The following is a 57,671-nucleotide window of genomic DNA, read 5'->3' as shown; positions in this document are numbered from 1 at the left end:
CTACTCAAGCTGGGATTCACAGTTGTGATTGAGTCCGGCGCGGGCGCAGCCGCAAGCTTTGACGATGCCGCCTACGAAAAGGCAGGCGCCAGCATCGCCCCTGCCGATCAGGTGTGGCAATCAGACCTGGTCTATAAGGTCAATGCGCCCGATGACGCTGAAATTGCCCGCATGAAAAGCGGCGCCACGCTGGTCAGCTTTATCTGGCCGGCACAAAATCCCGAACTCGTGCAGAAACTGTCTGAGCACGGCATTACCGTGCTGGCCATGGACATGGTGCCGCGCATTTCGCGCGCCCAATCGCTTGATGCCTTGTCATCCATGGCCAATATTGGCGGCTATCGCGCCGTTATTGAAGCGGCGCATCATTTCGGACGCTTTTTCACCGGCCAGATCACCGCTGCCGGTAAAGTGCCGCCAGCCAAAGTGCTGGTTATCGGCGCCGGTGTGGCCGGCCTGGCAGCCATTGGCACCGCAGGATCGCTGGGCGCCATCGTACGCGCCTTCGATACCCGCCTGGAAGTGGCCGAACAGATTGAATCGATGGGCGGCCAGTTCCTGAAACTGGAGTTTGGCGATGAAAACGGCTCGTCTTCCGACGGCTATGCCAAAACCATGTCCGAAGAGTTTATCAAGGCGGAAATGGCGCTGTTCGCCGAGCAGGCCAAAGAGGTGGATATCATCATCACCACTGCACTGATTCCCGGCAAGCCTGCTCCCAAGCTGATCACGCGTGAAATGGTTGACTCCATGCGCGCCGGCTCGGTCATCGTGGATATGGCTGCCGCAGCTGGCGGCAATTGCGAATACACCGAGCCCGGCCAGGTCATCACGACTGCTTCCGGCGTCAAGGTCATTGGCTATACCGACCTGCCCGGCCGCCTGCCCGCCCAGTCATCACAACTGTATGCCACCAACCTTGTTAATCTGAGCAAGCTCATGAGCAAGGAAAAAGACGGGCAAATCCTGCTGGACCAGGAAGACACTGTTTTTCGCAATATGACAGTTGTCCATAACGGCAGCATTACCTATCCACCTCCGGCGATTCAGGTCTCTGCAGCGGGCAGCAAGCCAGCAGCCAAGAAAATAGAGCCCAAGCCGGTCAAGCCACCCAAATCGCCCGCCTTCAAGTTCGGCGTCCTGGCCCTGGTGTGCGTGATTTTTGCCTGGATCGGCACCAATGCGCCCGCAGAGTTTCTGTCTCACTTCACTGTATTTGTCCTGTCCTGCGTTGTCGGCTATTACGTGGTCTGGAACGTAAGCCACGCCCTGCATACGCCATTGATGTCAGTCACCAATGCCATTTCCGGCATCATTGTGATCGGCGCCGTGGTGCAGATCGGCCACGGCTCGGGCCTGGTCAATATCCTGGCCTTTATCGCCATCCTCATTGCCAGCATTAACATTGCCGGTGGTTTCCTCGTTACACGGCGCATGCTGAAAATGTTCATGAAAGGCAAAGGAGAATAAGATGGGTGCAGGATTCGTTACTGCCGCGTACATTATTGCGGCATTGTTTTTCATTGCCAGTCTGGCCGGTCTATCCCGCCAGGAAACCGCCCGCTATGGCAACGGTTTCGGCATGGCCGGGATGGCCATCGCCCTGATCGCAACCATTCTGGGTCCCAACTCGGCCTCGGTAATCTGGGTGATTGTGGCCATGCTGATCGGCGGCGCCATTGGCCTGCACCTGTCACGCAAGGTCGAAATGACCCAGATGCCGGAACTGGTTGCTGTTTTGCATAGCTTCGTGGGTCTGGCCGCCGTACTGGTCGGCTATAACAGCTATATCGAAGTGCAGCAGCACGCCATGCCCGAAGGTGCGCTGCTTAATATTCACCTGACCGAGGTATTCCTGGGCGTGTTTATTGGCGCAGTCACCTTTACCGGTTCGATTGTGGCCTTCGGCAAGCTACGCGGCAGCTTCAGCTCCAAGCCGTTGAATTTGCCACATAAACATAAGCTCAATGCTGCTGCGTTGGTTGTCACTTTCATCCTGCTGTGGATCTTCGTCTCTAACGGCGGCTCCACAACGGCACTGATTATCATGACCATCATTGCACTGGCCTTCGGCTGGCATCTGGTGGCATCCATTGGCGGCGCAGATATGCCGGTTGTGGTTTCCATGCTCAACTCATACTCAGGCTGGGCCGCAGCGGCAGCCGGCTTTATGCTGGCCAATGACCTGCTGATCGTAACCGGCGCCCTGGTCGGTTCATCCGGCGCCATTCTGTCCTACATTATGTGCAAGGCCATGAATCGCTCGTTTTTATCAGTGATTGCCGGCGGGTTCGGCACCGATGGCAGCAGCAGTGGCAGCAGCGAAGAAGAGACCGGCGAATACCGTGAAATCAAGCCCGAAGACGTAGCCGAGATGCTCAAGGGTGCCAGCTCCGTGGTCATCGCCCCCGGCTACGGCATGGCGGTAGCGCAGGCGCAGTATCCTGTCGCTGAAATCACATCATTGCTGCGCAAGCAGGGTATTGATGTGCGCTTTGGCATCCATCCGGTTGCAGGCCGCCTGCCCGGTCACATGAACGTGCTGCTGGCCGAAGCCAAGGTGCCCTATGATATCGTGCTGGAAATGGACGAAATCAATGACGACTTTGCCGATACCGATGTAGTGCTGGTCATTGGCGCCAATGATACGGTCAACCCCGCTGCCAGCGAAGACCCGACCAGCCCCATTGCCGGCATGCCGGTACTGGAAGTGTGGAAAGCGCGTGATGTGGTAGTGTTCAAGCGTTCAATGAATACCGGTTATGCCGGCGTTCAGAATCCGCTGTTCTTCCGCGAGAACTCCAGCATGTGTTTCGGCGATGCCAAGGCAACCGTCGAAGCCATTCTGGCCGCACTGAAGTAATGTATTGGTAACGGCAGGCATCGTCACAAGCGTTGCCTGCCGCGAACCAGACACGCATTAAAGCGGCAGCCAACGGGCAAGTAGCAGACAATGCGTCTATGCCAACTGCAATGACGGTGGCAATGGCACTAGCGATACCGTTGCAATTACAGTTGCCCTTGCACCGCCGCAGCAACATTTCATCTGCCATATACGACCGAGCTGTCCATCCGGCAAGTCCCTATTTTCGGTTTTTCTTTTCAACACATTGTACCTGCTGTATGTCTGTACTTCCCCCGCTTCCTGTTAAAAATGGCGTCGCGCCCAGCCGGGTCTACCTGCCTCGCGAAACCTGGCCCGATCTACTGAGTTTTATGCTCGCCAAATTCCCGCATATGGATCCCGACATTCTGCGGGCAAGGCTGGCCAAAGGCGATATGGTTGACTCGCAGGGCACGCCGTTCTCGTTGAACAGCCCGTTCCCGCCGGACAGCTGGCTCTGGTACTACCGGGAAGTGCCCGTAGAAACGGTCGTGCCATTCGATATTGACATTCTGTATCAGGATGAATTGCTGATTGCCATCGACAAGCCCCATTTCATGGCCAGCATTCCCGGGGGCCGCCATTTGCACGAAACGGCGCTGGTGCGTCTGCGCGATCAACTAGGTAACCCGCATATCAACCCCATACACCGACTGGACCGGGATACGGCCGGGGTTCTGGTGTTCTGCGCAGACCGGGATCGCCGCGGCGTGTACCAGACCTTATTTCAAACCCGCTCCGTACACAAAATTTATGAAGCAGTCGCCCCCTGGCGTAGCGACCTGACGTTTCCTCTATTGCGCGAAAGCCTTATTCGTCGCAGCGGACAGGTCTTTGTGATGCATGAAATAGACGGCCCGCCCAACAGCCGCACGCAGATTGAGCTTCTGGCGCACAACGGCGCACTGGGTCATTACCGGCTGGAGCCGGTCACAGGCAGGAAACATCAATTGCGCGTGCACATGAATGCCCTGGGTATTCCCATTTGCAATGACGAATACTATCCGGAACTCAAACCGCTGCGCACCGATGAAACATTCGACAACCCGTTGCAACTGCTGGCGCGCAGCATGCAATTTACCGATCCGGTGACCGGCACTGGGCGTTATTTCGAGAGTCGGCGCGAACTGGAAATGACAGCCCGAATCCACAAGTGAAATAGTGTGTGGGCCAGTGAGGAGCTAGCGCACGGCCGTGTCGCGAACGCCAAACTGGTTTGCGACACTGCGCTCCAGAAACAGCTGACGCGATGGCAGGACATTAATGCGTTTGTTATTAATGATAAGGGTAGTACTGCCACCCCCGTCCAGATTGATCGCATCACGCACGCCAAGCGAACGATACAGGCGGGCAAGCTGGTTCAGCGTAAACCCTTCAAAATCAGGTAGCCTGCCCTCTACGACAATAATATAGAGCCAGCGCCCGTCCCGACTGAGACCCACCGACGTACGCGGATGCGCATCGCGCGCATTGCGATTGCAACTAGCTGACGCGCCTCGTGGACAAACGTAGGTGCCGCCGCGCAGATTCTGCCATCCAGAAATGACGGTATGCCACTGTGGATCCACTTCTGCCTTATGGTTGGGCTTATCGATCCGGCAACGGTTATCGGCCGTGCAGGCCAGAAACGCGTGCTGACGCGTATCGCGGGTGTTGCTCCAGCGACGACCATCGCTGATGACCAGGCCCTGTGGCTGGTACTGAGGATCAAAAAAAGAGGCATTGATGGCAACATTGAGCTGATTGCGAAATGCAAAATTCTTGACTGTCGTGGGTGCGGTGCCGACCGCGGTGCCCACCAGTTGAACCGACGGGCAGGACAAATCGACCTTGACGATATGCACATGCGCACTATTTTGCGACGTATGCGCAATGCAGGCCGAGACCTGCTGGGTGCCCTGTGCCACCGCAGGTGCAAGGGCTCCCAGGCACCATCCCATCAATACAACGAGCAGGGTTTTCATACAGCAAAGCATCCGTGAGGTTGTTTGTCCAGGGACAGAGTATACCAACCGGCAGAAAGTCCAGTCAGCACCTCTGGCACCCCGTTATCACACCGTGTTTATCCTGAACCCATTTACGCGACGATAACGCGCCAGGTACCAGCGATCCAGCAGCCATACCACCAGCATGCTCGCACCGGTCACAGGAAAGACCAGGCCAAACATCACCAGGCCGATCATCCAGCCCCGCATGCCAGGCAGCGCATCGGGAATGCGAGGTGCGCCCAGACCGCCGGCCGGGCGACGTTTCCACCACATGACAAAGCCGGTCACGGCCATGGTACACAGGCCCAGCGCAATAATGGCACAGAGCAACTGGTTGATCCAGCCGAAATAAGTGCCCATATGCAGGGACACGGCAAAGGAAATAATTTTGGCAATCAAGCCATACTGATCATAGGAAACGCCATTGATAACCCTGCCGCTGTACTGATCCACATTCATCACTTTCTCGCCAGTGGGATCGCCTGGGTAATAGGAGACTGAATAGACGCCCGAGCGGTTGGCCGGAAGCGCAATCGAATACTCGTCAGGAATGTTGCTGGCGTGGGCCAGCGCCATGATCTGATCCAACGGGATCGGCTCGGCTGCCCCTTCATGCTGGCTATGGTCGCCAGGCATTGCCATCGGGTTGCTTGTGTCTGCCTTGTCGGCAACATGGGCCGCATGATTCTCGTGTCCCGCCTGCGCCTCATGACCATCTTGCATCTGATGATGCTGGCCCTGATGGTGTGCATGCTCCGTAACACCCGGTTGTTGCGCCGATGACCCCGATTGTGGCACCGGCAGCAGACCTGCCCCCCAGGCAGTATGCTCCAGCGGCAGATCCTGCACGCGGGTGGGCGCGACTGCCTCTGCCTGGTGTCCCTCATGCCCCTCATGCGCCTGCGACGTGCTCCCGGGCGGATCCGGCGGATAGCCCAAATTGACTTGCGCCACCAGTTGCTTGAACTGCGCTCCCCAGGTACTGGTCCAGGGTAGCCCCGACATGACAAAAAACACCGCGCCGGCAGCCAGGATAATGCCCAGCGTAGCGTGAATTTCGCGCCAGAACGGGCGGCCCTTTTTCTTCACATCTGGAATCATGGCCTGTTTCAGGCCGTTTTTCCGACGTGGCAACCACAGCGCCACACCGGTGCCGATCATGATCAGCGTCCAGCAGGCCGCCAGCTCCATCAACACTTCTCCGGTTTTACCCAGCAACAGACCGCGATGAATCTGGCGCGCCAGGCCGATCCAGTAGGTTGCGTTGAAGTTGAGCGTGGGCATTTTGGCCAACACCTCGCCCGAATAAGGATTCAAGAAAATGCTGGACTTGCCCTGCACCGGATCCGAATAGGTAAATTGCGCGCTGCGATCGGGCGCGTTATGAATTTCCGCCGTCAGAATGGGCACGCCGCCAGGCGTACTGTCCTGGGCGATTTCATAAAGCGTTTGCTGCGGCAGCCTGGGTGAGGCTTGGGGCGTAACATACAGCTGCGACTTGTAGGCCACCGCCTCGATTTGAGGTTTGTACAAATAAATGGTGCCGGTAATACCGAGCACGATCAGCAAAGGCATGACAAACAGGGCGGCATAAAAATGCCAGCGCCAGAGCATGGCGTAGCGGGCCATCGGCAAGGCGGCGGCCGTATCAGCGGTTTCGGCCGTGGAGTATTGCGTACGGGACATCATGAGATTTCCTGAAAAACAGATAACGATACGTCGACAGGATGCACTGCAAAGCTAAGCCGCAGCATCACCTGGACGTGGGAACAGCGTTTTTTAGGAAAGCGCCGGAGGGGCGCGCGACAGGGGCACAAAGGCCGGCTGCGCATAATAGGAGGCATGCTGATGTTGCGGCGCTATCCGGCTGACAAAGCCATACGCCATGGCAGGCAAGTTTGCGCTGTACAGTAGCGGCAGATGATGAGTGAAGAAGCCACAATAAAGACATTCGGCTGCGTGATCGGCACTGTGACCAGGCGAGACCGGAGCATCACTACCGGCCAGGGACACGAACGATGTCGGCATCGCGCCATGTGAGGCGTGTGCGGTGGTCACATCTGCGGTGACTTCATCTGCGTCAGCATGCGCGCTGTGATGACTGACCAGCAACACGGGTGACCCCGTGCTGTTCAGGGCCACTGCAGGCCCCTGGACAGCCTGCGCACCATAACAGATATCCGCCGTAAAAATGTCGTTGCCGCTGGCCTGATAGCGGTTTTTCAATGCGTTGACGCCAGGCATGAACACAGCCAGGCATACGGCGAGTATGCCCAGCCACACGGTCATGCGAATGCCTGTCGTTCGTTTCATAGCTGTAATCGGTATTAATCGGCAGCGTATTTCGGTTGAAATTGCCAGTCAAAGGCAGTTTACCCGAAAACGCAGCAGGCACAGCGCCGCGCAGGCGTTTCAGGGCCAACGTGCAGGCTGTTCAAAATACAGTGCAGTTCTCTTTTCATATTCTCGATTGCATCCTGCCTGCTCGTACATCGATGTTATTTTAATTGTGCGGTTTTACTGGCCACGACTGTGCACATATACCAAATCAACAGAATCTGATCTGTATACGTCAAATCCAGAATACGTTAATCTTGCCTTTCAACCAACGAAGGAGAAGTTATATGATCCGTAAACTTGCGCTCACAACTATTCTCGTCCCTTTTGCCGCTATCGCGCAGAATCTTCCGACGAGCCCCTATTTGCCACTGGAGATGGCCACCAAGGTAGCTCAGGCCGCGCTTGAGACCTGCGTTGCCGAAGGCAATAATGTCAGTGTCGCCAACGTGGCGCGCGACGGTGCTACCAAGGTACTGCTCAAGGCCGACAAATCAGGCCCGCACACTGGTTCCAGCGCCGAAGGCAAGGCGTTTACCTCTGCAGCGCTCGGCCGTGACACTGCCGGGCTGGCCAGCTTCATCGCATCCGAGGCGGCAAACGAAGGGCTGCGTGACATGGATTCGAGAATGGTCATCCAGGCGGGAGGCTTACCGATTAAAATCGGCGATGCTCTGGTTGGCGGCATTGGCGTAGGCGGTGCACCTAGTGGCGATATTGACGCCAAGTGCGCCACTGCCGGACTCCAGGCTATCGGCGCTGCCAAGTAACCGTATATGTGCAATCGACACCGGCAAGCAAAATCACAATTGCAATAGTGTTGTCATCAATAGATGGTGGATTGTTCTTTACACCCGTTATAGCAATAACAGATGGGAATGCCGACCGCCGGCCAGACCAAGACGTGACACATCCTCATCTGTGTTCTATTACTATGATACTGCTTTGTTTACCCGCAGATTTTAAGGAGCGCATCGCATGAAACCCCATATCACTGTTCTGACGCTAGGCGTGGACGACCTGGAAAAGTCCCTGGCCTTTTATCGGGATGGGCTGGGCCTGGCCACAAATGGCATTATCGGCACTGAATTCGAAAACGGCGCCGTGGCATTTTTCGACTTGCACAATGCTCTGAAACTGGCCCTGTGGCCCAGAAAGAGTCTGGCTGTCGATACCGGTCTGCCTGTCACGCCCCGCTCGTCGCTTGAGCTTAGCATTGGGCACAACGTGGACAGCAAGGAAGCGGTCGATCGCGTTATGCAGGAAGCCATCGCCGCAGGCGCCACCCTCATCAAGCCGGCACAGGATACCTTCTACGGTGGCTATGCCGGCTATTTTTCTGACCCGGACGGCCATCTCTGGGAGGTTGTCTGGAACCCCGAGCTGGCAACACTAGGTTAGCCAATTAAACGCACACGCGTCACTCCCGTGCGATGGGCGCGCCACTGGTATTGGACCACTGGCTCCACGATCCGGGATACAGTGCAGCGCCCGATAAGCCAGCCACTTCCATGGCCAGCAGATTATGGCAGGCTGTCACACCGGACCCGCATTGGCTGATCACGCTTTCGGGCTTTTGCCCCTGCAGGCTGGCCGTCAGTTCCTTACGCAAGGTCTGGGCATCTTTGAACGTACCGTCAGCTTGCAGGTTGTCTTTGAAAAAGCGGTTGGCTGCACCGGGAATGTGGCCGCCAATCGGATCCAGGGTTTCGTTTTCACCGCGGAAACGATCAGGACTGCGGGCATCCAGCACCAGCCTTTCAGCTGCACTGATGTTAGCCAGCACGTCTTCGTAATCAACCGTCTGCGCCAGGGAATCGCGCAGGGCCAGCATGCCTTCCTTGGCCGGCTGTGGCGGCTCGGTGGTAACTTCATAGCCGGCTTGCTGCCACAGCTTGAAGCCGCCATCCAGCACAGATACATTGTCGTGACCGATCCAGCGTAACATCCACCACAGGCGCGCGGCAAACATGGAATCATTGGCGTCGTAGCACACCACATGGGTGTCGTCGCTGATGCCAATGGCTGCCATCTTCTGGGCAAAGAGTTCACGTGCCGGCAAGGGATGACGTCCCTGGTCGGCGGCTCCCTTGGTGCTGAGCACCTGGTCCAGATCAACGTGCCGGGCGCCAGGAATATGGCCATCGTTATAAAGTTGCAGCCCCTGTGACGGGTTGGTCAATTCGAAACGACAATCGCACACGACCAGGTTGCTGGCGGTGTCCAACAGGTTTGACAGTTCCTGTGCACTGATAAGAGGTTTTGCTTTCATGTTTTTTCTTCACGGTTTCAGGTTGCGGTTGCATGGCGACTGAAATAAACACTCAGTCTTCCTGCATCCAGTTGCGGGCGTGTTGCGTAGCCAGCGTTCGGTCGATGCTCGCGCCCGTTTGTCCAAGGTAATTGGCCGGATCGATCAGGTTGGCAATATCTTCATCGGACAATGCCTGTGCAATTTGCGGATGATCACGCATGGCAGAACCAAAATCCTGTTTGTTCTCGATGCCTTTCATGGAGGCTTCGTAGACCCATTCATGCGCATGATCCTTACCGACCCGGGCACCCAGTTCCAGCATAACACGCTCGGAAAGCAGATAGCCGCGCATCATGTCCAGGTTCCTGTTCATATTTTCCTTGTCTATCCGTAGTCCTGCAAGCAGGTTGCGCGCCTGCAGCAACACCGCGCCGGCAATCAGACAACACTCGGGCAAAGCCTTCCATTCGGTTTTCCAGGCAATCCCGTCACGTTCGTGTTCCTGAACCATCGCTTCGGTCATCATTGCAGCGTTGTAGCGCAAGGTTCGTGACAGGCCGGCAATATTTTCGGCCGAGGTGGGATTGCGCTTGTGCGGCATGGTCGAAGAGCCCAGTTTGCCTTCGGAAAAGCCCTCTTCGACTTCTCCGAATTCATTGCGCTGCAGGTTGCGCAGCTCATTGCCGATTTTTGACAGCGTCGCGCCCAGCATGGCCAGCAGATTGGCATATTCGGCAAAACGGTCGCGCGCCGGCCCCCAACTGATGTCCGGTACCGCCAACCCCAACGCCGCGCAGGTTTTCTCTTCCAGTTCCCTAGCTCGTTCGCCCAGCGAAGCCTGTGTCCCGACTGCGCCAATCAGCATCCCGACAAACACGCGCGGTTCGGCTTGCTTCAGCCTGTCATAGTGACGAGACAATTCGTCCAACCAGATGGCGCACTTATGACCAAATGTAATCGGCAGTGCCTGCACGCCATGCGTGCGCCCCACCATCACGGTATCACGGTGCGCCTTGGCCAAACGGGCCAGTTCGCGGGCGCACCCTTTGAGATCCCGCAGGTAAACAGCATGTGCTTCGCGCAATTGCAGGACAGTGCCGGTATCGAGCACATCCTGGGTGGTGGGCCCAAAATGTACCCACTGTCCATGTTCGCCGCAATGCTCGATGAGCTGCTTGAGTGCAGGCACCAGCGAATGCTTGATGCGACGCATCTCGGCAGCCATTTTGGGAATATCGATTTTTTCCACTTTCGCGTTGGTGGAAATGGCATCGGCCGCTTCCTGCGGAATGATTCCCATGCCGGCCTGAACCTGCGAAAATGCGGCTTCGAAATCCAGCCATTTCTGAATTCGATTTTCTTCGGAGAAAATGGCACGAAGTTCGTCGGTACTCCACAAGTGCTGCATGGTGACCGAATCAAAAACTGAAGAAGTCATTTATTCAACCTTATCTGAGTGTGATTGTGTATTTCTGGCCGGCAGCAAGCGCCCCGGGTTCAATGTATTGTTCGGGTCAAACGCATGCTTGATGCTGTACATCAGGCTGATGGCCACGGGATCCTTGTAGCGGATTAAAATGTCCTGCTTCTGGCGCCCAATCCCATGTTCGGCTGAAATGGAACCGTTCACCCGCGCAGCGGCTTCGTGTACGACCTCGTGAATGGCTGCTTCGCGGGCCAGAAAATCTTCTTTGCTGATCGAGGCCGGTTTGCTCTGGTTAAAATGCAGATTGCCATCGCCGACATGACCAAAGGTAATGCAGCGAATGCCTGGAATAATCGCATTCATGGCAGGTCCCGCGGCGGCGACGAATTCGGCGATACGGGAAATCGGCACCGAAATATCATGTTTGATGGATGGCCCGTCCTTGCGCTGTGCTTCTGGAATATGCGAGCGAATGTCCCACATGGACTTTGACTGCTGCTCGGACGCGGCCAGTGCCACATCAAGCACCATATCCTCCTCCATGGCTTGGGCGAGCACGGTTTCAAATTCTTCCTGCAGCGGAACCCGCAATGACGTTTCCGACACTTCGGCAAGAATGACCCATGGCGCAGCCTCCTGCAGCGGTTCGCGCATGGCCGGAAAGTGCATCAATACCAGATTGACGGTCTCCCGGGCCATGATCTCGAATGCGGTAATACGGTCACCCAGGTTTTCACGCAGCAAAGACAGCAGCGACACCGCCTCGGCCGGATTGCGAATGGCGATCCAGGCCGTGGCTTGCTGGCGTGGCACCGGATACAGCTTGATGGTCGCGGCAGTAATAATGCCCAGTGTGCCTTCGCCCCCGATGAACAGATGCTTCAAGTCATAACCGGTATTGTCCTTGCGCAGGCTGGACAGGCCATTCCAGATTCGACCATCGGCCAGCACCACTTCCAGGCCGAGCGCCTGCTCGCGAGTATTTCCATAGCGAATCACCTGGTCTCCGCCGGCATTGGTCGACAGATTGCCGCCAATCGTTGCCGTGCCTTCGGAGCCGAGCGTAAGGGGAAACATGCGATTTTTTTCGGCGGCCGCTTCCTGCACGTTCTGCAAAATACAGCCGGCTTCGACCGTCATGGTATTGTCTTGCGGATTGACCTCGCGAATGCGATTCATGCGGGTCAGGCTGAGTACAATCTCCAGACCGGATTCGTCCGGAGTAGAGCCTCCGACCAAGCCCGTATTGCCGCCCTGGGGAATCAGCCGGGCGCCGCTTTGCGCGCAGGCGCGAACGACCTGGCTGACTTCTTCCGTGGAGCCGGGCCGGACCACAGCTAGCGCTTTTCCGGGATAATTGCCGCGATGCTCCAGCGCATAGGCTGTCATATCCCCAGATTCGGTCAAAAGCCCCTGCTGGCCGACAATATGCAGCAGGCGAAGCAGCAGATCGTCAAAGGAAGGCGTGGTGGTCGTGTCGGATTGAGGCATTGTTGTACGCTCATTAATACTATAAAATGTTTTATTGAATGAAATATGTTTTTATTAATGAAATATAAGGTAGCGCATCGCTTTGCCTTTGTCAAGAACTCAACAGGACATTAATTTTCATGAAAGACACCAGTAAAAGCCAGAAAGCCGCGGTCGCGCCCACCCCCCCCATCGGCGTACTCGCTCGCGGCCTGATCATTCTTGAATGCTTTTCGGAAGAACATCTGCATCTGCAATTGCGCGAGCTCGCGCAGATGACGGGGCTGGACAAAGCAACGCTGCTTCGGTTGCTGAACACGTTCATCGAATACGGATATGTGCAACGCAGTCTCGATGGCAAGTACGCGCCGGGCCACAATCTGCTGCGCCTGGGTGCGCTGTACCGCTCCACCTTCGATCTGGGGCAACGCCTGCAGCCTATCCTGCGCACCATCATGCTTGAGACGCACGAAAGCGTCGCATTCTACATTCGGGAAGGCGACATGCGTGTGTGCCTGTATCGCGAGAACGTCTCGCGTGATGTGCGCTATGTATTCGAAGTGGGCACGCGGGTGGCACTGGCCGATGGCGGTTCGGCTTCGCATGTATTGCGGGCTTTTACCGACGGTTCGTCACCCAGGACCGAAGAAGTGCTGAAAAACGGCTATGCCATCACCAGGGCAGAACGATCGCCGGAACTGGCTTCTATTTCCGTACCGGTATCGGAGCCACACGGGCGCCTGCTTGGCGCGATTCAGATCACCAGCATTTTGAACCGGCAGACAGAAGCACAACAGATTGCTGCCGCCGAAGTGGCGATACGCACCCTGGCGGAGAACGGCTTTGACTCTAGGCCTACGCGCATAACCGGCTCTGCGACTTTATAAAGATATAACAAAAAAGCCTAGACCTGCGGGTCATCTTTTATTGTACTTTGCAATATCCTGTGTTAGATTTGATTCATACAATAAAATTTATTTCATTGAATGAAATGGAGATAACATGGGTACACCGGAAAACCGGTTAAGCGCCTATCTGGCCTCGCTTGCCAATCGAAAGCTGTCTGCAGATACGCGACATCGGGTCGCCCAATCTCTGCTTGACTGGTTCACCGCCGGTTATTCCGGGGCTGCCATGGCGGCCAGCCACGATCTGCGCAAGCTGGCCACCACGCTGTTTCCCGGCCAGAGCAACGCTACCGTTTTTGGAGGCACCAGCGCGGTATCACTCATGGGTGCCGCGTTCTGCAATGCCGGCATCACCCACCTGCGTGAAATCGACGACGCTCATCGGACAGCCATGCTGCACCCGGGCATCGTGACTGTCACGCCTGTGCTGGCCCTTGCCACATCCCTACCCATGACGCAACAGCAGTTTGAAGCCGCCATTGTGGCAGGCTACGAAGTTGCCATTCGTGCCGGCGAGGTATTGGGATCTGGTCACGCCGGAAAATTCCACATGACCGCCACTGCCGGTTCTTTGGCCGCTGCCGCGGCCAGCGCCGTGGCACTTGGCCTGGATGCAGTACGGATTCACCATGCACTGGGCATTGCCGCAACCCAGGCTGCGGGCCTGTGGCAGTTTGTAGATGATCAGGCCCATGAATCAAAGGCCCTGCACCCGGCCTTTGCCGTCAGAAATGGCCTGACGGCCGCCTATGCCGCGCAGGCGGGATACCGTGGCGCGCAACACTTCATGAATGGCGCTCGCGGTCTTTACGCTCTGCTGCATGGCCAAGGCGATCCGGCCCTGCTGGATCGGGAACTGGGCGTCACGGATCGGATCAGCTCGACCACCATCAAGCCATGGCCCACCTGCGGACAACTGTTCACGGTGGTCGATGCCACCCAGGCCCTCATAAATACCCATGATATCCGGGCAAACGACATTGAATCGGTCGACATCGCCATCTTTCCGCAAGCGTTGCGCATCGCCAAGGTGGACTGGCCGATCAAGCCCGCAGAAACCTGCTTTAGTGGCCGCTATTGCGTGGCCATCCTGTTGCTCACCGGCAAACTCGGCATCCAGGAGACCGAAAATCCTGACCTGGCCGATCCTCGCCTGCTGGCACTGGCAGACAGGATCACCCTGCAGGCCCGGCCCGACTACGCCAATGCCTTTCCCGATCGTCGCCCCGGCACCGTTACCATCCGCTTTAAAAACGGCGAAACCATTTCGGCCAGTCATGACATTCGCCAAGGAGACCCCGAGGCGCCATTTGACTGGGCGGCGCTGGAGGACAGGTTACGCAATCTGGCGCCTGGCATTACCGAGCAAAAGGCTGTGGCCATCGGCGCATGGTGTGCCGGGCAGCAGCACAACCCGCCCCAGGCCGCCTTCACACCGCCGACGCCCGATCTGTTTCACTGATTTTCGTAGTGCAGTCGGCACGGGCATTGCCCATGGGCTGCTGCGCGCTGCGCTGCTCTTAGCTCTCCCACTTCCGTTGCTATCTGCTGTCTGCTGTTCGTTGAATATGCTGTCTTTTTATCGCTCGATCCGAATCCAAAAGGAGACCACCATGCTTCATCGCATTCTAGACGCCTGCTCAAAGGCGCTGCTGTTCGCTGCCATGCTCACGGTATTGCCCGCTAACGCCGCCAGCCAATATCCCAACCAGACCATCAAACTGGTCGTCGGCTTCCCACCAGGCGGCGGGGGAGATTTGTACGGACGCCTGATTGCCGAGTCCATCAGTAAAAGCCTGGGTACGTCCGTAGTCGTGGAGAACAAGCCCGGTGCAGGCGGCAACATTGCCGCTGCCGACGTAGCCAAAAGCCGACCCGATGGCTACACGCTGTTACTAGCCATGAGCGGCAATATCGCCGTAGCACCTGTCGTACGCAAGGATCTTCCCTATAAAGCACCCGATGACTTCGAGTTGATTGGTGCGGCTGTGGAAGCACCGCATGGTCTGTTTGTAGGAAAAAACTCCAGATTCAAAACTGCAAGAGAGTTTTTTGACTACGCAGAAAAAAACGAAGTTACCGTTGGTTCCACGTCGCCCGGCGGCGCAGCCCATATGGGGCTTGAAATGCTCAAGCTGAAAACCAAGGCCAACATCCTGTATGTCCCATACCGTGGCTCCGGCCCGGCCATTACCGACCTGATGGGCGGGCAAACCGAAGCCTTCTTCGCGACGGCCCCGCCACTGGTCGGCCAGACACGCAATGGCGCACTGCGCCTGCTGGCCCTAACCGGCGAGGAACGCAACCCAAGCCTGCCTGATGTCCCAACCTTCAAGGAACTGGGTATCCCGGTTGTGGTCACGCAGTGGTATGGACTGGCTGCCCCGAAAGGAACGCCGAAAGCGATCGTGGATACACTTGCGCAGCACCTTTCCAAAGCGCTGGCCGACCCCAAAACCATCAAGATCATCCGGCAGGATGGCGCGCTGGAAAAAGACCTGTCTACCGATGCTTTTACCGCGTACGTAAAACAGGACATCGAGGGCTATCGGAACAACATCGATCCCGCAGCACTCAAGTCGTTATCTCATTGATCCTATGAATCAAAAGCGGGCGCATCCAACTTGCCGCACCGGGCCTGCCACATACCCCCGCGCCCCGCACACTGTTTGTACTTTTCCCGCATCCTGCTCAACAGGGCAGATGCTTCTTTTTCTTATCAACATCATGGAGTTTACTTATGCTGAACAATTGGGTTAACCAAATGGAAAATACAAAGGCCGCAGTCACCCCCTTTGCCCAGAACAATCCGAAAATGCTGTCAGCCTTCCAGGCATTGAATGCTGCGCAAGGAGCCAATGGCGCGCTAGATGCGAAAACGCGCGAACTGATCGCGCTTGCCGTCGCCGTAACGACGCGCTGCGACAGCTGCATTGCCGCTCACGCCAACGCCGCACGCAAGGCAGGCGTAACCGAGGCGGAACTGAGCGATGCGTTGGGCACGGCCATTGCGCTGAATGCAGGTGCCGCTTATGTGTATTCGCTGCGAGCCATGGAAGCGCATTCGCAGTTCGGTGAATCATGACAGAAATATGATTGGCCTGAAGACGCATTGAGCCTGACGGATGTGCTGTCCTTTCCGAAGAAAACAGTACATCCGGCAACCGACTCGCACAGACATTACAATCAACTGATGCGATTGGCAGGCCCGCACCCCATGATTAAAACGATCAAGTGGGATACCGAGTTTGGAAGGCCCCGAGATAATGCAGTCCACAGAACGTTTTTTCCCCGGCGACATCAAGCGGTGTCTCATCGCGTGCAGCAGCGCTGATGAAGCCATTAATCCGTTCCAACCCGGCGCGCTTGCAAGCATTAACAACAGCGTCAGCACTTTCACCCAACACCAAACGCTGATTCACTATTGGCAAGCTAAAAAATTCGGCAACAGGCAAAACAGTGGCGTCGCGCAGTTTGTATCCAAAGTACTGAACATCATCTACTGTCAGCCCTGTCTCGTTTCTAAATGCGCCTTCGGTGGCATATTCTCGCAAGTCTGGCAATGCAGCTGCTGTCGTCACGCCCGCAAAAATATGGTCAAACTTATGCCTAACCTCGGGTTCCGGCTCTTCATATTCATAGCTTCCAGCAAATTTCAGACCATTGAAATCCTGGTTTTCTTCTCCCTGATATAGATGCTGCATCAGGCACACTGTCGTATTGGCCTGCGCGACGCCCTGAACCTGGCAACGAGCAAGGATTTCCTGCGCCATGTGCTCCGGACAACCAAGCGTTTGCGCCAGGGCACTCACAACTTGTTCGATCGGCTCGGCGCGCTTCTGATAATTAACGGCGATAAAATCATGGTCGAACCACTCCTCTCCCAGATCACGAACGAATTGACCGTTCTGCGGCGTGCCTGCAGAAATATATCGCGTCAGGGATTTCTCGTTCGTGGTTGTTCCGATCCAGACAGAAATCACTTTCAGTCGTTTGTTGTTTTTGAATCTTTCATCAGTAAAGCGATCTATGAAGTCAAGCATTGTCAATCATCCAAATATAAAGTTGTTTTCCACTTATTGCATTTCACTACACGCCCTGCGCTCCCGACACAAGCAACTATAGCACGCTGAAGCCACCTGTCTGAGAACCACCATTTCTCGCAAATTGCCTTGCGAATGACTGGATAATATCCAGGGCTTCATCAGGGTCTGACGCTTGCTGCAACTGGTCCATCAACTGCTCGTGAGCTACGCTGCTGGCCCGACACCCGCTACTGTTTCGGCTGGGGTGGGGTCCCTGAATAATATTGCCTTTGTCATTGATATTCTGAAAGTAGACATCCACCGTCGGCGTTGCCCAGGATTTCAGTGTTTCCGCATTCAGCCCTATTTCCTTGGCCTTGGCCGCCATGGAGACAGGAAACCATTCGTGCATGCCGCCGCTTCCGCGCAACGCTTTCTTGATCAGCTCACGCGTCGATTTAGAACTCATAAAATCGGCAATCTGGTCTGCCGTCTGACCATTGAACCAGCTATTGAACTGTCCTGACGGCCACATGGCAAGACCAAACGGATCAATCCACATGGTGCTGCTGGGTCCGTAAAGATAAAGATTGATGCCCCCGAACAAGCCAATCGGATCCTGACGGATATATCGTCCGGTATCGGGATCATAGTACCGATAACGGTTGTAATGCAGACCGGATTCACTATCGTAGTACTGCCCTTGAAAGCGGATGTTGTTGTGCGCATAGTCAGACGCATCTGTGGAATCGGATGCATCCGTATCTCGCCGCTTCCCCCAGAACTGATATTCGCCTGCCCAGATTTTGCGCTGCGATTCATCGAACAATTCCCTGGGTGTACCGATACGATCGCAATGAAAGAAGGCGATATCACGAACGGTGCCGGCAGCCGTGTCGGCCCAAGCGTTCGCCGAGGCTGGAGACAGATACTGAGCCAGCGGGACGAAACTTTCATACTCATACAGATAATGTTTGGTGCATTCCTGGCCCACGATGGATTCGAACGCCAGATTTTCTCCATCCCAACCATAAAATACCCGGACCGACGCGGGGTCGTCGTCACCCTTGGCGACCTGTTTGCCGATTCGGCGTCCGAAAGCATCATAGTAATATGCGGCAACAACGTCGCTTGCGCCATTTTTTGCCGTTCGCACTGACACCAGTTGGTTGAACGCATTCCAGGTAAATGCCTGTCGGCATCCCGGGCTGCTTTTGCTCACCATATTGCCTTGTACGTCATACTCAAAATGGATGCCGGCGTACTCTCTGAGTACATTGCCCACCACCGCTGGCACATCAGCAGGTAGAGTGGTGGTCTGCGTTCCTATGGCAATGGCAGTTGTAATATTCGAAGCGGGATCGAAACTGAATGTCTCATCAAAGACAGGCGTAGCGGCACGCACAATTCGCCCCAGCGGATCATAGCGATAGAGTGCATCGCCTCTCGTTGAATCGGAGACGCCGACCAGTTGGCCTATTTTATCGTAGTGATACTCGCGCTTGAGGCGCACCTTCTCGTGAAAATTGCCCTCCAGCAACACCTGGGTCTGCAATCGCCCGGCCCTGTCATATTCACTGCGCTGCTGCATGCTGTTCATCAGCGTGCGGGATTTTTCCTGATACACATCATTGCGCGTAAAGCTGGCCAATGTGGCTTTGTTCAGCAACATCTCATGAACGTAGCTACTACCTGAAATCAGCCAGTCTGTTTCCACGCCGTCCGGACGGCGGGTGGCGATGCGATTGTCTATTTCGTCGTAAGAGTGCCGCCACAAAAAATCCCGTTGCGTGTCAAATAACGTGTACTGCTGATGCACCGCGAGGACGTTTCCGACGGCGTCATAGGAAAGGGTATTTTGACTGATTGCATTGGATGCTCCAACCAGTCGGCTGTTTGCATCGTAATCGAAACGTTCCGTGCTTCCCTGGCCAGAACGAGCAATAATCTGGCCAATGACGTCGTACTCATAACGAGTGATCACATCACCTTCGGTGACCGTGGCCAGGGTGCCGGTATTTTTGGTATAGGTGAATTTTGTTATTTTTTTATCAAATCCCGATTCCTCAAGCAGCCTGCCAAAAGGATCATAGGTGAATGAATAATGTTCGTTGTTTTCATTGATCAACTGGGTCAGTTTTCCGGTCCGATCGTATCGATAATCAATGGACGTGCTGATCGGACTGATTCTGCGCGCAAGCCTGCCTGCCGCATCATAACTGAATAAGGTTTCCTGTCCGAGTGCGTCTTTGGCGGACAGCAGGCGACCCTCGGCATCGTACGACAAGAGCCGCAGTTCGCCGTCCGGTTCGATAACGCGTGACAAATGTCCTTTATCATCATAGTCATAGGCTGTTCTTTTGCCTTCGGCATCAATCAGCCCGACAACACGATCCAGATGATCGTATTCCCACGTTGTCGTGTTATTGGAACAATCTGCATACTGCAAAATTTTATTAGCGTTGTTATAAACGACGCGCTTGACCCCGCCTTTTGCGTCCTTGATGGCGGTTGCACTACCGGCAAGGTTGTAGGTAAACTCGGTGACCCGACCCAGTGGGTCGGTCTGACGAATCATTTGCTGGCGATCATTGTATTGACGGCGCCAGATCGCTCCCATCGCATCGGTTACCTGGACCAGTTGTTCATCCTGGTTATAGATCCAGCTAACCTGAGTGTTGTCACGACGAATATGTCGGACCAGATTGTCACGAGCGTCATATTCAAAACGGTCTGTGGTTCCATCCGGATTAACGATCGCAATAATATTGTGATAATCATCACGCTTGCGTTCTTCGATGGTCCCGTCTGGAAAGTAGATATGTGAAATGTAGTTGTATTGGTCAAACCGGTATGTCGTTGTCTGGCCTAGCGCATTGGTGACATGGGTGAGTCGATTCTCCCTGTCCCAAGACAGAACAATTTCATGGCTGCCGTCATCAGCATATTCGCGAAAGCAACGCGCATTGGGCTCGGTGCCCTTCCACTCCAGATTGATACCACGGCCTGTCCTGTCGCTGTAGCGGGTGATCAAATGATGGTTGTAGGCATACAGACGTTCCGACAGGTATTCATCGGCGGCCCGCACAAGATCGCCGGCTTCATCATACTGGTAGCCGGCAAGCTGGCGTTGCACCGTGTTTCCATCGTGCGTCACGTCCGTCATGATTCGCCGAATCCGGCGCTGCTCGTCGTGCTCGAATCTCACCACCCATACGTCGTTCTGTATGGAAAGCAGCAGGCCCTGTTCCTGATAGTCAATGTCGATTTTGTTGCCGACCCTGTCAGCAATAGACACCAGCCGGTACGTGGCACCGATTTTTCGGAATGTTTCAAATCGTTCATGTTTCTGGCTGATGACAAGCGTTTGTTCATCAAGCCTGCGCCAGTTTATTTCCTCGCTGCGATCATATCGTTCCTCGCCCAATGCCAGTGGTGAGGTCTCGATCGTTCTACCCACAATGGAATAATAGGCAAGCCCCTGAGCACTCTCTTGGATAAAAAGCGTAAATGGCGTAATCCATCGTGGTCCCAACGGGCCATCTTCATCATTGGCGCTGAAATTGGAACGATAGACCCGATCCCAGCTTATCGGAAAAGCGCCGGACAAGGAAAAATCACTTTGGGCAATACGTTCATCTCCGACGTCAAAGCCAATGGAGAAGCCTGATCTTCCCATACAGTCTTTGCAGTCTGCATGTGGCTTGTCAGCATCCCCTCTGTTCCCGTTCCCATCCTTGTCGCCTTTTCCGCCCCTGCCGCCATCACCCCCGCTGCCGTCCTTGCCCTTGCCTTTTGTCCCGACTCCGCCGCCACCGCCGGGACGTTTGATCTTAAAGCCCTTGTCCAGCTCGATGCCTGTGATGTTCACGTTGAGCAGACCCATTTTCTGATCCTGTCCACCCAACTGAATGTTGGCGCCATACAGGCCGATGTTAGCTGCCTGCATGGAGTCGCCCATGCCGTACAATTTGATATCTGCAATATTCTGGTTGTGATTATGTCCCTCGACCATCACATCCTTGATACCATCCACACTCAAATCCAGCGTATAGCTCTTTTTTCTGGTGACGGTATTGTTGTCCAGCATCAGCGCCGTTTCCACATTGACCGGACTCTCCTTGATGATCTTGCCCGGTGTCTGCACAATTCCAGGGCCGGCAGAGCTGATGTCCAACGAGCCACCCGCCTTGATATCAATTTCTTCCTGTGTGGATTCGGAATAGATCGTGGGCGACGCCATGGTGATGTCGCCAGCCTGCAACTGCGAACCCGACTTGATATTGCTGGTCTCCCCGGTTCCGACGGTTTCCGACACGGTGCCATTGACCGTCTCTTCATCATGGGTGGTGGTCGTGATATGCAATCCCTGCAACGTATGGCTGGCCTGCCCACCAATGGTGCTGGTCAGCGCTCCCGTAATGGTTTCGTCCACACCATCATTGAACGACTGCTGCAGATTGGCGCCTATCTGTTCGTCCAGTGAGCCCTGTACGGTCCGATTGTGATCCGCCTGGTAGTTTTTGACCGCGCCAGCGACCATGGTGATATCTGAGGTGCTGTGCGCGGTGTGCGAACGCAGCCCGGCGATCGCGGACACGACATTGCCTGCCACGTCATGCGTCTGATTATTTTTGACATGCGTATCCATATCTTTTTCAGCCACCATGGCCAGTAGCTCGCTGCCCTGCCGGTCTTCAAACATCAGCTTGTTCGCGTTGGCGGGAGTGCCGTTTTTGCTGCGGGTAAGAAAGCCGCTTTGCGTGGCATCGTCCGGCAAATTCACAGGCGGCATATTGCTGGCGTTGTAGACCCGCCCCACCGCGATCGGACGATCGATATTGCCGTTGATGAAGTCCACCACCACTTCTTCGCGCACGCGCGGGATTTGCACCCCACCAAAGCCACCGCCGGCCCAGGGGTTGGACACTCGTATCCAGCACGAGCTGTTCTCGTCCATTGCGCCTTCACGGTCCCAGTGAAACTGTACCTTGATTCGACCGTACTTGTCGGTCCAGATCTCTTCGCCTTGCGGGCCCACTACGGTCGCCGTTTGCGGGCCACTCATTTTCGGGATGGGCGTGCTACGCGCGGCGCGATACTGCACATTGGCAGGAATATGCCGGGAGGTCACAACATACCGCGCTTGGTCATCAGGCTGATCATGGCTGGCATAGGCCGGATTCTGTATGTCATATTCAGTATGAACAACCAGATATGCCTTATTTTCCGCCTGATGGGGGTAGTTTTTCAGCGTGAAGGTATAACCAGGCGCCATCGTCCGCACATTTGACCGGGCCACAGCCTGCTCCTGCAAACATTGCAGCGACTGCAGATGCACTTTGACATAATGTTCAGAGTCGGATGAGTCTACGTACCCACCCATGGGTTCATACATTTCCAGATCCAGACCCTGGGTTGCCCGCGGACTCGTCCTGCGCTTGGCGCTCATGTCCGCCAACGGCTTCTGAAAGTCGTAATCCATGGTGGCATAGCCCGTGGGCGTCAGTTCCCCCGACACCTGCCAGTCGGCGATACACGCCTGCATGGCAACGGAAGGCCGGTCATCAGGATAAAAGGGAATCACAGGCAAAACCGGCAACGGATCGTGCGACTGGGCTTCGTCTGTCAACACCAGGACATGACGTGATGCTTCATGGCGGAACCAGTAATAGATGCCCTCGTGCTCCATAAGTCTGCTGACAAAACTGAAATCTGTTTCCTGGAACTGGACGCAATAGCCCCACTTGCGATAACGGTTCATCAGCCGAATTTCAACAGCGAAGTCGTATTTGCCAAGCACCTTTGTGATAATGTCGACAGCTGTTTCATTCTGGAAGATGCGATTGTCGCTGTTCTGCGTCGCATACCACAACCACGATCTGACCGTGGCCTGATAAATGTAATAACGCGGTGTCCGGGTCTCGCGATGCAGTAATTCGAAGCCGGTTACAATGCCGTTCAGAAATCGGGGTGATGCGCCCGTCTCTATTTCGAATGTCACCGATTGCCCCAGCATGGATTGCAGATCCAGCTTCGCGTGTTCGGAAACAAACCGCACCGTCCATTCGGACAGGCAGGATAGCCCTTCATCTCCCTGCAGGGACTTGAATTTAAGCGCGTCGCCCAGCGGCGTGATGGCATTGACAATACGGTTCATGACTTTGCTCTATCTATCGTGGTTGGGTCAATAGCGCTACGGGAAAGCCCTGGCGCGCTGCGTTTCGCTCCATAACTCGGCCTCATACAGTTCCGGGTCTTTCTCCAGGGCGCCGGCACGCCGCTTCAGGTTCAGGTCATCACTGAGCGCGCGGTGAAAGCGGGTGCGATTTAGCCTGGCATCATCAAAACGCGCCTGATACAGGTCTGCATACGAAAAATCGGTGTGATCCAGTTGGGCCCGATCAAAGCGGCATTGACGGGCACTGGCGTGATGCCATACAGACATGGACAGGTTGGCATCGACAAAGCTGGCATCATCCGTGATGGCATCTACGAATACGCTTTGCGCAAATTGCGCAGCATCGCAGCGTGCACCACTCAGATCCGCATCGGCAAAAACAATGAACTGGCCTTTGCTGCTGCGCAGATCCGCGCCTTTGACGCTCGCGCTCTTGAAAGCGGCCTGCACCAGATTGGCCGAGGCCAGGCACATCCCGTCAAGGATTGCCTCGGTAAACACGCCACGCTCCAGGTCCTGCCCCTGTAAATTCTGGCCGCTCAGATCCGACTGCAGCCAGATCACATTGACCAGGCTGGCTTTGTGAAAAATAACGGTTTTCAGGTCCAACCCGAACAGCGTGGATTTGAACAACTGCGCCTGTGAGAAATCGACCCGTTCCATATCCGACTTCATGAAGGTCATTTCCCTGCCCTGAACACCGGTGTAGCGCACGCCTGCCAGGCGACAGCCGATGAATACCGTTTCGTCCATCATGGCATGATCAAAATCCGCGTCACGTACATCGCACTCATGCCATTTGGCCTGAAACAACAGGGACTGGCGCCATTGTGTTCCGGCCATCACACAGGTGTTGAAAAATACCGCGTTGCCGTAGCATTCGTTCATACTTGCACGGTCAAAGCAGCAGTTGGCAAATACGCTTTCGTCCAGCCTGGCGCCATCGAGTTGCGCCCCCGTGAAATCAACGCCTTCAAAAAGGGCTCCCGACAGATTCCAGTCGCGCAGATCCCGCTCTTTGAGTGATATTTTCAGAATCGGCACACCGTTATCCACCAGTTCCCGAAGTTGCTCATCGGTCAGGCTCATGCCGATTCCTTTTTCTGCGTGGGTTCCAGCTGAATCTGCTGCGTATAGTTGTCATGCTGCAGGCTGCCCGCGTCAATATTGCTCTGGGCAAAATCGGCCCGGAAAAAATTGACCTTGCTAAAATTAGTACGAACAAACGTCGATTTCCTGAACAGGCCTGTCATCAGGTTGGCTGCCGTAAAATCGCTGTGCCGAAACTCAGTCCGCATGAAAACGCCATCGGGGGTTTCCAAGCCACGACAGTCTGCCTGTTCAAAAACCGATTTGGAACAATCGGTATTGCGAATAACCGCCTGCACAAAGCGCGGCCGCTGAAAATGAATACCACGCATACTGCCGTCGCTGATTTGGGCATGGCTGAAATCGCAATCGGATACCGGCTTTTCGGCAATCAGGGTGAAGGCGCTCATGACGGATCCGGCAAACGACATGCCAGACAGCTCACATAAGGCAAAGGCGCAGCGGATCAGCCAGGAGTCGGCAAAGGCGCTGTTGGTAAAAATGCACTCATAAAATGCACACTTGTTCAGCCTTGCCTCCTTTGCCGCCACATGATCCAGTGAGCATGAGAGCATCACGGTTGCATCCAGCGCCAATGCATTCATGGTCGTATTCTCAAAACGCACGTTCCGGAATACGGATTCACTAAATGTCGCTCCGGAAAAATCACAGCGACTGAACGTCGATTCATCGATAATTGCCTGATGAAAATCACAACTGGAATACGAAACGGCGTCAAAGCGCGTACGCGACATATTGGCAGTGTGAAACCGGCAGTGCTCAAACTGAGTTTTGCTATATGTTCCACTAAACAGCACAGCTTCGCTTAAATTGCACCGAATGAATGTGGCGTCAGTCATGTCGGCGCGCATCAGCACCGCCTGACTGAAATCACAATTGTCAAAGATCAGGCCCGTCAGATCGGCACCGGTCAGATCCATACCACTCAGGTCTCGATCAGTCTGTGCCGCCTGGATGGCCTTTTCCCGCCGCTCTCTGGCTATTGTCTGATCCAGCACGTAGGCGCCAGATCGGTATTGAGCGGAAAACAGCAAGCCGCGATGGCGCTGCCGCTGGACAATACGGCTATTGTCTTCACTGGCTTGCGCCTGGCTAATTTGCGCCAGCAGTTCATCCAGCGCGCGATTGGGCTGTTTATTGCCCGGATCCGGTACTCTGGTCCTGGCATTGATATCTTCGATGGTTTTAAGAAAATCCGGTTCACCGAGCAGGGTCGGCAGCGTCTTGTCCCTGCCGCCCGATTGTTTGAAGCGTTTTGCCGCCGCTTTGGCCTGGACCAGTTCGGCCCGATGTTCGCGGACCGCCAGATTGCGCTGCCTTTGTTTTTCCAGCAACTGCTCCATGCCCGGCTGCGGCCGGGGGCCGACAAATTCCGGCAAATAGTGTTCGGCATCCAGTCCCATGCAGGCCAGATCGGAACGCGCGTGCAGCAGCAGGTAACGTTGCAGGCGATGCTGCTTTTCCCACATGGCGCCATTTAAGTCAGGCTTGAGATCGAACCCTGCCGTTTGCAGGTTTTCAGGCAGCAGTTGCGCGTCTTCATAGGCCAGCAACGCCGATTCATCATGATCCAGCCGCGTTTGCATGTAGCGACAATAATGGTCATGCGTTTTGGGCGAATACTTCCATTCAAGGGCGCCCAGGATATGTTTGATTTCCTCGCCGTCGTCATGCCAGCCCGGCAGCGTTGCGTGAAACAGCACAATATAGCTTTCCAGATGCGGCACCAGCCAGAGCGTGGTCGGCACCAGCTCGACATCGTGGGTCTCTGGCTCAGTGCCGGCATCCTTCTGCAGTTGCACCAGGCATCTGGCCTGCCACGCAGGCACCGTGCCCTGCCAGCACGGCTTATCCGGATGCATATTCCATACGCGATATTCGGTGTTGGGCGGCAGTTGCGCCTGCCCTTCAAAGATCTGGTCGGGCATGGCGGCATTAAACAGGCTAGGATCCATATCGGGAAAGAAGCCGGGCGCATCAGTTTTGTGCCATTGTTCTGAATACGTCCCCACTTTTCCAAAGCGAACCGGCCAGGTAATACTCTGTGCCCCCAACCCGGCCGGGTGAATGGTTTCCCGGAAATCACGAATCGGATAATCGGGCCACTCCACATTGGGCATCCGTCTGACACGCACCCCATGAATGGTTTCCTCTACAGTCCCCTTGCCCATCGGGTTATTCGCAAAGCCAGGCCCGCCATAGGCATTTTGCCAGCCGATGTTGAGTTGTTCAAAAGGCTGCGCCGGAGTAATGCGATTGTCCAAAAAGTAACGGTCTCCGTACACCTGCACTTGCTTGACACGATCATTGACCTGCACTTGAACGCGGCACTGCGTTTTGTCTTCCGAGTGCGCAGTATAGGCATTACCCGACACCAGAAACTCTGCTTGTGGCTTGGGCATACCCAGGTCCAGAATGCCCTCGGCGTTCAAATGCTCGGCAACAAACGACCAAAGCCCCGCTTCATTTTGCAGCACCGGATATCCCTTGCTGTTGTCCACGAGAATGGCGGCAGACAGGCCGATATGGGCCTGGCCGCGCCAGCGATACGGCCTGATCTGGATACTCAGGCAGAATGGCTTGGAAATTTTCATGCGCCAATGCCACTTGTCATATTCATATCTCAATCCTGAATACATATTTTCTGTCGGTCTTGCCAAGCGACATATTGGCGCCGATAAGACCGATGGAAACCAGGTCGATAGAATTGCTGTTGCCAACAAGCTTTACCTGCGCTCCCACCAGCGATACCGTGCTCAGTTGCATGGCATCGTACATGCCGCCAGCAGCCAGCTTGACGGCAACACTGGTATCGGCACTCTTGCTGGCGCGCGAATTAATGCCATTGACCCCGATCGCCACCTTGATATTCTGTTCATGCAACGTCGACGGATTGACCGACTGCATCAGCGTAGACTCTCTGATCAGGCTGCCCGATTTCATCAGAATGTCGGACAGCGCATAGGCTTCCCATGTGGCAGCACAATTGAGCTTGAATGGACCGCCCGCATCCACTTTGAAACTGTCCGCTTTCATAATGGCATCACCGGCCCCCACGCTTTTACTGAACAATCCGCTCACCGTCACATCTTCGCCACTGTCAAAATTACGGACCACCGAGCCGGTAATGTTATCGGTCCGATGCGCGTTCAATGTGCTTTGCACTCCCTGATTGAATGCATGCAGCGCCGGTTCGCCCGCAACGGTCAGCGTTTCGGCACCGCCAACGGAAAGCGTGTTGGCACCGGTGTATTCGCGTTTCTGTCGCTGCGCCACAGAGTCTGTGGCGTCGGCCGCTACCGAGAACCGATGCCCGCTCTCATGCTGGTAGGTGGCTGCCTGTGCCACCTGTTTGTTGAACAACCCGCCATAATTCCAGGTATGTGCACCGGCAATATTGGTAGCCGACATGCCGCCCACCCGATGATTGGCATTATTCTTCACGCGGCTCTGCATATCTTTCTGGGCCACCATTTTGAGCATTTCACTGCCCTGACTATCGTCGAACATGACCGTATTGGCCGCATCCGGACTACCGTCCTTGGTGCGCGTATGAAAACCACTTTGCGTTGCCTGCTCCGGTAGCGTCACCGGCGGCATGTTCTCTGCGTTATAGACCCGGCCGACCACAAGGGGCCGGTCAGGATGACCACCGACAAAATCGACAATCACCTCTTCGTTCACGCGAGGGATCTGCAGCCCGCCGAAACCGCCGCCGGCCCAGGGGCTGGAAACCCGGATCCAGCATGAACTGCGTTCGTTTTTGCTCCCATATCTGTCCCAGTGGAACTGAACCTTGATACGGCCATATTTGTCAGTCCAGATCGACTCGCCTGCCGGTCCGACGACCCGGGCCGTTTGCGGCCCGCTGGTTCTCGGCTCGGGCGTGCGCGCCGGATGGCGATACTGGACGTTTGCCGGGATCGCTTCTATCGTCGTCAACAGCGTGGCATGCTGGTTCACCGGCGCCTGACCGGTGCTGGCTGCGCTGTGGTACGGCGCTTCAATGAACTCGTAATGGCTGCGGACAATCAGGTACTCGCGGTTCTGCACCTTGTCCGGATGGTTTTTCAGTACAAAGGTATGGCCAGCGCACAAGGCTCTTGCGTTACTGGTGGCCGCGATAGTCTGTCGTTTCATTTCCAGGGCCTGCATGCGCACGCGGGCATAATGGGCACCTTCTTCCGGCTCGGTATAACCACCCATCGGATCGTACTGTTCCAGATTCAGGCTGTGGCCTGCCTTACCTTGAGCCAACTGACGCACATCCAGGCGCGCCTGCGGCTTGTTCAGGTCATAATCGGTCGCGGCATAAGCGGTGGGTGTCAGACAAACCCGCGGCTGCCATACTTCTACATACTCCTGTAGCGGGTTAACCAGATGATGTCGGCTGTAATATGGCAACCGTGACAAACCTGGCGCCGGACGATGCGCACTCATGTCGTCGGCCAGCACAAGGGTGTGCCTGCCCTGGTCATGTTCGAACCAGTAATAGATACCTTCGTGTTCCATCAGGCGGCTGACGAAATCAAAATCGGTTTCGTCATACTGCACGCAGTACGTCCACTTGCGATAATGCTCAACAAGCCGCAGATCCAGCGCAAAACCATATTCACCCAGCACGTCGCTCAGGATGTCTTTGATGCTTTTGTCCTGGAAAATTCGATAATCACTGGTCTGCGTGGCATACCATAGCCATGGGCTGAGCGTGGCCTCATAAACGTAATATTTCGGCGGATACGAATCCCTGCCGGTACGCCGAAGGCGCGTCACAATCCCGTTGATAAAGCGTGAAGACGATTGTTGTTCTACCTCCACTGCAAGCGCCTCACCCAGCAGGCTTTTGATGTCCAGCGCAGGGGTCTCGCTAAGTATTTCAAGTGTGAACTCAAACAGACCCGATACCTGCTCCTGTCCTTTGAGTGAACGAAGCAGCAACTGACCGTCGGGAAAGTCGCCGTGCAGCCGGAATATCCTTTTCATTGTTCGCCCCTGCTGCTCATGGCGCCAGGATGCTGACAATGAAATTGCCTGGCACCAATGTGAAACCGATAATATTGAACATGTTCTGTAGTCCGAAAGAACACAGGCGGTTGGCCGGCGTACCAAACAGGAAGGTTGTGTATGAATTGAGGAAAAGACGGCGCGACTGGCCGACAACGGTATGCGACAGGATGCCCGTCCCCACGCCGGGAAAGTCGCCCAGCGTGAGCGGGATGGTGGTCATCATGTTGTGGGCAAATCCCCCCATGAACAGGATGGTGACCGCAATCGGTATGGCCATCATCGGAAATCCCATGTCCGGATAGGGAATCGGCAACAGCGCCGGAGGCGTCAGACAGACGTCTGGAAATCCCAGATCCAGTCCCATCAATTGCGTGGTTGCCAGCATATGCGTGTTCCTCTTTTCCTGGACTCAGTTTCTGGTAATCAGACCTGAAATCAACACCGCCATCACGAAGTTCTCTTCGCCCGATCCGTATTTTTTCAGTTTGAAGCCAGAGATCTCGATCTTTGCTGCATTCATGTCTCCCTGCAACGGCGTAACCACCAGGCCAATGGCGCTCATGCGCAACGACGTGGCCGCCATGCTGGAGGAGATGCCAAACAGACTGGCCGAAACGACGCCGGCAGATTGATAGATATCTTCGGTGGTGTTTTTCAAGCCTTTGAGCTTGAAAGAAAAATCATGCGTCTCACTATGCTGCGTGGAGGTGTGACCCAGCGTTGTCGGATTACTCAGGCTCTGCGGCCCGCCAGATGACATTTGGAGTTTCGATTTGGCATTGAACTGTGATACCCCGCTTGTGGATTTCATATCCACCGATCCTGCCTTCATGGACAGAGGGCCACCCATCACTTGCTTGAAATAGCCGCCCGAGGTGATCGTGCTGCTTTCCGTGCCATTGACAACGCGCCTGACCGGACCGGAAACCGTGTGGGAAAAATCGGTTTCAACCTTACGGCTGCGACCACCGCTATAGGTGAAGTTCGCCAGACCGGCATTGACATTCTGGACAAAACCACGCCCCATCACAGTTACCGCCGTCGCCCCTACGCTGTGAGTGCGGGGACCGGTGACAATGTCATTTGACATACCGATGATATTTCGCTCGTGGTTGGCCGCATTGGTTTCCGTCGACGGACCGCGAAAGATATTGTCGTCTATTCCACCCACGTTCATCGTGGTGGCGCCACCGTGCGTACCTGCCTGCGCGCCGGCCACGCTCAGGTTTTCATTGTTTTTGACATGCGTATCCATGTCGCGCTCGGCGCCGAACGACAGTTGTTCGGCGCCAGGACGATCTTCGAAGAGCATGGAGTTGGCGTTCTCAGGCGTGCCATCCTTGCTGCGGGTCTTGATCCCGCTTTGGGTGGCATCTGCCGGCAAATTCATGGCCGGCATGTTGCTGGCGTTGTAAACCCGTCCGACGACAATTGGCCGGTCAAGAAACCCGCCTACAAAATTGACAATGACTTCGTCGTTGACCCGCGGAATCTGCACGCCCCCGAAGCCGCCACCGGCCCAGGGGCTGGAGACGCGAATCCAGCACGAACTCTCATCGTTGCGCTGCCCCTGTCGATCCCAGTGAAATTGCACCTTGATCCGACCGTATTTGTCTGTCCATATTTTTTCTCCTGCCGGCCCGACCACCAGTGCAGTATGCGGGCCGGTGGCGCGAGGGATTGGTGTCACGCGCGGCGCACGATACTGAACGTGCGTCGGAATGGCAGTAAAACGCAGGCGGATCTGGTGCTCCCATGACGTTGTACCGCCCGCTGACGTGCCGGGCGCTTCCTTCAGGTGATAATTCGTGCGCAGCACTAGCCACGACGTATTCTGAGACTGATCAGGATGGTTTTTCAGAGTGAAGGTATGGCCGGCAGCAAGGCCGGGATGATTGGCCTGCGCACCCACGGTTTCGTTTTCTGCCGTCAGACTCTCGAGCCGCACTCGTGCATAACGCTCGCCGTCTTCGGGCTCGATATACCCGCCCATGGGGTCGTAGATCTCCCGTTTCTGCTGCACGACTGTGGCCGCCTTGCGCTTGACGTCCAGCCCGGCCTGCGGTTTATTGAAATCAAAGTCCACCATGCAATAGGCAGCAGGATGAACCTCTTTTCGCGGCATCCAGCGATCAATATGTTGCGTATCGGGGCGGTTGTGCCGGTCAGGCGCATAATAGGGAATGAGCGCATCGCCCGCGATTGCCTGGTGCGCCGAATCAGCATCCCCCACAACCAGCACGTGTTTATCCTGCTCGTGACGGAACCAGTAATAGATACCTTCGTGCTCCATCAGACGGCTGATGAAATTGAAATCGGTCTCATCAAATTGCACGCAATACACCCAGTCTCGATAGCTTTCGGCAATCCGGTACTCGACTTCGAACGGATATTTCTGGAAAATCTGCCTGATCACAGCCAGTGCGCTCTGGTTCTGAAAAATCCGGCTATCAGACGTTTGCGTCAGATACCACAGCCATGGCCTGACCGTGAATCGATAGATGTAGTATGCGGACGTCTGGCTCTCGCGCCCCACGAACTGGGCTTCTGTGATCAGGCCGCTGCAGAAGCGTTGCCGTCCGGCATGCGCCACCGTTACCGTCAGCGGCGTCGCCAGTAGTTGCTCCAGATTCTCTGCTTGGCTTTTTGACACCAGATCCACGTGATACTCAAATAGTGTGGATACGGCTTCATGACCCTTTAACTCACGGAATAGAAAATGACCTTCGCCTTTGACCGTGATGGCTTGAATTATTTTTCCCATACGCCTGTTTTTCACCGCTGCCCTGGCCTGTCAGTAACAGGCTTGACGCAACCGTGAGACCCGATAGCGACCGTTTCAATCGCTTATAAGAATAATGAATGCCATTACTGCTTGGCTTCCGAGTTATCCGGCAGAGTGTAGGCAGGGATGATGTCAGGCGTGTGTCGTGTCATCGCTTCAGGTGCAACAGTACGTGTCCGTCCTGGGCCAACACTTGATAAAGCCTGTGTTTACCGGGTGTTGCGCGTAGCTTACTGAAACGTAACCTAACGTTACCTGTGCGCATTGTCACTTGCAACGATCGATAGCGCGGCCCCGCGTGACGATTATCGTTGCCAGAAAAAAACCGGCCCCCTTAAAGGGCCGGTCCGATGATCATGCCCGCGCTTAAAATGAGCGCGGTGCAATATCAATAGTGATAGCGACAAGCAGCAATCAACAAAGCATCATCGGCAACGGCATAGATCAACCTGTGTTCCAATGTAATACGCCTTGACCAATAACCGGCAAGATGATGCCTTAGCGGCTCAGGCTTGCCGATGCCTTCAAACGGAGTGCGACAGGTATCTTTCAATAGTTCATTTATTTTTTTTACCATCCGTTTATCAGCGTCCTGCCAGTACAAATAGTCTTCCCACGCTTCTTCCGACCACGTCAGCTTCACTCAATCAACCCTCTTTCCTTGGCATTGCCACTTTTCAGATTCTCGATGGAATCCATTAATCGCCTGGCATTGGCGGGAGACTGGAGCAAATAAGCGGTTTCTTGCAGTGAGTTGTATTCTTCAAGCGACATCAAGACACAGGCCTCGCCATTCTGGCGCGTGATCAGAACAGGGGCCTTATCCTCTACCGCCTGAATCATTGTTGCCGACAGGTTCTGTCTGGCTTGACTATAGCTTACGGTTCTCATTGCCAACTCCGGGTTACAAGCGCTCATTGTACAATGAATTGTCTGCCCACTCAAGATCCGACAGCGTCAGGCCACACTTGTTTTCTATACCCCGATGCGTAAAAAAATGCACCTCAACAGCGGATTCATCATCCATCAGTTAAGGTGCATTCTAAGACTACCGGTTTGACACTGCCATGCCCGCGCTTAAAATGAGCGCGGTGCAATAAGCAATACCTTATTTGATGCCGTACTGCTGTTTGGCTTTCTGACGCCACTGATGCAGCAGAGGCTCGGTGTAGCCATTGGGCTGCTGCACGCCTTTGAAGACCAGATCGCACGCAGCAAGGAACGCTGGAGATGTCTCAAAGTTGCCTGTCATGGGGCGATACAGGGCATCGCCTTCGTTCTGTTTGTCAACGACACCGGCCATGCGTTTCATGGTTTCCATAACCTGTTCTTCGGTCACGATACCGTGGCGCAGCCAGTTGGCCATATGCTGGCTGGAAATGCGCAGCGTGGCGCGGTCTTCCATCAGGCCAACGTTATGGATATCAGGCACTTTGGAGCAGCCAACACCCTGGTCAACCCAACGCACCACGTAACCCAGGATTCCCTGGGCATTGTTGTCCAGTTCCTGCTGTTTGTCGGCGTCGGTCCAATTGGTGTTGTCGGCGACCGGGATGGTCAGCAAAGCGTCAAGACGCTCGTCGGTATCATTTTTCAAACTGTTCTGCACTTGCACAACATCGGTCTGATGGTAGTGAAGCGCATGCAGCGTGGCTGCTGTTGGAGAAGGCACCCATGCCGTATTGGCGCCGGCCTTCAGTTGCGCGCCTTTTTGCGCCAGCATATCGGCCATCAGGTCGGGCATGGCCCACATGCCCTTGCCAATCTGCGACTTGCCCTGCAGCCCGCAAGCCAGGCCGAACAACACGTTGCGTTTTTCGTAGGCATCGATCCAGGACGATTTTTTCATGTCCCCCTTGCGGATCATGGGGCCCGCTTCCATGGAGGTATGCATTTCGTCACCGGTACGATCCAGGAACCCGGTGTTGATGAACGCCACGCGATCGGCCGCAGCCGCAATACACGCCTTCAGGTTGACGCTGGTGCGACGCTCTTCGTCCATCACGCCCATTTTGATGGTATTGGGCGCCAATCCAAGCAGTTGCTCGGTCCGGCCGAACAGCTTGCTGGCAAACGCCACTTCATCGGGCCCGTGCATTTTGGGTTTCACGATATAGATAGAACCCTTGCGCGAGTTGCCGCCATCGCGCTTCAAGTCGTGCATGGCCACCAGACTGGTAAACACGGCATCCAGGATGCCTTCGGGCGTTTCATTGCCGTCCTTGTCCAGGATGGCGGGATTGGTCATCAAGTGACCCACGTTGCGAATGAACATGAGCGAGCGACCGGCCAGTGTGGCTGGTTTGCCGTCTTTACCTGTGTACTGGCGATCGGGATTAAGTTTACGGGTGAAGGTTTTGCCGCCTTTGGACACTTCTTCGGCCAACGTGCCGTTCATCAGGCCCAGCCAGTTACGATACACCAGCACTTTGTCTTCGGCGTCCACTGCCGCGATCGAGTCTTCGCAGTCCATGATGGTGGAGAGCGCGGCCTCGAGCAGGACGTCCTTGACGCCCGCCTTGTCCTGTTTGCCAATAGGATTGGATTTGTCGATCTGCACTTCAAAATGCAAGCCGTTCTGGCGGAAAATCAGCGCCTCGGGGGCTGCCGCATCGCCCCGGTGTCCCAGGTACAGGTCTGCATCGGCCAGCGTGGTTTTACTGCCATCGGCCAGCGTGACGGACAGTGCTCCGTTTTCTGCAGTGTAGGCTGTGGCATCCTTGTGCGAGCCATTTTGCAGGGGGATGGTCTGATCCAGGAAGTCACGGGCAAAGGCAATGACTTTTTCGCCGCGCTTGGGGTTATAGCCGCCATCGCGCGTCGCGCCGTCGTCTTCGCTCAGTGCATCGGTGCCGTACAGGGCATCATACAGGCTACCCCAACGCGCATTGGCAGCGTTCAACGCATAACGGGCGTTGGTAATGGGTACCACCAGCTGCGGGCCGGCCTGGTTGGTAATTTCGTAATCAACATTGCTGGTATTGACCTGCACGGTGGCAGGCGCGTCTTTCAGATAGCCGATTTCCTTCAGATAGGCTTTGTAGGCTTGCATGTCGGCAATCTTGCCGGGATGTTGGCGGTACCACTCATCCATTTTGGCCTGGATGCGGTCGCGTTCGGCCAGCAATGCCTTATTTTCCGGCGCCAGCTCGTTGATGAGCGCATCCAGTCCCTTCCAGAACGCGTCGGCGTCTACACCGGTGCCCGGCAGGGCTTCCTGATCAACGAAATTTTTCAGCACGGTGGCGATCTGAAGGCTGTGAACCTGGGTACGGTCGGTCATATTGGCTCCTGATTGATGATTTGTTGATGTCGGGTGGCGCGGCCCAGGCATTTGGCCCGCTCTTTACCCTGATTATTGCTATTATGACGACTCCCGCAGGCAGCCTCAAGACAGCAGACAGTTATTTGAGAATTTACTTTCGGTACACATTAATGCAGTTAATTTTTTATTTATTTTCAATATGATAAGTTCTCCGCTTCTGTTTGACCAATACTCCGATCGTGCCTTGCTGATCGAAGGGGTGGCCGGCAGCGGCAAAACGACGCTGATTGCCCAGGAAGCAGAGCAGTGCGTGACTCAGGGCCGCACGCTGCTGGTCACCTTCAGCCGTGCCGGCCGTGACGTCCTGCAGAACTATATGCGCACGCGACGCCTGGAACCGGGAGCCAATACGAATCTGCACATCTTTACCATTGACGGCCTGGCGCACTTTTTATTGCGGCGCCTGGGCGATGAACGCTATGTGCTGGATCGCAATGCCATTGTGACCGACCTGCTGCCCGATCTGGTGAGCGATGTATGCCAGGACCTGCAGGATCGGTCCGAACAAGACGACGCCGTGACACTGCAGGCGCCCGCGCTGTCCACCGACGCCATGGAAAAACTGATGTCCGATCTGGATTATTACCGGGCATCCCTGGCCTGGCAGGCCGAATCGACAGAGGAAGAACAAGCCGCGTTCGGAGATGGCCTGCACCATCCGCCCGAGTTGGTGCGTGCCGTTTTCCTTCGCTATGATGCCCTGCGCGCCCACTGGAAACCCGAAGCGAGTGATCCGGACGACGCCCTGCTGGATCCGGCCTATAAGCCTGAGCGCAGCAAAGGCATGTATGGCTTTCGCCTGGTATCTGAAGCCTCCTATGACTTGCTTGAAGCGCTGGACAATGGCGCCGAACTACCGGGCAGCGCCGCTGCCTACAAGTTTGTGCTGATCGACGAGTTTCATGACACCACGCCCCTGCAATTGATGCTGCTGTCGCGCATTGGCCGGCACGCCCACAGGTTAATGGCCGTAGGCGACCGTTACCAAACCATTTTTGCCTGGCGCGGCGCCAATACCGAGTTGGTTTTCGACGCCTTTGTCCGGGATTTTTCCGCCAGGCGGGTAAACAGCCTGACCAGCTATCGCTTCGGTCCGGAACTGGCCACGCTGGCAGGAGAACTCACGCAGCGGACCATTACCTCGGGCGTCGTCTCCGATACGCCGGTAATGTACTGCAGTGGCAACTGGGAGGACGCCGGCGCACTGGCCCCCCTGAGCAAACAAAGTATCGTCTGTCGTCATGGTCCGGACCGGATTCGTGCGGCGTTTTCCCTATTGTGTCACGCCCCCGCCTCCATCAAACTGGCCTGGCCGCTGGCAAGCACGCCGGCAATCGGCATTGCGACCATCCTGTATGCCTTGCGTTTTCCGCAAGCCACCGCTCAGTTGCGCACGCTGTCGCTGGCCTTGCGACAATTTTCTTCGCTGCCCGGCTGCCTGGCGCCTGACACGATGCGTGAGTTGGCGCAAACCGGGTTAACGCCCGGCAATTTGCGCATGTACATGGAAAACTGGCTCGCTGCACGCGAAGCGGTGTTTGCCCCCAGCCTGAAGCATGCCCTGCAACTGTGGCTGACCACACCGCAAGCGCCGGACGCCGGCGCCGCCGAGGCGCTGCAGACGTTTGCACGGCAGGCCGACTTGTTCCGGAACCTGACCACGCCGCAGCGACTGCTGGACGAATCGCTACTGCAGGGCTGGGAAGGATTATTGATGTATTTGCAGCAACAGCCAATGCCAATGCAGGCATGGCCCGCAGTGCTGGCAGCCGTGGCGGCCCGTTGCAGTACACGCGGCGGCGTGCCCCTGCTTACGGTCACCGAAGCCAAAGGTCATGAATATGATCATGTGCTGGTCTATGACACCGCGGAAACGACATTCCGCAGTCAGACCGATGCTCCCGATGTGGAGCGCAACCGGTATTACGTCGCCTGCACCCGGGCACGCAAGTCACTGACGCTGTTTCGCCCGGCCAGGGAGCCGGCATAGGCATAGCGCAGCCTGCGTACCGTGCTGTAACACGCTGACAACCTGTTTAGCGTCGATCAGGATCTCACGTTCGGAACGCTGTCAGGCATCACCGCTACATGCCTGCGCCGGTGGCAGTGGCGGACAAAACCGCCACAACCGACTGCTGCACGGCCGGTATGCCCTGGCATACACCAGATTGGCGCTTGGCCGATAAACAGCGTTACTGTTCGGCAAATGCCCGTTCAATCACAAACGCACCTGGGCGCGAGGTATTGCCTTCGCTGAAACCACGACGCTCCAGCGCCGTTTTCAGGTCGCGCAGCATCTCGGGGCTGCCACAAATCATGGCGCGGTCGGTCTCGGGGTTCAGGGCCGGCACGCCCAGGTCTGTAAACAGCTTGCCAGACTCCAGCAGTGCGGTGATCCGGCCTTCATTGCGAAATGGCTCGCGCGTGACCGTCGGGTAGTACTTGAGCTTTTCCGAGACCATTTCACCCAGGAATTCGTGCTTGGGCAACTCATTCGTAATGTAGTCGTGATAGCACAGTTCGTTGGCAAATCGTACCCCGTGCACCAGGATGACCTCGTCAAAACGCTCGTAGGTTTCCGGATCGCGAATCAGGCTCATAAAGGGGGCCAACCCGGTTCCGGTGGCCAGCATATACAGGCGCTTGCCGGGAAGCAGATAGTCCACCAACAGGGTTCCCGTAGGCTTGCGACCCACAATGATGCTGTCGCCCACCTGGATATGCTGCAGGCGCGAGGTGAGCGGGCCGTCAGGCACCTTGATGCTGAGAAACTCCAGGTGATCTTCATAATTGGCGCTGGCAATACTATACGCACGCAGCAACGGTTTGCCATTAACTGGCAACCCAATCATGGTGAAATGCCCGTTGGAAAAACGCAATGCCTGATCACGGGTAGTGGTAAAACTGAACAGTCTGTCTGTCCAGTGGTGGATGCTGAGGACTTTGCCTTCCAGAAATGCGGCCATTGTAAAACGTACCTTCAGGGGGAATAAAAAAACACAGAATGGACAATTATTGCAATTGTACTAGGCACAATACTTGTCGCTAATCAAAGAACCCTTTATTTTAGTGGTTAAATCACAGTCGCACTGCCGCCTTGCTATAATTCGGCACATCTTCCTGGTTATTTCCCCATGCCTCCCTCTTCGCGCAAGCCCTCCGACAAACGGCTTATCAGCCTTTCGATGCTGCTGTTTCCCCTGGCCATGGTGCTGTATGAACTGTCCGCCTATATCGGCAACGACATGGTTCAGCCCGCCATGCTCACCATTACCGCCGAATATGGCGTAGACGACGCCTGGGTGGCCTCGTCCATGTCGCTGTATATTCTGGGCGGCGCATGTCTGACCTGGCTGATCGGGCCTTTGTCCGACCGCTACGGACGACGCCGCATCATGCTGGCGGGCGTGATGTACTTCATCGCGACCAACTTTCTGATTCTGCTGGCCCCCACCATCGAATGGTTCATGCTGCTGCGTTTCCTGCAGGGAATGGGGCTGTGCTTCATTGCGGCAGTCGGCTATGTCAGCATACAGGAGGCGTTTGAAGAACTCACGGCCATTCGCGTGATGGCGCTGATGGCCAATATTTCCATGGTCGCTCCCCTGCTGGGCCCGCTGGCCGGCGCTGCCCTGATCAGCGTGGTGTCATGGCACTGGGGCTTTGTCATTATTGCCATGATCGCCTGTGTCTCGCTGGTGGGGCTGTTCCTGCACATGCCCGAGACAGTTAATCTGGCCCTGCCCAAAAAACCGCCGGCGCAGATCTGGCAGCAGTACCGACTGGTGTTCAAGAACCGGCTGTTTATGCAACTGACGCTTTATTTTCCGTTGATCGTATTGCCCATGCTGGTCTGGATCGGCCTGTCGCCGGTATTTCTGATCAAGGATATGGGCATGACCAACATGGGCTACGGGCTGTCCCAGCTACCCATTTTCATCAGCCTGATTGTCGGCAATCTGGCGCTGGCCAAATACGCGCCGCGTTTTCCGGTAGGGCAATCGGTGTACTTTTCCATGCCGCTGATGATTGCCGGCGGCGTTCTGCTGATGCTGGCCGGCTTTATTCCGTCCTTTGAATACCTGGGGCTGGTTGCCGGGCTGGCCCTCTCGGCGTTTGCCCAGGGCATTAGCTTTGCGGTTTTGTATCGCTTTACCCTGATGGCGTCCGATCAGCCCAAAGGTGTCGTGGCCGCTGTCATGAGCCTGATCATGATGCTGATACAGGCAGTGGGCATCGAGCTGTTCAAGCTGGTTTATGTACATTGGGGCCTGGCGGCCCTGTGCGTCATGAATGGCCTGCTAATGTTGATATTTGCCGCATTGACACCACCGCTGATGCGCAGAACCATGCGCGTGATCACGCCGGGCCCGATCATTCCTGCCGCCTGATCGAATACCGCAGCAGGGGTGCCATGGCTATCGCTGGCGGCAGACCGGATGGCATGTGTCAAAAAGGCACATCCGAGGTGTCGCCCTGGCGCAGCAATATGCAACCTACGCCGCCACAGCCACCGGACTGCCCCCATTAGCCCTTCGCCCGCCAACCCGCGCGGGCGACGGCCGCAGCGCACTGGGCGCCAGGCTACAGACCGTCCAGTTTTTCGCTCAGCACTTCGCGACTGATTTCGCCCACCTGGGTGCGCTGCAATGCGTTGCCATTAAAGAACAACGTTGTTGGCAGACCGCGCGTCTGAAACTGTGCTGACATGGTGGAGTTGGGATCCAGTCGAATCCACTGGCTCAGGTCCAGTCCCTCCTGCCGCAAATAGTTTTCGATCGTGGCCGCCGACTCTCCCTGATTCACAAACAGAAACCGTACATCCGGGTTTTGCCGGGCCGCCTGCTCCAGCATGGGCATTTCGCGACGGCACGGGCCGCACCAGGTCGCCCACAGGTTGATGACCACCTTCTGGTTGCTCAGATCCTTCAGATTGTGCATTTGACCGTTCATGTCTGGCAATGCCATGGCCGGCAAAGGCTGAGCGAGCGGACCGGGCACCAGCAGCGCCAGCGAGACCATCACCGCGGCCACCAGGCCAAGCAGTGCGCCGCCAAACGCGCGCAGGCGCCAGCCCTGCAACAGCACCAGAGAGACCACCGCTGCAGCGATGGCCCACCCGATGTCAAAGCCACCCTGCCAGAAATAGAAGATGCGCCAGGGCTCGGTCAGAAAACTATCCCAGTGGCGAATGACAAAGCCCAGCCGGGCACTGGCCAGTATCATCAGCATCGCCAGCCAGGGCCAGCGATCAAATTGCGGGCTGACCCGGCGGGTAAGCACCGCACAACCGGCCAGCAGCGCAATCACACCCGCCATAACCGCAAGCACCATGGGCGCAAAGAAAAAAGGACCTATCGCCATTGCAGAAAAACCATTGTAGAAAACCCTGAAAATACCGCCCACATCATAGCATCAGGGCTAACTGCAATATCCCCGCCAATGCTTTGCATATAATATCGACACTGACACCAACACAATGCCGGCCTGTGCCGGCACTCTTTTATTAGCGAATGACTACTGCGTCCACCCAATCTGCCTGTACCAGCACCGACCGTCCGGTGCTGGTGTCGGTGCACAATCTGAAAAAACACTTTGATCTGGGCAGGCAGCAATGTGTATACGCCGTCAATGGCGTGTCATTTGATATTCACGAAGGCGAAACGCTGGGACTGGTGGGCGAATCCGGTTGCGGCAAATCCACAACGGGCCGCAGCGTGCTGGGCCTTTACGATCCGACAGCGGGCCATGTTACCTTTCGTGGCCAGAACATTCACCAAGTCAAAGGCCATGCGCGCCGCAAGCTGCTGCGCGACATGCAGATGATTTTCCAGGATCCCTATGCCAGCCTGAATCCCCGCGCCAGCGTATTTGACCTGATTGCCGAGCCGCTGGATATCCACGGTCTGTACCCGAGTAAACAGGAAAAGGCACAGCGAGTCGGCATGCTGCTTGAAGAAGTCGGGTTGAACGCCTCGTTTGCCCGACGTTATCCGCATGAGTTTTCCGGCGGCCAGCGCCAGCGTATCGGCATCGCTCGGGCACTCGCGCTTGAACCGGCATTCATTGTTGCCGACGAGCCCATTTCCGCACTGGATGTCTCCATTCAGGCGCAAATCGTGCAGTTGCTGCAGCGCCTGCAACGGGAACGCAAACTGACATTCCTGTTTATTGCCCATGACCTTTCCATGGTGCAATACGTCTCGGACCGGGTGGGCGTCATGTATATGGGTTACATGGCAGAGCTGGCCGGCAGCCACGAACTCTATCACAACCCGCTACACCCCTACACGCAGGCCTTGCTGTCTGCGATTCCGGTTCCCGACCCGCAAATACAACGGCAGCGGACCAGCCAGGTGCTTCATGGCGAATTGCCCAGTCCGCTGGCGCCCACCACCGGCTGCGCTTTCAAGTCGCGCTGCCCAAAGGCCATGGCGGTCTGCCAGAGCGAGACGCCCGTGTGGCGCGAACACGCTACGGGACACTTTGCCGCCTGCCATGCGCTGGATGCCAACGGATCGCGCCCATGAAAAAATATATTCTGCAGCGGTTTGCGCTGATGCTGGGCACCATTTTCATTATCGCCACGCTCACCTTCGTGCTGATGCATTTGATTCCCGGCACGCCCTTTGATCAGGAACGACAGACCAGCGCGGCGGTGCAGGACAACCTGCGGGCCTTCTATAAGCTGGACCAGTCGCTACCGGTGCAATACCTGCATTACCTCAAAGCCATTATCACATTCGACTATGGCCCTTCCATTTCCAATCCGGATACCTCGGTCAATACACTGCTGGCCCGTGGGTTTCCGGTGTCGTTTGAGCTGGGCCTGATTGCGCTTGTGGTTGCGACCCTGTCCGGCATAGCCGCAGGCACTGTGGCGGCATTGCGGCATAACCGGCTGATCGACCGCGTGGTCATGGCTGTGGCGGTGGTTGGCATTTCCATTCCCAACTTTGTGCTGGCGACATTGCTCATACAGGAGCTCTCGGTGGGCCTGGGCTGGTTTCCTGCCGCCACCTGGCGTACGCCGTGGCACAAGGTACTGCCGGTGATTGCCCTGGCAGTCACGCCTATGGCCATCCTGGCTCGCATCACCCGCTCGAGCATGCTCGATGTACTGACGCAGGACTACATGACGATGGCGCGCGCAAAGGGGCTTTCACCATGGCGTATTGTGGTGCGGCATGGCCTGCGCAATGCCCTGCTGCCGGTGGTGACACTACTCGGAACGCTGGCAGCCTCCATCCTGACGGGCACATTCGTAATTGAAAAAATCTTTGCCATCCCTGGCATGGGCCGTTATTTCGTCGACTCCATCAGCACCCGCGACTATCCTGTCATTATGGGCACAACCGTGTTCTACAGCGCCATTCTTGTCTTCATGCTGTTTCTGGTCGACATTGCCTACGGTCTGCTAGACCCGCGCATTGCGCTTCACCGCAAGGGGCAATCATGAACAGCCATGCGACATCGCAAGAGACACCAGTCATTACCGACGACATGTTCGAGGCGGCCCCGCCCGACCCGCAAGCGGTGGCGCATGTCTTGCGCCCTTCCGTCTCTTACTGGCGCAATGCGTGGTGGCGTCTGCGCAGTAATCCTGCTGCCATTGTCGGCCTGGCATTTCTGATCATGCTGATCATCATGGCGGCGCTTGCCCCCATACTATCGACCTGGTCCGTGACTGCCCAGGATCTAAAAAGCCAGAACATGCCGCCGTCATCGCTGCACTGGTTCGGCACCGATGATCTGGGCCGCGATATTTTCGTCAGAACCTGGTACGGCGCACGTATTTCACTGTTTGTCGGTTTCATGGCGGCGCTGATCGATTTTTTGATCGGCGTCACCTACGGCGGCTATAGCGGATACAAAGGCGGCAAGACAGATATCTTCATGATGCGGGTACTGGAAGTGCTCTATGGCCTGCCCTATTTGCTGGTGGTCATTTTACTGATGGTGGTCATGGGACCCAGCCTGCTTACCATCATTATCGCGCTTACCATTACCGGCTGGATCAGCATGGCGCGACTGGTGCGTGGCCAGGTATTGCAGTTGAAAAACCAGGAGTATGTGACCGCCGCCCGCTCTTTCGGCGCCGGCACGGCCCATATCATTCGCCGCCATTTGCTGCCCAATTCAATGGGGCCGATTCTGGTGCAGATGACGTTGACCGTCCCCACTGCCATTTTCGCCGAAGCCTTTCTCAGTTTCCTGGGACTGGGCGTGCAGGCGCCGTATGCCAGTTGGGGTGTCATGGCCAACGATGCACTGGGCGTCATTCTGTCGGGAGACTGGTGGCAACTGTTTTTCCCCGCCCTGTTCATTTCCCTGACCATGTTCGCTTTCAACGTGGTGGGCGACGGGCTGCAGGATGCGCTGGATCCGCGACTGGGGCAAAACAAATGAGCATGCAGCACACTATTATCGGCAAAACGGATGCATCCGTACCACCACCCACTGGTCAGCCGCAACCGCTGCTGATGGTGCACGACCTCTCGGTACGCTTTCGCACCTACGGCGGACATGTTCATGCGCTGCGCCAGGTTTGCCTGCATGTTGCACGCGGCGAAACACTGGCCATTGTTGGTGAATCGGGCAGTGGAAAATCGGTCACCAGCCAGGCCATCATGGGTTTGCTGCCGGCCACGACGGCACAGATTACCGGTGGCGCAATCACCTTTGACGGGCGCGAGCTGACCACACTGAAACCGGCGCAGTGGCGTGAGATCCAGGGCAGACGGATTGCCCTCATTTTCCAGGACCCGATGACCGCGCTCAATCCCACCCTCACAATCGGCGAGCAGATGACCGAAGGGGTGCGACGACATTTGAAATATAGCGCAGATCAGGCCAGGGAGCGCGCCATACAGATGCTTGAACTGGTGGGCATATCCAGCCCACAGCAACGGCTGAAACAGTTCCCGCATGAGTTTTCCGGCGGCATGCGCCAGCGTATCGTGATCGCCATTGCATTAATGTGCGATCCCGATCTGCTGATTGCAGACGAGCCCACCACGGCGCTGGATGTCACCATCCAGGCCCAGATACTGGCGCTGTTCAAAGATATCCAGGCGCGCACCGGCATTGCCATCATCCTCATTACCCATGACCTGGGCGTGGTCGCGGGCATCGCCGACAGGGTCACGGTCATGTATGCCGGCCAATGCGTCGAAACTGCCGAGGTCCATGCGCTGTTTGCCCAGCCTGCCCATCCGTATACCCGTGCGCTGCTGGCATCGGTACCGCGCCTGGACATGCCGGCCGCCAGCCTGAAGGCTATTGCCGGCCAGCCGCCCGACCTGTTTGCCCCGCCTGCAGGTTGCGCGTTCGCCGCACGCTGCAGGCATGCCATGCGCGTCTGTCGCCAGATCGCACCGCCTGCTACGGCCCTGCCTGCCCAGGGTTCGGTACGCTGCTGGCTGCACGACGCCCGCGCGCCGCAGACCGCCCGGGCAGCGGGCCAAATCTGATACGGTTGTTTCGACAGACCCGTTTGCGCCCACGACGCCTGCATTTTCAGGTATGTTTGCATACATTAGATGCCGTCAAGGGCTCACTTGTTTGGAAATTGCCATGAAAAATCTGCTGTCTGCGGCGCTGTTGACTGCCGCACTGGGCGTCGCCCTGCCTACCCTGTCCCACGCTGAAAAAGTGTTGCGCCTCAATAATGTGGAAGAACCCTCATCGCTAAATCCGGCCCTTGGCCTGAATCTGATTTCCTGGGAGCCGCTGAACAATTTGATGGAAGGCCTGGTGCGGCTGGACGAGAAACATAATGCGACCCCCGCCACGGCAGAAAAATGGGATGTCTCTGCAGACGGAAAAACCTACACATTTCATTTGCGCAAAAATGCCAAATGGTCTGACGGCTCACCGGTCACAGCCGGTGACTTTGTCTACGGCTGGACCCAATTGCTGACGCCGGCTACCGCCTCGCCAGCCGCCTTTTTACTCTACGATATTGTCGGCGCGCAAGACTTCAATGCGGGCAAAGCCCAATCTGATGCGCTTGGCGTTCGGGCGCTGGATCCGCACACCCTGCAGGTGACGCTCAATGCCCCCAGCCTGTCGTTTTTGAACATTCTGACCAACCCGGGTTTTGCTCCCGTCAACCAGAAGGTGGCGCAGGCCAATCCCAAATGGCATACCGAAGCCGACAGCTATGTAAGCAACGGCCCGTTCATGCTCAAGGAGTGGGAGCATGCCAGTAGCATGCGGTTTGAAAAGAATCCGAACTACTGGGACAAGGATGCCGTCAAGCTGGATGCCGTCGATTGGGTGATGATTAACGACCTCAATACCAGTTACCAGATGTTTCGCACCGGCGAATTGGACGCTACCCCTTCCCCGTTGCCGGCAGCCCTTTACGAAAAAGTAAAAGACAGCAAGGAATTTATGACCGTGCCACAGGCAGGCGTATATTTCTATCGCTTCAATACCAAGATGCCGCCGTTTCAGAATGCCGACATCCGGCGCGCTTTCGCCCTGGCCGTGAACCGGCAGGATATTGTCGATTATGTTGTCAAACAGGGCCGCAAGGCAGCCGACGCCTTCGTCAGCCCGGGGTTCACCGGCCCCGATGGCAAAGACTTCTACCAAACCAGCAACGGCTTTGTCAAAACCGATGCAGCCCAGGCCAAGGCATTACTGAAAAAGGGCATGGAAGCCGAAAAATATACGACACTGCCACCAGTCACGCTCAGCCACATCAATAATCCTGACGACCGCAAAATTGCGCAGGCGCTGCAAGCCATGTTCAAGGAAAACCTGGGCGTAGATGTACATCTGCAGGCCATAGAGAGCAAGGTGTTTTATACCCAGCAGCGCGGCGGCAAGTTGCAGTTTTCCCGCAGCTCATTCACCAACGACTATGCCGATCCTTACAATGCATTGGAAAGTTTTGTGAGCAGCTCAAGCATGAACCGCACCGGCTGGTCCAACGGCGAGTACGATACGCTGATCAAAACCGCCCGAAACGAAACCGACGCTGCCAGAAGATGGGAATTGTTGCAAAAATCCCAGCAAGTGTTGTTCGCAGACATGCCTATTTTCCCATTGTTCTTCTACAATCAAGGCTTCATGCAGAAAACCGGTGTCACAGGCATTCTGCGGCACCCGGTTGGCTATATCGACCTGAAAACAGCAGATATTCAATAAAAGCAAACGGGGGATCTCATGTATGACGTTGTTACGGCGGATCTTGACAACCCAGAACACGCCAACGCTGTTCTGACTGTGCTCAACGCCTACGCATCCGACCCGATGGGCGGAGGCGAACCGCTATCGGCCTACACCCAGAAAAACCTGATAGCATCACTCAAAAAACGCAGCAATATGTACACAATACTGGCCTTTGACGGTCAGGAGCCGATCGGTATCGCGCTATGCTTTGAAGGGTTTTCCACTTTCGCCTGCAAGCCGCTGCTCAATATTCACGATTTTGCCGTGGTGCCGCAATATCGCGGCCAGGGCGTCGGCACGCAGTTGCTGGCACGCGTCAAACAGTTGGCGCGCAATCTGGGCTGCTGCAAAATCACGCTCGAAGTGCTCGATGGCAACGCACCGGGCAAAGCGTTGTACGCCAGCCAGGGCTTTGAGCCCTATACGCTGGGACCACAGAGCGGCCATGCGATCTTCATGCAATGCCCGATCGACAATCCGTAAGCCGCGTTATCCCTAAAGCAGCGGCATCGGCCATCAACAAATATAACCAACGAAAGGCGTTGCGCGCGCAAGCCAAGGGGCAGCGCCGGACTGCGGCGCCTCGGGCCAAAACGGCGCCATACTAACCCGCGCCATCCTTTTCACATGCCCTTTACTGGGTCGTTCCCTTTGACCCGGGTTGCGCCTTGGTCCCAATTGCCAGCGAAGTACCGGCCCTGCTGGCACATCAGGCCGCGTTGTATTGGGCTGCAGCCGGATGGATCCGGCGTTGTACCGGGCCGGCCACTTCCGCATAAGCCTGTAGCAGGCGGGTGAACCACTGGCCCACGGCAGAGTCGTCCTTCCAGTATTGGAACCCGAATATCCAGCTGAAGATCAGGTGCGACACGACGACAAAGTCGGTTGCACCCGGCTGGGCGCCGTCAAGATACGGCATGTTTTTCAACTGTGATTCCAGCGCCCCCAGGGCCTTGTGCGCCTCGCTCGCACTGGCTGTCGCGTGCAGTTGCTCCAGCGTACAACCAAAGCGCTTTTCCCTACTTTCCCGAAAATAACCCTTTGCCGATTCCGGTTGTGCTTCGTAGATCGCCATCAGGGAGGGTTTGAAAATGACCGGTGTAATATGGCGCAGAATCAGCTCTGAAATAAACCGGACCCGGGCCCGTCCGGCATCGCTATCGAGGCCCAGCGGCGCCTGCGGGTAGGCGCGATCCAGATACTCCAGGATATCCAGGCTTTCTTTGACCACGGTGTCCCCATCGGTAAGTACCGGGACCAGTCGCGAATCTGCAAATGCTATTTTTTCCTTATCCATAAAGCCGATGGGAAGCCCTTCGAATGGCAACCGCTTGTGCGCAAGCGCAAGTCGCACCCGCCAACAATAAGGTGAAAATACCAAGTCGGGTTCGCTGGCGCAGAGTTCGTAGAGCCGGATCATTCGTGTCTCCTTTGACATTCGATGGTAAATCGGGTTTTTAATCACAATAATGGCCCGAACAGGCAGCTATCGGGCGGCCATCAGGCGGTAATCTCGGGCAGCGTGTGGCAACTTGCAGACAACGGCCAGAGCTGAAACTTTCAATCCATTTCCAAACAGGCTTGCCAGCTATCTTTCGATACATTTACTTGCCATCAGTACAAACAAAGCGATTATGATAGCTCCATAGTTATTCCATAAGGAGAGTTTACTATGACCTCGCAAATGATAAAAAAAGTCTGTCTTGTGGCACTTATGGGTGCCGTTCTGGCAGGCTGCTCTACCCGTCACCCAAATCGGGACCTGGGAACCGTTGGTGGTGCAGCACTGGGCGGTGGTGCCGGTTATGCGCTGTCTGACGGCAGCCCGCTGGCCACGTTGGGCGGTGCCGCACTGGGCGGCCTGGTCGGCAACCAGGTATTCAAGGACAGCGATGACCGTTATGACCGTGGTCGCCGTCACTATCGCGATGACCGTCGCCGTGATCGGCACTATGATCGTGGTGATCGCCGTCGCTGGCGCGATTGATATCTGACTGCTCTTGCTTATCGCAAGCACAACCAGATTCCGTAACGAAGCCGCTACACGCCGCAACGGCAATGTAGCGGCTTTTTATATGCCGCCTGATCTGGTGCATGCGGCCTGATATATTCCGGTTGCGGTGTCAGGCCGGCAGTACTCAGACAGTCAGAACGTAACCCGCACTTTTGACCGTATCGGCCAATTGCTGTGCGGTAACACTGTCATTGGCAACAATATCTGCCGATGCCCCTGCCAGACTGACCTGCGCCGATACCACGCCGGGCACCGACTCGAGCGCGTGGGTCACATGCGCAACACATTTGTCGCAAGTCATGCCCTCTACCCTGGCCTTAATCACGTTTGTACTCATTACGCTCTCCTGCTGTTAACAATCCTCAAGTCGGACTCTGCCATATCATAGCCCAGTCTTCACCGGACCGGTTATGTCTGCACGTCCGGCAGCGCAGCAACCCGGTCTTCGCCGCTGCCGTCCAGATCGCCCGCGCGAATAACCATACCATTGCTGTCGAGCACACCACGCAAGCCCACTGCATGCGCGGCAAATCCCATGCGTTCAAAATGCGCCGCATAGTCATAGCAGTCATGATGATGTCCGTGAAAGACACGGGTGGCGCCCAGCCGAACTGCCAAACGGTCCAGCACGGTAAAACCGTAGCGATTGCAGGACGGCGCTTCATGCAGCACCAGAATATCGGCCTGCTCCTGCATCAGGGCTTCGTAGTCGCTGGGGAAGATCGAGCTGCGATGGCGCAGACGGTCGCCCTGGCCGTTTTTACCCGCCTTGAGCAGGCTGTGCGCTTCATAATCCTGGGGACAATAGAACCGCCAGTACGGCCTGGCCGGATTCCAGATGGTGCCCCGGAACACGCCGCCCAGGCCAGCAATGCGCACGCCATGGATATCCACGACCCTGCCATGCAGATTACGGTCAGCCAATTCGGAATTGAACAGATTGTGATAGATGGCCGCACTATCGGTATCATGGTTACCGGGAATCCACCAAACGTCGGTCATATGGCGGATGTCGCCAAGAATCTCATGCAGCGGCTGGCTGGCCTGAATATCGCCAAGAAAGATGACCGCATCGGGTTTGCCTGCCATGACAATCTCCCGACAGTGCTCAAAACCGCCATGCGTATCACCAAAAAAGAAAATGCGCGCTTTCGCATTCATGACCGCACCTGGGAATCTGACTTCCAATGAGATTCCTGCCCATGTCACAACACGTATTGGCACAAGCAGGATTCATTCATTTTACGCGCAAACCGCTAGCGCAAGATGCAGATTGGACAGCCACCGCCCCCTTAAGTTCTCATCGTTGTCCGGGGCGGTGGCAGCCATGTCAGCGTAAAAGCGACGTTACTGCTTTTTCCCCGGTTCGAACTTCAGGACCTTGACGGTATTTTCCTTGACCTTTTCCTTGCTGAACGTCAGCGGAATATATTCGCCCTTCGCCCAGATGGGGGCCAGGTCGCGATAACCAGGCTGACGCGGATCACCCGATTGCCCCGGCGTATTGATGACCGTAGAACTATCCCATTGTCCGACATCGAGCACCATGCGAAAAGAGGCGCCCGAAGTCAGGTTATAGCTTTTTTCACCGTAGCTGGTCGCCATGGGCGTATAGCCGGAACCACCAATCGGACCGGCATTCACATTGAACGTCTTTTTCTCTTCATCCGACAGCAGCGCATTCATGGGATGCAGGAACACTGCCTGGTGCAGCGTACCCCATTTCCAGGCCTGCATATCGTCGCCCAGCTTTTCCTTGACTTCGGCTACGGCCTGTCCGAGCGAGTCGAGCATGATTTGATTACGCTCGGCTTCGGTGAACCAGCCATCGGGTTTTTCTATGACATTCAGCACCCGTTCCGGGTCAGCCAGCCCGATCATTTTTGCAATTTCCGGATCAAACGCACGATCCACCACGGCCTTGCGCAAATAACGGCTGAACCACACTTCGAAGACAGCCGCTTCCGCACTGTCTGCCGTCACTTGGCCATCCCATTTTTTGAGCATGTCCACCACGGGCTTGAGTTTTTCGTCCTCGGTGTTCACTTGTTGCAGCACGGTAACGGTTCTGATCGCAGGCAGCGAGATTTTGTCGTTCTGCCAGGCCTCAGAATCGGCAACCGATGATTTGTCACTGGCGCCAATAATCCGCTTCAGGCGTTTGGCGCGAAAATCACTGCTCCATTCATAGCCGACCCCTTTTTTGAATGCCGGATGATCGGGCGGAATATTGTTTTCATTGGCCGTCACGATATAGCCGGCTTCGGGGTTGTACAGACTGGGCAATTGGTCCATATCCAGGTAGCCGCTCCATTCATAGCGACCGTCTCCGGGCACAGGCGTCAGGCCGTCCCAGTCCCGCTTGACAGTGAGCCCGCCCGGCATCCATGCGATATTGCCGTCAGCGTCAGCAAAGACCTGATTTTCACCCGGCGCGCCCCAACGGTTCATGGCTGCCTTGAACTCATCCCAGTTGGTCGCCCGCATGTAATCCATGGAGCCGAAATACGGAGCCATTCCCAGATCCAGCCAGGCCGCGCGCAAAGCCCAGGCGGTGTGGCTGCCCTCATCCTGATACAGGATCGGACCATGGCGGGTAAAACGCAGCGTCACTTTCTGGGCAGGCCCGCCCTTGACTTCGATTTCTTCCTCTACGGTCTCCATGGGTTCCCAGCGTCCCTGGTATTTATACTCGTTCTTGTTCTCGGGATTGATTTCATATTGGTACATATCTTCCTGATCCATGTAAAAACGGGTCAGGCCAAAACCGATCTGGTCGTTATGACCGATAGAAATGCCCGGCAGAAACGGCTCGCCGGCGCCAATGACCGACAATCCCGGCGCATTCAGGTGACTGATATAACGCAGGCTCGGCGCCCCATGGGAACGGTGCGGATCATTGGCCAGGATCGGCCTGCCGGTCGTTGTCCGTTGCCCGCCAATAACCCAGTTATTCGACCCAAGCCCTCTTTCGGTATCGCTGTCGTTTTTGACAATCTCATACAGCGCCGATACCGGCAATGGACCCTTGGTGTTTGCCGCAGAGGTCTTTTCGGTTTTGTTCTGCTGCTCGCCTGCAGGCTTGGCCTGGTCAGCGCCCGGCGGCAGTTTGGTCAGTTTTGGCGTAGCCGTGGCCAGATCATAGGCATCCTTGATTTTTTTCACCGGAATCGAGCATGGATCCAGACCCTCGACCAGTTTAGGATCAATGGTCGGGCTCAACTCGCGTCGCAACCAGTCTGCCTTTACCGGATCATCCTTGATCTTGCAGAACACCTGCGCGCGATCCAGCTCGTTCTTGGCATTCAGCGTCAGGCCATGGTGACGAATCCGCACCACATCCTCGGCCTGCCACAGGGAAGGCTGATAACCCAGTTTTTTGAATTCTTCGGGCAACAGCGCCGGATCGGCTTTCGTCATTTTTACGTATTCGTTGATGCCCGCAGTAAATGCCTGTGCCACGCGTTTCGAATCCGAGCCGTAAGCCAGCCATTCGCGATACATATCGCCGCGAAACAGAACGGCCCGCGCCATGCGATCGCCCTCGACATAATCGGGACCGAAATCCTTGGCCATTTCACCCAGGCCGCGCTTGCGCCATAAATCGATCTGAAACAGCCGGTCCCGCGCTGCGTTAAATCCCTGCAGGAAAAAGGCATCGTAAAGCGTCTGCGCGTAGATATGCGGGATGCCCCATTTGTCGATCGAGATTGAACCTGGTTTTTCCAGGCCGCTTACCTCAAAGGTATCTGCAGCGCTTGCATCTGCCGTGCGTGCGCTGGCAGGGATGAACGAGGCGCCGGTAAAAACGGCGGCGACTGCAACGGCCATGAATGCGCGTTTCATATCTTCTCCTTGTATTTCAGTTGTGTTAATTAATTATTTTAAACATGAACTAAATGGCGGACTGGAACGTGCCGTCTTCTTTGCTCAGAGAATGGCACGAGTACCCGCGGCAATCAAACAAAACAGTGTAAGAAATTATGGCATCGGTTAAACTGTAGCCCTGTCACTCCTGTTTTCCTATTCATGAACACCACTGCCCCCGGCACCGAAAACCATCGCGTCAAAACGGCGCTCAGGGTTATCGAGATCATCGAGATTTTTTCCCGCGAACAAAAGCCACTGGCGCTCTCGGAACTGGCTCGCGAGCTCAATGCCCCGGCCTCCAGTTGCCTGGCGCTGGTGCGCACGCTGTTGAGCCTGGGTTATCTGTACGAAACCTCGCGCCGCCAGGGGTATTACCCAACGGGGCGGCTGTTGGCCATGGCGCAGCGCATTACCAAGGCCGACCCGGTGCTCGAGCGGCTGTACCCCAGCCTGCGGGAATTGTGCGCCATCACAGGCGAGACGGTGGTGCTGGGTAAACTCACTTCGCTGAACACGGTGGTGTACCTGGACGTGCTTCCTTCTGAAAACCCCATTCATTATGTCGCCGTGGCCGGAGAGCAAAAGGAAATCCACGCCAATTCGCTGGGCAAGGCGCTGTTTTCTGCGCTGGATGAACCGGCGCAACTGGCGCTGCTGGACAAGATGAGTTTTGCCAGGCGCAATGACCGCACCATTGCGACGCGCCAGCAGTTTCTGGCAGACATCAAGGCCGGACAGGAAAAAGGGCTGTTCACCAATTTGGGCGAATCCATGGTGGATGTCGGCGCCATCGCCTGGCCCGTGACTGTCTCGGGCGGCCATTTTGCGATCTCCATTGCTGGACCGTTGTACCGGATCGAGGCCAATCTGCACAATCATGCGCAGAAGCTTCGTGTGATGTGCACCTTTATTGAACAGCATTAAACAATCAGCCCCGCTATCGGCGATACCCGTTGCCAGAAGCGCTCGCGACCGGCGCAAGCGCAGCCGCGGCCCGGATCGGCCCGACCAGCTGGCGCGTCGTCAGTAGGATTTGGGCAGGCCCAGCACTTTTTCGGCAATGAAGCACATGATCAGTTGCGGACTGACCGGCGCAATACGCGGGATAAAGCTTTCACGCAAATAGCGTTCAACATGATATTCCTTGGCATAACCCATTCCGCCCAGGGTCTGGATCGCCGTCTGGCATGAGGTAAATGCCGCTTCAGCGGCCAGATATTTGGCGGTATTGGCGTATGCGCCCGCCGGCTCATTGGCGTCATAGGCGGCAGCCGCACGGGACACCATCAGATCAGCGGCTTCCAGCTGCATCCAGCATTGCGCCAGCGGATGCTGAATGCCCTGATTCTGGCCGATAGGCCGATTAAATACGATACGCTCTTTCGCGTATTGAACTGCCTTGTCCAGCGCCACCTGACCCAGGCCGACCGCCTCTGCTGCAATCAGGATGCGCTCTGGATTGAGGCCATGAAGAATGTATTCAAAGCCCTTGCCCTCTTCGCCCACGCGATCGCATTCGGCAATTTCCAGGCCATCGAAAAACAGCATATTGGAATCGACGGCCTTACGTCCCAGCTTTTCAATTTCGCGCACTTCAACCTGACTGCGATCCAGATCGGTGTAGAACAGGCTCAGGCCTTCGGTGGGCTTCGATACCTGGTCTTTTGGCGTGGTGCGAGCCAGCAGCAGCATTTTGGTCGCAACCTGGGCGGTGGAAATCCAGATTTTGCGTCCGTATATTCGATAGTGGTCGCCATGCTTTTGCGCACGCGTGGTCAATTGGGTGGTGTCCAGCCCGGCATCGGGTTCGGTGACGGCAAAGCAGGCTTTGTCCTTGCCTTCGATCAAAGGTGGCAATGCGCGTTGCTTGAGTTCCTCCGAGCCAAACCGGACCACCGGATTTAATCCGAAAATATTCATATGCACGGCCGAGGCGCCGGTAAACCCTGCACCCGAGCGCGAAATGGCTTTCATCATTAGCGCGGCTTCGGTAATACCCAACCCTGCGCCGCCATATTCCTGCGGCATGGCCACCCCCAACCAGCCCGCCTTGGCCAGGCGCTGATAAAACGCCTCTGGATACTCGCCTGTTCTGTCGCAGGTGAGCCAGTATTCGTCATCAAAACCGCGGCATAGCTGTTCAATGGCAGCCACAAGCATTTGCTGATCCTGAGAAAGCGAGAAATCCATCATTACTCCGTCGTTTAGGTGTGTTGTGTCACTTCAATGGCGCAATGCGCCCATGCCCGGCGCTGGGGTGTGCCGCCCAATCATGGGTCGTGCCGACAATCGGCCGCGCGCGCCCTCGCATTGGCCATCGCCTCCCCTGGATGACCACGCATCGGCTTAGTGCCTGTTCGTGTTACGCTTTGCCGCCTTCAATATGGCCTGTTTTTTATCGCTGTCCATGGGCAGACCATCGAGCAATTCTTCGGTATGTTCGCCCAGCGTAGGCGCATGGCGATAGACGCTCAGCGGCGTGGCCGAATATCGCCCCAGCGGCGCGATTGTATGGACCTCGCCCTCGCTTGGGTGATTGGTTCGCACCAGATGGCCGGTTGCCTTCAGGTGCGGGTCTGCAGGAAGATCTTCGATGGCGTACAGCGGCGCGCACGGAATATCGTTCGCATCGAACAGCGCCAGCCAGTCTGCCGTGCTGCGGGTCCGCAAGATTCCATCTACAAATCGATATACTTCATCAATGTTTTCGGCACGTCGCGAGTGGGTGGAAAAGATCGAATCGGTGATCAGGTCGGCGCGATCGATAGCCGCCAGAAACTGCTGCCAGTGCCGATCGTTGTAGATCAGGGCGCTCACATATCCGTCCTGTGTCTGATAGGGCTTGCGATGTTCAGCCAACAACCGGGAATAGCCCATGGTGCCCGCCGGCGCGTTCTCATCGAATGTGCGCTGGCCCAGGTGATCGCCCAGGATCATTTGCGCCATCCCTTCAAACATCGGCACCTCAATCGATTGCCCCGTACCGGTCGCCCGGCTGTGAATAACGCCGGCCAGGCAGGCAATGGCCGCCTGCAGCCCGATGGTGCGATCGGCCAGCGTTATCGGCGCATAACGCGGTTCGTGCCCGCTGTTGCGTTCGTAAAGACGAGCCACCCCAGTCATGCCCTGTATCAAATCATCGTAAGCCGGCTTGCCGGCGTACGGACCTTCGTTGCCAAAACCATAGGCGCCTACGTAGACAATTTTCGGATTCACGGCGCTGACCGCTTCATACGACAGGCCCATGCGCGCCATGGACTGCGGCCTGACGTTGTAGAGCAGCACATCGACCTCGCGCACCAGATGCAGGCAGGCTTCCCTGCCTTCCTCGGTTTTCAGATCAAGCACTACCGATCGCTTGTTGCGATTCAGATGCAGGTAGATCGCGCCCATGCCTGGATTGCGCATGGGTCCGACCTGCCGTATCGTATCGCCCACCGGCGATTCGACCTTGATCACATCTGCGCCCAGATCGGCCATCATCTGTGTGGCAAACGGCCCCAGGATAATGGAAGTCAGATCCAGGACCCGTACCCCGGCCAGCGGCCCGCTTCGATTGTTGTCTGTCATTACTATTGAACCTGAATTCCCGCGTCCTTGATGAGCTTGCCCCATAACTCGTACTGGTCCCGGACAAATGCCGCAAATTCCTCCTGGGTGCCGCTGAAGGCATCAAATCCCAGGCGTGCCAGCTCCTGCTTGACCTTCGCATCGCTCACGATTTCATTGATGGCCTTATTCAACGCCGCCACCGCTTCACCGGACATCTGGGCCGGACCCAGAAATCCATTCCAGGAATTGATGTCGAAATTATTAATACCGGCCGCTTCCATGGAAGGCAGCTCGGGCAACAGCGTGCTGGGCTTGGCGGTAGACACCGCGAGCGCCTTGATCTTCTTGGATTGCACAAATGGCATGCCCGAAGTCAGATCGGTAAACATATAGTCCACCTGCCCGCCAATCAGGTCGGTCAGTGCCTGAGGCGTGCCCTTGTAGGGCACATGCAGGGTCTCGATACCGGCAGCATGCGACAGCGTGGCACCGGCAACAATGCCGGTACTGTTGCCGGAGGCGTAGGTCAGTTTGCCCGGGCTGGCTTTGGCTTGCTGGACCAGTTCCTGCACCGAATTGAAGGTTTGCTTCATATTGGCAACCAGGATGAAGGGCAAGTTACCGCCGCGCGCAATTGGCGTGAAATCCTTGAGCACATCGTAAGGCACGCTTTTTTGCAGCCAGGGCGCAGCCGAAAGCGGCGTATTGGTTGAAATCAGAATGGTATAGCCATCAGGCTTGGCGCGGGCAACCTGCTGCGCCGCAATCGTACCGTTGCCACCGGGCTTGTTTTCCACAATCACCTGCTGGCCAAGACGACTGGTCATTTCACGAGCAAAGATGCGTCCGACAGAGTCGGTACCCGAGCCAGCCGGGAACGGGACGACCATGGTAATGGGCTTTTCCGGCCATGCCGCTGCGGCGGTTCCCGCGGCGATAAGGGCGGCGACACCCAGCAAACAACGTAGGGGTTTGATATTCATAATGTCTCCAGTAAAGGGCGAGGCTTCTTTGAGCGACGGTACCAGCAAAAGGCAAGCGTGGGTTTGTGCTAAAAATCGGGTTATCCGGCGATCAATCCCGTATCACCCTGGCCGGATTTTCTTCATAGGGAGGCGAATAAATAACCAGCAGGCGCGCCGGCTCGACACTGGTTACTGTAAAGATATGCTTTTTGTCTGCAGGAAAAAAACAGCAGTCTCCGGCTTGCAAGGAACCCTTTTCCCCGTCCATTTCCACATCCGCCGTGCCAGACAGCAAATACACCACCTGTTCAATGCCAGGATGGGCATGCGGCAAGGCGCCCCGATTCTGTTCAATTGTACCTACCAACACCTCCAGGTGGCGCGCG

45 protein-coding genes (2 of these 45 running past the window's edge) are annotated in these 57,671 nt (G+C 56.0%); 19 read left to right on the top strand and 26 right to left on the bottom strand.

Going from position 1 to position 57,671, the window contains the following annotated elements; all coding sequences use genetic code 11:
- The 3 genes from EV681_RS02070 to EV681_RS02060 form a co-directional block, all read left to right on the top strand.
- A protein-coding gene (locus tag EV681_RS02070; RefSeq protein ID WP_130303194.1) for a Re/Si-specific NAD(P)(+) transhydrogenase subunit alpha crosses the window boundary here: on the top strand, positions 1-1,470 show its 3' portion. It extends 75 nt beyond the left edge of the window; the window shows 1,470 of its 1,545 coding nt (coding positions 76-1,545); the start codon falls outside the window, past its left edge; it ends in the stop codon at positions 1,468-1,470.
- 1 nt (position 1,471) lies between these two features.
- Positions 1,472-2,863, top strand: a complete 1,392-nt coding sequence (gene pntB / locus EV681_RS02065; protein WP_128393702.1) for a Re/Si-specific NAD(P)(+) transhydrogenase subunit beta — start codon at positions 1,472-1,474, stop codon at positions 2,861-2,863.
- 260 nt (positions 2,864-3,123) lie between these two features.
- Entirely contained in the window at positions 3,124-4,041 is a 918-nt protein-coding gene (locus EV681_RS02060; RefSeq protein ID WP_130303193.1) for a pseudouridine synthase, read from the top strand.
- A gap of 24 nt (positions 4,042-4,065) precedes the next feature.
- On the opposite strand, the gene EV681_RS02055 is transcribed toward EV681_RS02060, so the two are convergent.
- From EV681_RS02055 to EV681_RS02045, 3 genes are all read right to left on the bottom strand, one after another.
- A complete protein-coding gene (locus EV681_RS02055) occupies positions 4,066-4,848 on the bottom strand; it encodes a phosphodiester glycosidase family protein (RefSeq protein WP_165392913.1) in 783 nt (260 codons plus the stop codon).
- Positions 4,849-4,935: 87 nt separating this feature from the next.
- Positions 4,936-6,561, bottom strand: coding sequence for a PepSY-associated TM helix domain-containing protein (locus tag EV681_RS02050; protein WP_130303191.1), 1,626 nt, complete (start codon positions 6,559-6,561; stop codon positions 4,936-4,938).
- 90 nt (positions 6,562-6,651) lie between these two features.
- Positions 6,652-7,185 carry a DUF2946 family protein gene (locus EV681_RS02045; RefSeq protein ID WP_130303190.1) on the bottom strand — a complete coding sequence of 178 codons (534 nt, stop codon included), beginning with the start codon at positions 7,183-7,185 and terminating at the stop codon, positions 6,652-6,654.
- 311 nt (positions 7,186-7,496) lie between these two features.
- On the opposite strand from EV681_RS02045, the gene EV681_RS02040 reads away from it, so the two are divergent.
- Positions 7,497-7,979 (top strand): GlcG/HbpS family heme-binding protein, encoded by a 483-nt coding sequence (locus EV681_RS02040; protein ID WP_130303189.1) that lies wholly within the window; start codon positions 7,497-7,499, stop codon positions 7,977-7,979.
- Between the two features lie 208 nt (positions 7,980-8,187).
- The gene (locus tag EV681_RS02035) at positions 8,188-8,610 is read left to right on the top strand and encodes a VOC family protein (protein WP_128393696.1); all 423 of its coding nucleotides are present in this window, start codon (positions 8,188-8,190) and stop codon (positions 8,608-8,610) included.
- Positions 8,611-8,629: 19 nt separating this feature from the next.
- On the opposite strand, the gene EV681_RS02030 is transcribed toward EV681_RS02035, so the two are convergent.
- From EV681_RS02030 to EV681_RS02020, 3 genes are read right to left on the bottom strand one after another with little or no spacing between them, the layout of a single operon-like run.
- Positions 8,630-9,481, bottom strand: a complete 852-nt coding sequence (locus EV681_RS02030; RefSeq protein WP_130303188.1) for a sulfurtransferase — start codon at positions 9,479-9,481, stop codon at positions 8,630-8,632.
- Between the two features lie 52 nt (positions 9,482-9,533).
- Complete coding sequence (gene purB, locus EV681_RS02025; protein ID WP_128393694.1) at positions 9,534-10,901, bottom strand: adenylosuccinate lyase; 1,368 nt, start codon at positions 10,899-10,901, stop codon at positions 9,534-9,536.
- The gene (locus tag EV681_RS02020) at positions 10,902-12,380 is read right to left on the bottom strand and encodes an FAD-binding oxidoreductase (protein ID WP_128393693.1); all 1,479 of its coding nucleotides are present in this window, start codon (positions 12,378-12,380) and stop codon (positions 10,902-10,904) included. It lies immediately after the preceding gene.
- 119 nt (positions 12,381-12,499) lie between these two features.
- Between EV681_RS02020 and EV681_RS02015 the strand changes: the two genes are divergently transcribed.
- The 4 genes from EV681_RS02015 (at position 12,500) to EV681_RS02000 (ending at position 16,352) form a co-directional block, all read left to right on the top strand.
- Positions 12,500-13,246 (top strand): IclR family transcriptional regulator, encoded by a 747-nt coding sequence (locus EV681_RS02015; protein ID WP_128393692.1) that lies wholly within the window; start codon positions 12,500-12,502, stop codon positions 13,244-13,246.
- A 115-nt stretch (positions 13,247-13,361) separates the two neighbouring features.
- Entirely contained in the window at positions 13,362-14,729 is a 1,368-nt protein-coding gene (locus EV681_RS02010; protein WP_128393691.1) for an MmgE/PrpD family protein, read from the top strand.
- A gap of 151 nt (positions 14,730-14,880) precedes the next feature.
- Positions 14,881-15,861: a Bug family tripartite tricarboxylate transporter substrate binding protein gene (locus tag EV681_RS02005; RefSeq protein ID WP_128393690.1), complete on the top strand. Its 981-nt coding sequence runs from the start codon at positions 14,881-14,883 to the stop codon at positions 15,859-15,861.
- 146 nt (positions 15,862-16,007) lie between these two features.
- A complete protein-coding gene (locus tag EV681_RS02000; protein ID WP_128393689.1) occupies positions 16,008-16,352 on the top strand; it encodes a carboxymuconolactone decarboxylase family protein in 345 nt (114 codons plus the stop codon).
- 145 nt (positions 16,353-16,497) lie between these two features.
- Here the strand turns inward: EV681_RS02000 and EV681_RS01995 are convergent, their stop codons facing one another.
- From EV681_RS01995 to EV681_RS01950, 10 genes are all read right to left on the bottom strand, one after another.
- Entirely contained in the window at positions 16,498-17,310 is an 813-nt protein-coding gene (locus EV681_RS01995) for an immunity 22 family protein (RefSeq protein ID WP_128393688.1), read from the bottom strand.
- 76 nt (positions 17,311-17,386) lie between these two features.
- The gene (tssI, locus tag EV681_RS01990; RefSeq protein WP_130303187.1) at positions 17,387-23,452 is read right to left on the bottom strand and encodes a type VI secretion system tip protein TssI/VgrG; all 6,066 of its coding nucleotides are present in this window, start codon (positions 23,450-23,452) and stop codon (positions 17,387-17,389) included.
- Between the two features lie 36 nt (positions 23,453-23,488).
- A complete protein-coding gene (locus EV681_RS01985) occupies positions 23,489-24,562 on the bottom strand; it encodes a pentapeptide repeat-containing protein (protein WP_130303186.1) in 1,074 nt (357 codons plus the stop codon).
- On the bottom strand, positions 24,559-27,177 hold the full coding sequence (locus tag EV681_RS01980; protein WP_165392912.1) for a DUF2169 family type VI secretion system accessory protein: 2,619 nt from the start codon (positions 27,175-27,177) through the stop codon (positions 24,559-24,561). The genes EV681_RS01985 and EV681_RS01980 overlap by 4 nt, the downstream gene beginning before the upstream one ends.
- A gap of 22 nt (positions 27,178-27,199) precedes the next feature.
- A complete protein-coding gene (locus tag EV681_RS01975) occupies positions 27,200-29,566 on the bottom strand; it encodes a type VI secretion system Vgr family protein (RefSeq protein ID WP_130303184.1) in 2,367 nt (788 codons plus the stop codon).
- Positions 29,567-29,582: 16 nt separating this feature from the next.
- Positions 29,583-29,975: a DUF4150 domain-containing protein gene (locus EV681_RS01970; RefSeq protein WP_014749107.1), complete on the bottom strand. Its 393-nt coding sequence runs from the start codon at positions 29,973-29,975 to the stop codon at positions 29,583-29,585.
- Positions 29,976-29,999: 24 nt separating this feature from the next.
- Positions 30,000-32,354, bottom strand: coding sequence for a type VI secretion system Vgr family protein (locus EV681_RS01965; protein ID WP_130303183.1), 2,355 nt, complete (start codon positions 32,352-32,354; stop codon positions 30,000-30,002).
- 409 nt (positions 32,355-32,763) lie between these two features.
- Positions 32,764-33,018, bottom strand: coding sequence for a Txe/YoeB family addiction module toxin (locus tag EV681_RS01960; protein WP_128393682.1), 255 nt, complete (start codon positions 33,016-33,018; stop codon positions 32,764-32,766).
- Positions 33,015-33,266 carry a YoeB-YefM toxin-antitoxin system antitoxin YefM gene (gene yefM / locus EV681_RS01955; RefSeq protein ID WP_128393681.1) on the bottom strand — a complete coding sequence of 84 codons (252 nt, stop codon included), beginning with the start codon at positions 33,264-33,266 and terminating at the stop codon, positions 33,015-33,017. Before yefM ends, EV681_RS01960 begins: the two co-directional genes overlap by 4 nt.
- 217 nt (positions 33,267-33,483) lie before the next feature.
- Positions 33,484-35,658, bottom strand: a complete 2,175-nt coding sequence (locus tag EV681_RS01950; RefSeq protein WP_128393680.1) for a malate synthase G — start codon at positions 35,656-35,658, stop codon at positions 33,484-33,486.
- Between the two features lie 181 nt (positions 35,659-35,839).
- Here EV681_RS01950 and EV681_RS01945 point away from each other — a divergent pair, with 181 nt between their 5' ends.
- Positions 35,840-37,690, top strand: a complete 1,851-nt coding sequence (locus EV681_RS01945) for a UvrD-helicase domain-containing protein (protein WP_130303182.1) — start codon at positions 35,840-35,842, stop codon at positions 37,688-37,690.
- A 202-nt stretch (positions 37,691-37,892) separates the two neighbouring features.
- Here EV681_RS01945 and EV681_RS01940 read toward each other — a convergent pair whose 3' ends face one another.
- Complete coding sequence (locus EV681_RS01940; RefSeq protein WP_014749101.1) at positions 37,893-38,666, bottom strand: ferredoxin--NADP reductase; 774 nt, start codon at positions 38,664-38,666, stop codon at positions 37,893-37,895.
- Positions 38,667-38,834: 168 nt separating this feature from the next.
- Between EV681_RS01940 and EV681_RS01935 the strand changes: the two genes are divergently transcribed.
- Positions 38,835-40,091, top strand: coding sequence for an MFS transporter (locus tag EV681_RS01935; RefSeq protein ID WP_128393678.1), 1,257 nt, complete (start codon positions 38,835-38,837; stop codon positions 40,089-40,091).
- 193 nt (positions 40,092-40,284) lie between these two features.
- Here EV681_RS01935 and EV681_RS01930 read toward each other — a convergent pair whose 3' ends face one another.
- Complete coding sequence (locus EV681_RS01930) at positions 40,285-41,064, bottom strand: TlpA disulfide reductase family protein (protein WP_128393677.1); 780 nt, start codon at positions 41,062-41,064, stop codon at positions 40,285-40,287.
- Between the two features lie 149 nt (positions 41,065-41,213).
- On the opposite strand from EV681_RS01930, the gene EV681_RS01925 reads away from it, so the two are divergent.
- From EV681_RS01925 to EV681_RS01900, 6 genes are all read left to right on the top strand, one after another.
- Complete coding sequence (locus EV681_RS01925; RefSeq protein ID WP_128393676.1) at positions 41,214-42,230, top strand: ABC transporter ATP-binding protein; 1,017 nt, start codon at positions 41,214-41,216, stop codon at positions 42,228-42,230.
- Positions 42,227-43,159: an ABC transporter permease gene (locus EV681_RS01920; RefSeq protein WP_128393675.1), complete on the top strand. Its 933-nt coding sequence runs from the start codon at positions 42,227-42,229 to the stop codon at positions 43,157-43,159. The genes EV681_RS01925 and EV681_RS01920 overlap by 4 nt, the downstream gene beginning before the upstream one ends.
- Entirely contained in the window at positions 43,156-44,109 is a 954-nt protein-coding gene (locus EV681_RS01915) for an ABC transporter permease (RefSeq protein WP_130303181.1), read from the top strand. The genes EV681_RS01920 and EV681_RS01915 overlap by 4 nt, the downstream gene beginning before the upstream one ends.
- Complete coding sequence (locus EV681_RS01910) at positions 44,106-45,173, top strand: ABC transporter ATP-binding protein (RefSeq protein WP_278044072.1); 1,068 nt, start codon at positions 44,106-44,108, stop codon at positions 45,171-45,173. The genes EV681_RS01915 and EV681_RS01910 overlap by 4 nt, the downstream gene beginning before the upstream one ends.
- Before the next feature lie 103 nt (positions 45,174-45,276).
- Complete coding sequence (locus EV681_RS01905; protein WP_128393672.1) at positions 45,277-46,860, top strand: peptide ABC transporter substrate-binding protein; 1,584 nt, start codon at positions 45,277-45,279, stop codon at positions 46,858-46,860.
- Between the two features lie 18 nt (positions 46,861-46,878).
- The gene (locus tag EV681_RS01900; protein WP_128393671.1) at positions 46,879-47,367 is read left to right on the top strand and encodes a GNAT family N-acetyltransferase; all 489 of its coding nucleotides are present in this window, start codon (positions 46,879-46,881) and stop codon (positions 47,365-47,367) included.
- A 226-nt stretch (positions 47,368-47,593) separates the two neighbouring features.
- Here EV681_RS01900 and EV681_RS01895 read toward each other — a convergent pair whose 3' ends face one another.
- Positions 47,594-48,304: a glutathione S-transferase family protein gene (locus EV681_RS01895; protein ID WP_165392911.1), complete on the bottom strand. Its 711-nt coding sequence runs from the start codon at positions 48,302-48,304 to the stop codon at positions 47,594-47,596.
- A 252-nt stretch (positions 48,305-48,556) separates the two neighbouring features.
- Between EV681_RS01895 and EV681_RS01890 the strand changes: the two genes are divergently transcribed.
- Positions 48,557-48,871 carry a glycine zipper 2TM domain-containing protein gene (locus EV681_RS01890; protein WP_128393669.1) on the top strand — a complete coding sequence of 105 codons (315 nt, stop codon included), beginning with the start codon at positions 48,557-48,559 and terminating at the stop codon, positions 48,869-48,871.
- A gap of 151 nt (positions 48,872-49,022) precedes the next feature.
- Here EV681_RS01890 and EV681_RS01885 read toward each other — a convergent pair whose 3' ends face one another.
- The 3 genes from EV681_RS01885 to EV681_RS01875 form a co-directional block, all read right to left on the bottom strand.
- On the bottom strand, positions 49,023-49,235 hold the full coding sequence (locus EV681_RS01885; protein WP_128393668.1) for a cation transporter: 213 nt from the start codon (positions 49,233-49,235) through the stop codon (positions 49,023-49,025).
- 71 nt (positions 49,236-49,306) lie between these two features.
- Positions 49,307-50,059 carry a metallophosphoesterase family protein gene (locus EV681_RS01880; RefSeq protein ID WP_128393667.1) on the bottom strand — a complete coding sequence of 251 codons (753 nt, stop codon included), beginning with the start codon at positions 50,057-50,059 and terminating at the stop codon, positions 49,307-49,309.
- 186 nt (positions 50,060-50,245) lie between these two features.
- Positions 50,246-52,744 (bottom strand): penicillin acylase family protein, encoded by a 2,499-nt coding sequence (locus tag EV681_RS01875; RefSeq protein WP_128393666.1) that lies wholly within the window; start codon positions 52,742-52,744, stop codon positions 50,246-50,248.
- 183 nt (positions 52,745-52,927) lie between these two features.
- On the opposite strand from EV681_RS01875, the gene EV681_RS01870 reads away from it, so the two are divergent.
- On the top strand, positions 52,928-53,692 hold the full coding sequence (locus tag EV681_RS01870; RefSeq protein ID WP_128393665.1) for an IclR family transcriptional regulator: 765 nt from the start codon (positions 52,928-52,930) through the stop codon (positions 53,690-53,692).
- Between the two features lie 99 nt (positions 53,693-53,791).
- Here EV681_RS01870 and EV681_RS01865 read toward each other — a convergent pair whose 3' ends face one another.
- From EV681_RS01865 to EV681_RS01850, 4 genes are all read right to left on the bottom strand, one after another.
- The gene (locus tag EV681_RS01865; protein WP_128393664.1) at positions 53,792-54,958 is read right to left on the bottom strand and encodes an acyl-CoA dehydrogenase family protein; all 1,167 of its coding nucleotides are present in this window, start codon (positions 54,956-54,958) and stop codon (positions 53,792-53,794) included.
- A gap of 156 nt (positions 54,959-55,114) precedes the next feature.
- On the bottom strand, positions 55,115-56,338 hold the full coding sequence (locus EV681_RS01860) for a CaiB/BaiF CoA transferase family protein (RefSeq protein ID WP_130303180.1): 1,224 nt from the start codon (positions 56,336-56,338) through the stop codon (positions 55,115-55,117).
- 2 nt (positions 56,339-56,340) lie between these two features.
- Positions 56,341-57,303, bottom strand: coding sequence for a Bug family tripartite tricarboxylate transporter substrate binding protein (locus tag EV681_RS01855; protein WP_207226990.1), 963 nt, complete (start codon positions 57,301-57,303; stop codon positions 56,341-56,343).
- Between the two features lie 91 nt (positions 57,304-57,394).
- A protein-coding gene (locus EV681_RS01850) for a cupin domain-containing protein (RefSeq protein WP_128393662.1) crosses the window boundary here: on the bottom strand, positions 57,395-57,671 show its 3' portion. It continues 152 nt past the right edge of the window; 277 of the gene's 429 nt are visible here — the last part of the coding sequence; its start codon lies off the right edge, out of view; the stop codon is at positions 57,395-57,397.

This window comes from Advenella incenata, from assembly GCF_004217095.1.
In the GTDB taxonomy this organism is placed as follows: Bacteria; Pseudomonadota; Gammaproteobacteria; order Burkholderiales; family Burkholderiaceae_B; genus Advenella; species Advenella incenata.
Note: the sequence above shows the minus strand (reverse complement) of the source record. Positions and strands in the feature narration are given on the sequence as shown.

Coding starts and splice junctions, on each gene's coding strand:
- EV681_RS01915 (WP_130303181.1), top strand. CDS start 43,156: ATGAACAGCCATGCGACATCGCAAGAGACACCAGTCATTACCGACGAC.
- pntB (WP_128393702.1), top strand. CDS start 1,472: ATGGGTGCAGGATTCGTTACTGCCGCGTACATTATTGCGGCATTGTTT.
- EV681_RS01970 (WP_014749107.1), bottom strand. CDS start 29,975: ATGCTGGCAACCACGCAATTGATGGGACTGGATCTGGGATTTCCAGAC.
- EV681_RS01935 (WP_128393678.1), top strand. CDS start 38,835: ATGCCTCCCTCTTCGCGCAAGCCCTCCGACAAACGGCTTATCAGCCTT.
- EV681_RS02030 (WP_130303188.1), bottom strand. CDS start 9,481: ATGAAAGCAAAACCTCTTATCAGTGCACAGGAACTGTCAAACCTGTTG.
- EV681_RS01965 (WP_130303183.1), bottom strand. CDS start 32,354: ATGGGAAAAATAATTCAAGCCATCACGGTCAAAGGCGAAGGTCATTTT.
- EV681_RS02010 (WP_128393691.1), top strand. CDS start 13,362: ATGGGTACACCGGAAAACCGGTTAAGCGCCTATCTGGCCTCGCTTGCC.
- EV681_RS01880 (WP_128393667.1), bottom strand. CDS start 50,059: ATGAATGCGAAAGCGCGCATTTTCTTTTTTGGTGATACGCATGGCGGT.
- tssI (WP_130303187.1), bottom strand. CDS start 23,452: ATGAACCGTATTGTCAATGCCATCACGCCGCTGGGCGACGCGCTTAAA.
- EV681_RS02060 (WP_130303193.1), top strand. CDS start 3,124: ATGTCTGTACTTCCCCCGCTTCCTGTTAAAAATGGCGTCGCGCCCAGC.
- EV681_RS01865 (WP_128393664.1), bottom strand. CDS start 54,958: ATGGATTTCTCGCTTTCTCAGGATCAGCAAATGCTTGTGGCTGCCATT.
- EV681_RS01980 (WP_165392912.1), bottom strand. CDS start 27,177: ATGAAAATTTCCAAGCCATTCTGCCTGAGTATCCAGATCAGGCCGTAT.
- EV681_RS01940 (WP_014749101.1), bottom strand. CDS start 38,666: ATGGCCGCATTTCTGGAAGGCAAAGTCCTCAGCATCCACCACTGGACA.
- EV681_RS02000 (WP_128393689.1), top strand. CDS start 16,008: ATGCTGAACAATTGGGTTAACCAAATGGAAAATACAAAGGCCGCAGTC.
- EV681_RS01975 (WP_130303184.1), bottom strand. CDS start 29,566: ATGAAAAGGATATTCCGGCTGCACGGCGACTTTCCCGACGGTCAGTTG.
- EV681_RS02020 (WP_128393693.1), bottom strand. CDS start 12,380: ATGCCTCAATCCGACACGACCACCACGCCTTCCTTTGACGATCTGCTG.
- EV681_RS02015 (WP_128393692.1), top strand. CDS start 12,500: ATGAAAGACACCAGTAAAAGCCAGAAAGCCGCGGTCGCGCCCACCCCC.
- EV681_RS01900 (WP_128393671.1), top strand. CDS start 46,879: ATGTATGACGTTGTTACGGCGGATCTTGACAACCCAGAACACGCCAAC.
- EV681_RS01905 (WP_128393672.1), top strand. CDS start 45,277: ATGAAAAATCTGCTGTCTGCGGCGCTGTTGACTGCCGCACTGGGCGTC.
- EV681_RS02040 (WP_130303189.1), top strand. CDS start 7,497: ATGATCCGTAAACTTGCGCTCACAACTATTCTCGTCCCTTTTGCCGCT.
- EV681_RS01920 (WP_128393675.1), top strand. CDS start 42,227: ATGAAAAAATATATTCTGCAGCGGTTTGCGCTGATGCTGGGCACCATT.
- EV681_RS01890 (WP_128393669.1), top strand. CDS start 48,557: ATGACCTCGCAAATGATAAAAAAAGTCTGTCTTGTGGCACTTATGGGT.
- EV681_RS01860 (WP_130303180.1), bottom strand. CDS start 56,338: ATGACAGACAACAATCGAAGCGGGCCGCTGGCCGGGGTACGGGTCCTG.
- EV681_RS01855 (WP_207226990.1), bottom strand. CDS start 57,303: ATGAATATCAAACCCCTACGTTGTTTGCTGGGTGTCGCCGCCCTTATC.
- EV681_RS01885 (WP_128393668.1), bottom strand. CDS start 49,235: ATGAGTACAAACGTGATTAAGGCCAGGGTAGAGGGCATGACTTGCGAC.
- EV681_RS01925 (WP_128393676.1), top strand. CDS start 41,214: ATGACTACTGCGTCCACCCAATCTGCCTGTACCAGCACCGACCGTCCG.
- yefM (WP_128393681.1), bottom strand. CDS start 33,266: ATGAGAACCGTAAGCTATAGTCAAGCCAGACAGAACCTGTCGGCAACA.
- EV681_RS01945 (WP_130303182.1), top strand. CDS start 35,840: ATGATAAGTTCTCCGCTTCTGTTTGACCAATACTCCGATCGTGCCTTG.
- EV681_RS01985 (WP_130303186.1), bottom strand. CDS start 24,562: ATGAGCCTGACCGATGAGCAACTTCGGGAACTGGTGGATAACGGTGTG.
- EV681_RS02055 (WP_165392913.1), bottom strand. CDS start 4,848: ATGAAAACCCTGCTCGTTGTATTGATGGGATGGTGCCTGGGAGCCCTT.
- EV681_RS01910 (WP_278044072.1), top strand. CDS start 44,106: ATGAGCATGCAGCACACTATTATCGGCAAAACGGATGCATCCGTACCA.
- EV681_RS01895 (WP_165392911.1), bottom strand. CDS start 48,304: ATGATCCGGCTCTACGAACTCTGCGCCAGCGAACCCGACTTGGTATTT.
- EV681_RS01870 (WP_128393665.1), top strand. CDS start 52,928: ATGAACACCACTGCCCCCGGCACCGAAAACCATCGCGTCAAAACGGCG.
- EV681_RS02045 (WP_130303190.1), bottom strand. CDS start 7,185: ATGAAACGAACGACAGGCATTCGCATGACCGTGTGGCTGGGCATACTC.
- EV681_RS01875 (WP_128393666.1), bottom strand. CDS start 52,744: ATGAAACGCGCATTCATGGCCGTTGCAGTCGCCGCCGTTTTTACCGGC.
- EV681_RS02050 (WP_130303191.1), bottom strand. CDS start 6,561: ATGATGTCCCGTACGCAATACTCCACGGCCGAAACCGCTGATACGGCC.
- EV681_RS02005 (WP_128393690.1), top strand. CDS start 14,881: ATGCTTCATCGCATTCTAGACGCCTGCTCAAAGGCGCTGCTGTTCGCT.
- EV681_RS01995 (WP_128393688.1), bottom strand. CDS start 17,310: ATGCTTGACTTCATAGATCGCTTTACTGATGAAAGATTCAAAAACAAC.
- EV681_RS01950 (WP_128393680.1), bottom strand. CDS start 35,658: ATGACCGACCGTACCCAGGTTCACAGCCTTCAGATCGCCACCGTGCTG.
- EV681_RS01930 (WP_128393677.1), bottom strand. CDS start 41,064: ATGGCGATAGGTCCTTTTTTCTTTGCGCCCATGGTGCTTGCGGTTATG.
- purB (WP_128393694.1), bottom strand. CDS start 10,901: ATGACTTCTTCAGTTTTTGATTCGGTCACCATGCAGCACTTGTGGAGT.
- EV681_RS02035 (WP_128393696.1), top strand. CDS start 8,188: ATGAAACCCCATATCACTGTTCTGACGCTAGGCGTGGACGACCTGGAA.